60 protein-coding genes and 3 pseudogenes (1 of these 63 only partly in view) are annotated in these 57,162 nt (G+C 64.1%); 23 read left to right on the forward strand and 40 right to left on the reverse strand.

Annotation, left to right across the window (positions count from 1 at the left end; genetic code table 11):
* Nucleotides 1–51: 51 nt before the first annotated feature.
* Both QM841_RS35370 and QM841_RS35375 read right to left on the reverse strand, forming a co-directional pair.
* Complete coding sequence (locus QM841_RS35370) at nt 52–735, reverse strand: DUF2510 domain-containing protein (RefSeq protein ID WP_283335551.1); 684 nt, start codon at nt 733–735, stop codon at nt 52–54.
* Nucleotides 736–1,130: 395 nt separating this feature from the next.
* On the reverse strand, nt 1,131–1,715 hold the full coding sequence (locus QM841_RS35375; RefSeq protein WP_283335552.1) for a hypothetical protein: 585 nt from the start codon (nt 1,713–1,715) through the stop codon (nt 1,131–1,133).
* Between the two features lie 302 nt (nt 1,716–2,017).
* Here QM841_RS35375 and QM841_RS35380 point away from each other — a divergent pair, with 302 nt between their 5' ends.
* The 5 genes from QM841_RS35380 (at nt 2,018) to QM841_RS35400 (ending at nt 5,971) form a co-directional block, all read left to right on the forward strand.
* Nucleotides 2,018–3,286: a hypothetical protein gene (locus QM841_RS35380; protein ID WP_283335553.1), complete on the forward strand. Its 1,269-nt coding sequence runs from the start codon at nt 2,018–2,020 to the stop codon at nt 3,284–3,286.
* Between the two features lie 22 nt (nt 3,287–3,308).
* Nucleotides 3,309–4,562 (forward strand): SNIPE associated domain-containing protein, encoded by a 1,254-nt coding sequence (locus QM841_RS35385; RefSeq protein ID WP_283335554.1) that lies wholly within the window; start codon nt 3,309–3,311, stop codon nt 4,560–4,562.
* A gap of 402 nt (nt 4,563–4,964) precedes the next feature.
* Entirely contained in the window at nt 4,965–5,492 is a 528-nt protein-coding gene (locus QM841_RS35390) for a hypothetical protein (protein WP_283335555.1), read from the forward strand.
* Between the two features lie 5 nt (nt 5,493–5,497).
* On the forward strand, nt 5,498–5,638 hold the full coding sequence (locus tag QM841_RS35395) for a hypothetical protein (RefSeq protein WP_283335556.1): 141 nt from the start codon (nt 5,498–5,500) through the stop codon (nt 5,636–5,638).
* 78 nt (nt 5,639–5,716) lie between these two features.
* Nucleotides 5,717–5,971 carry a hypothetical protein gene (locus QM841_RS35400; protein ID WP_283335557.1) on the forward strand — a complete coding sequence of 85 codons (255 nt, stop codon included), beginning with the start codon at nt 5,717–5,719 and terminating at the stop codon, nt 5,969–5,971.
* A gap of 290 nt (nt 5,972–6,261) precedes the next feature.
* On the opposite strand, the gene QM841_RS35405 is transcribed toward QM841_RS35400, so the two are convergent.
* Complete coding sequence (locus QM841_RS35405; protein WP_141476228.1) at nt 6,262–7,134, reverse strand: zeta toxin family protein; 873 nt, start codon at nt 7,132–7,134, stop codon at nt 6,262–6,264.
* Nucleotides 7,131–7,595: a winged helix-turn-helix domain-containing protein gene (locus QM841_RS35410; protein WP_283335558.1), complete on the reverse strand. Its 465-nt coding sequence runs from the start codon at nt 7,593–7,595 to the stop codon at nt 7,131–7,133. Before QM841_RS35410 ends, QM841_RS35405 begins: the two co-directional genes overlap by 4 nt.
* Before the next feature lie 385 nt (nt 7,596–7,980).
* On the opposite strand from QM841_RS35410, the gene QM841_RS35415 reads away from it, so the two are divergent.
* Entirely contained in the window at nt 7,981–8,478 is a 498-nt protein-coding gene (locus tag QM841_RS35415; protein ID WP_283335559.1) for an N-formylglutamate amidohydrolase, read from the forward strand.
* A 221-nt stretch (nt 8,479–8,699) separates the two neighbouring features.
* Here the strand turns inward: QM841_RS35415 and QM841_RS35420 are convergent, their stop codons facing one another.
* The 3 genes from QM841_RS35420 to QM841_RS35430 form a co-directional block, all read right to left on the reverse strand.
* Nucleotides 8,700–8,879, reverse strand: a complete 180-nt coding sequence (locus tag QM841_RS35420; protein ID WP_005257571.1) for a YegP family protein — start codon at nt 8,877–8,879, stop codon at nt 8,700–8,702.
* A 742-nt stretch (nt 8,880–9,621) separates the two neighbouring features.
* Entirely contained in the window at nt 9,622–9,885 is a 264-nt protein-coding gene (locus tag QM841_RS35425; protein WP_283335560.1) for a hypothetical protein, read from the reverse strand.
* Between the two features lie 244 nt (nt 9,886–10,129).
* The gene (locus QM841_RS35430) at nt 10,130–10,912 is read right to left on the reverse strand and encodes a DUF3109 family protein (RefSeq protein ID WP_283335686.1); all 783 of its coding nucleotides are present in this window, start codon (nt 10,910–10,912) and stop codon (nt 10,130–10,132) included.
* A 305-nt stretch (nt 10,913–11,217) separates the two neighbouring features.
* On the opposite strand from QM841_RS35430, the gene QM841_RS35435 reads away from it, so the two are divergent.
* Nucleotides 11,218–12,255: an alpha/beta fold hydrolase gene (locus QM841_RS35435; protein WP_283335561.1), complete on the forward strand. Its 1,038-nt coding sequence runs from the start codon at nt 11,218–11,220 to the stop codon at nt 12,253–12,255.
* Nucleotides 12,256–12,579: 324 nt separating this feature from the next.
* On the opposite strand, the gene QM841_RS35440 is transcribed toward QM841_RS35435, so the two are convergent.
* Complete coding sequence (locus QM841_RS35440; RefSeq protein WP_283335562.1) at nt 12,580–12,897, reverse strand: hypothetical protein; 318 nt, start codon at nt 12,895–12,897, stop codon at nt 12,580–12,582.
* A 593-nt stretch (nt 12,898–13,490) separates the two neighbouring features.
* Between QM841_RS35440 and QM841_RS35445 the strand changes: the two genes are divergently transcribed.
* Nucleotides 13,491–14,069 carry a DUF6431 domain-containing protein gene (locus QM841_RS35445; RefSeq protein WP_283335563.1) on the forward strand — a complete coding sequence of 193 codons (579 nt, stop codon included), beginning with the start codon at nt 13,491–13,493 and terminating at the stop codon, nt 14,067–14,069.
* Nucleotides 14,070–14,133: 64 nt separating this feature from the next.
* On the opposite strand, the gene QM841_RS35450 is transcribed toward QM841_RS35445, so the two are convergent.
* Nucleotides 14,134–14,313 carry a hypothetical protein gene (locus QM841_RS35450; protein ID WP_283335564.1) on the reverse strand — a complete coding sequence of 60 codons (180 nt, stop codon included), beginning with the start codon at nt 14,311–14,313 and terminating at the stop codon, nt 14,134–14,136.
* Between QM841_RS35450 and QM841_RS35455 the strand changes: the two genes are divergently transcribed.
* Both QM841_RS35455 and QM841_RS35460 read left to right on the forward strand, forming a co-directional pair.
* On the forward strand, nt 14,300–14,557 hold the full coding sequence (locus tag QM841_RS35455) for a hypothetical protein (protein WP_283335565.1): 258 nt from the start codon (nt 14,300–14,302) through the stop codon (nt 14,555–14,557). The genes QM841_RS35450 and QM841_RS35455 overlap by 14 nt on opposite strands.
* Nucleotides 14,558–14,668: 111 nt before the next feature.
* Nucleotides 14,669–15,283 carry an Rv1733c family protein gene (locus tag QM841_RS35460; RefSeq protein ID WP_283335688.1) on the forward strand — a complete coding sequence of 205 codons (615 nt, stop codon included), beginning with the start codon at nt 14,669–14,671 and terminating at the stop codon, nt 15,281–15,283.
* Between the two features lie 176 nt (nt 15,284–15,459).
* On the opposite strand, the gene QM841_RS35465 is transcribed toward QM841_RS35460, so the two are convergent.
* Entirely contained in the window at nt 15,460–15,630 is a 171-nt protein-coding gene (locus QM841_RS35465; protein ID WP_283335566.1) for a hypothetical protein, read from the reverse strand.
* Nucleotides 15,631–15,866: 236 nt separating this feature from the next.
* Here QM841_RS35465 and QM841_RS35470 point away from each other — a divergent pair.
* A pseudogene (locus QM841_RS35470) lies at nt 15,867–16,288 on the forward strand (transposase); the annotation flags it as partial.
* A 1,021-nt stretch (nt 16,289–17,309) separates the two neighbouring features.
* On the opposite strand, the gene QM841_RS35480 reads toward QM841_RS35470, so the two are convergent.
* The 4 genes from QM841_RS35480 to QM841_RS35495 form a co-directional block, all read right to left on the reverse strand.
* Nucleotides 17,310–17,975, reverse strand: a complete 666-nt coding sequence (locus QM841_RS35480) for a ScbR family autoregulator-binding transcription factor (RefSeq protein ID WP_283335567.1) — start codon at nt 17,973–17,975, stop codon at nt 17,310–17,312.
* 227 nt (nt 17,976–18,202) lie between these two features.
* Nucleotides 18,203–18,391, reverse strand: coding sequence for a hypothetical protein (locus tag QM841_RS35485; RefSeq protein WP_283335569.1), 189 nt, complete (start codon nt 18,389–18,391; stop codon nt 18,203–18,205).
* Nucleotides 18,392–19,204: 813 nt separating this feature from the next.
* A complete protein-coding gene (locus tag QM841_RS35490; RefSeq protein WP_283335570.1) occupies nt 19,205–19,486 on the reverse strand; it encodes a hypothetical protein in 282 nt (93 codons plus the stop codon).
* Nucleotides 19,487–19,647: 161 nt separating this feature from the next.
* Nucleotides 19,648–19,788, reverse strand: coding sequence for a hypothetical protein (locus QM841_RS35495; RefSeq protein ID WP_283335571.1), 141 nt, complete (start codon nt 19,786–19,788; stop codon nt 19,648–19,650).
* Nucleotides 19,789–20,943: 1,155 nt separating this feature from the next.
* Between QM841_RS35495 and QM841_RS35500 the strand changes: the two genes are divergently transcribed.
* Nucleotides 20,944–21,144, forward strand: coding sequence for a hypothetical protein (locus tag QM841_RS35500; RefSeq protein WP_283335572.1), 201 nt, complete (start codon nt 20,944–20,946; stop codon nt 21,142–21,144).
* 134 nt (nt 21,145–21,278) lie between these two features.
* On the opposite strand, the gene QM841_RS35505 is transcribed toward QM841_RS35500, so the two are convergent.
* The 8 genes from QM841_RS35505 to QM841_RS35545 form a co-directional block, all read right to left on the reverse strand.
* Nucleotides 21,279–21,590, reverse strand: coding sequence for a hypothetical protein (locus QM841_RS35505; protein WP_283335573.1), 312 nt, complete (start codon nt 21,588–21,590; stop codon nt 21,279–21,281).
* Nucleotides 21,581–21,916, reverse strand: coding sequence for an RES domain-containing protein (locus tag QM841_RS35510; protein ID WP_283335574.1), 336 nt, complete (start codon nt 21,914–21,916; stop codon nt 21,581–21,583). The genes QM841_RS35505 and QM841_RS35510 overlap by 10 nt, the downstream gene beginning before the upstream one ends.
* 114 nt (nt 21,917–22,030) lie before the next feature.
* Nucleotides 22,031–22,465, reverse strand: a complete 435-nt coding sequence (locus QM841_RS35515) for a hypothetical protein (protein ID WP_283335575.1) — start codon at nt 22,463–22,465, stop codon at nt 22,031–22,033.
* 64 nt (nt 22,466–22,529) lie between these two features.
* Nucleotides 22,530–22,793 (reverse strand): hypothetical protein, encoded by a 264-nt coding sequence (locus QM841_RS35520; RefSeq protein ID WP_283335576.1) that lies wholly within the window; start codon nt 22,791–22,793, stop codon nt 22,530–22,532.
* Nucleotides 22,783–23,118 (reverse strand): transposase, encoded by a 336-nt coding sequence (locus QM841_RS35525; protein ID WP_349307445.1) that lies wholly within the window; start codon nt 23,116–23,118, stop codon nt 22,783–22,785. The genes QM841_RS35520 and QM841_RS35525 overlap by 11 nt, the downstream gene beginning before the upstream one ends.
* Nucleotides 23,119–23,654: 536 nt before the next feature.
* Nucleotides 23,655–24,335 carry a nitroreductase family protein gene (locus QM841_RS35530; RefSeq protein ID WP_241962013.1) on the reverse strand — a complete coding sequence of 227 codons (681 nt, stop codon included), beginning with the start codon at nt 24,333–24,335 and terminating at the stop codon, nt 23,655–23,657.
* Nucleotides 24,336–24,380: 45 nt separating this feature from the next.
* Complete coding sequence (locus tag QM841_RS35535; protein WP_283335577.1) at nt 24,381–24,965, reverse strand: TetR/AcrR family transcriptional regulator; 585 nt, start codon at nt 24,963–24,965, stop codon at nt 24,381–24,383.
* Between the two features lie 994 nt (nt 24,966–25,959).
* Complete coding sequence (locus tag QM841_RS35545) at nt 25,960–26,127, reverse strand: hypothetical protein (protein WP_283335578.1); 168 nt, start codon at nt 26,125–26,127, stop codon at nt 25,960–25,962.
* Between the two features lie 84 nt (nt 26,128–26,211).
* On the opposite strand from QM841_RS35545, the gene QM841_RS35550 reads away from it, so the two are divergent.
* Nucleotides 26,212–26,334 (forward strand): hypothetical protein, encoded by a 123-nt coding sequence (locus QM841_RS35550; RefSeq protein ID WP_283335579.1) that lies wholly within the window; start codon nt 26,212–26,214, stop codon nt 26,332–26,334.
* Nucleotides 26,335–26,424: 90 nt separating this feature from the next.
* Here the strand turns inward: QM841_RS35550 and QM841_RS35555 are convergent, their stop codons facing one another.
* From QM841_RS35555 to QM841_RS35580, 6 genes and pseudogenes are all read right to left on the reverse strand, one after another.
* Nucleotides 26,425–26,640: a hypothetical protein gene (locus QM841_RS35555; protein ID WP_283335580.1), complete on the reverse strand. Its 216-nt coding sequence runs from the start codon at nt 26,638–26,640 to the stop codon at nt 26,425–26,427.
* Between the two features lie 463 nt (nt 26,641–27,103).
* Nucleotides 27,104–27,612, reverse strand: a pseudogene (locus QM841_RS43600) (transposase); the annotation flags it as partial.
* Nucleotides 27,539–29,908 carry an ATP-binding protein gene (locus QM841_RS35565; RefSeq protein WP_283335582.1) on the reverse strand — a complete coding sequence of 790 codons (2,370 nt, stop codon included), beginning with the start codon at nt 29,906–29,908 and terminating at the stop codon, nt 27,539–27,541. The pseudogene QM841_RS43600 and the gene QM841_RS35565, both read right to left, overlap by 74 nt.
* Before the next feature lie 671 nt (nt 29,909–30,579).
* Nucleotides 30,580–31,005 (reverse strand): LysR substrate-binding domain-containing protein, encoded by a 426-nt coding sequence (locus QM841_RS35570; protein ID WP_283335583.1) that lies wholly within the window; start codon nt 31,003–31,005, stop codon nt 30,580–30,582.
* Nucleotides 31,006–31,249: 244 nt separating this feature from the next.
* Complete coding sequence (locus QM841_RS35575) at nt 31,250–31,462, reverse strand: LysR family transcriptional regulator (RefSeq protein WP_283335584.1); 213 nt, start codon at nt 31,460–31,462, stop codon at nt 31,250–31,252.
* Between the two features lie 124 nt (nt 31,463–31,586).
* Entirely contained in the window at nt 31,587–32,198 is a 612-nt protein-coding gene (locus tag QM841_RS35580) for a TetR/AcrR family transcriptional regulator (RefSeq protein ID WP_283335585.1), read from the reverse strand.
* A gap of 295 nt (nt 32,199–32,493) precedes the next feature.
* Between QM841_RS35580 and QM841_RS35585 the strand changes: the two genes are divergently transcribed.
* The 10 genes and pseudogenes from QM841_RS35585 (at nt 32,494) to QM841_RS35625 (ending at nt 46,788) form a co-directional block, all read left to right on the forward strand.
* The gene (locus tag QM841_RS35585) at nt 32,494–33,192 is read left to right on the forward strand and encodes a Crp/Fnr family transcriptional regulator (protein WP_283335586.1); all 699 of its coding nucleotides are present in this window, start codon (nt 32,494–32,496) and stop codon (nt 33,190–33,192) included.
* A 111-nt stretch (nt 33,193–33,303) separates the two neighbouring features.
* Nucleotides 33,304–36,891 (forward strand): indolepyruvate ferredoxin oxidoreductase family protein, encoded by a 3,588-nt coding sequence (locus QM841_RS35590; RefSeq protein WP_283335588.1) that lies wholly within the window; start codon nt 33,304–33,306, stop codon nt 36,889–36,891.
* Complete coding sequence (locus tag QM841_RS35595; protein ID WP_283335589.1) at nt 36,888–38,234, forward strand: enoyl-CoA hydratase/isomerase family protein; 1,347 nt, start codon at nt 36,888–36,890, stop codon at nt 38,232–38,234. The genes QM841_RS35590 and QM841_RS35595 overlap by 4 nt, the downstream gene beginning before the upstream one ends.
* Nucleotides 38,231–38,638 carry a thioesterase family protein gene (locus QM841_RS35600; RefSeq protein ID WP_283335590.1) on the forward strand — a complete coding sequence of 136 codons (408 nt, stop codon included), beginning with the start codon at nt 38,231–38,233 and terminating at the stop codon, nt 38,636–38,638. The genes QM841_RS35595 and QM841_RS35600 overlap by 4 nt, the downstream gene beginning before the upstream one ends.
* A gap of 304 nt (nt 38,639–38,942) precedes the next feature.
* Nucleotides 38,943–40,265 (forward strand): MFS transporter, encoded by a 1,323-nt coding sequence (locus QM841_RS35605; protein WP_283335591.1) that lies wholly within the window; start codon nt 38,943–38,945, stop codon nt 40,263–40,265.
* Between the two features lie 87 nt (nt 40,266–40,352).
* Complete coding sequence (locus QM841_RS35610; RefSeq protein ID WP_283335592.1) at nt 40,353–42,008, forward strand: AMP-binding protein; 1,656 nt, start codon at nt 40,353–40,355, stop codon at nt 42,006–42,008.
* A gap of 1,723 nt (nt 42,009–43,731) precedes the next feature.
* Nucleotides 43,732–44,097, forward strand: a pseudogene (locus QM841_RS35615) (site-specific integrase); the annotation flags it as partial.
* Nucleotides 44,098–44,155: 58 nt separating this feature from the next.
* The gene (locus tag QM841_RS43605; RefSeq protein ID WP_502943308.1) at nt 44,156–44,512 is read left to right on the forward strand and encodes a site-specific integrase; all 357 of its coding nucleotides are present in this window, start codon (nt 44,156–44,158) and stop codon (nt 44,510–44,512) included.
* A gap of 135 nt (nt 44,513–44,647) precedes the next feature.
* Entirely contained in the window at nt 44,648–45,334 is a 687-nt protein-coding gene (locus tag QM841_RS35620; protein ID WP_283335694.1) for a hypothetical protein, read from the forward strand.
* The gene (locus QM841_RS35625) at nt 45,301–46,788 is read left to right on the forward strand and encodes a tyrosine-type recombinase/integrase (RefSeq protein WP_283335593.1); all 1,488 of its coding nucleotides are present in this window, start codon (nt 45,301–45,303) and stop codon (nt 46,786–46,788) included. The genes QM841_RS35620 and QM841_RS35625 overlap by 34 nt, the downstream gene beginning before the upstream one ends.
* Here the strand turns inward: QM841_RS35625 and QM841_RS35630 are convergent.
* The 12 genes from QM841_RS35630 to QM841_RS35685 form a co-directional block, all read right to left on the reverse strand.
* A complete protein-coding gene (locus QM841_RS35630) occupies nt 46,766–47,314 on the reverse strand; it encodes a transposase (protein WP_283335594.1) in 549 nt (182 codons plus the stop codon). The genes QM841_RS35625 and QM841_RS35630 overlap by 23 nt on opposite strands.
* Before the next feature lie 23 nt (nt 47,315–47,337).
* Nucleotides 47,338–47,811 carry a transposase gene (locus QM841_RS35635; protein WP_283335691.1) on the reverse strand — a complete coding sequence of 158 codons (474 nt, stop codon included), beginning with the start codon at nt 47,809–47,811 and terminating at the stop codon, nt 47,338–47,340.
* A gap of 1,434 nt (nt 47,812–49,245) precedes the next feature.
* Nucleotides 49,246–49,500 (reverse strand): MoaD/ThiS family protein, encoded by a 255-nt coding sequence (locus tag QM841_RS35640; protein ID WP_283335595.1) that lies wholly within the window; start codon nt 49,498–49,500, stop codon nt 49,246–49,248.
* Nucleotides 49,493–50,554, reverse strand: coding sequence for a GTP 3',8-cyclase MoaA (gene moaA, locus QM841_RS35645; RefSeq protein ID WP_283335596.1), 1,062 nt, complete (start codon nt 50,552–50,554; stop codon nt 49,493–49,495). The genes QM841_RS35640 and moaA overlap by 8 nt, the downstream gene beginning before the upstream one ends.
* A complete protein-coding gene (locus QM841_RS35650) occupies nt 50,551–50,994 on the reverse strand; it encodes a molybdenum cofactor biosynthesis protein MoaE (RefSeq protein WP_283335597.1) in 444 nt (147 codons plus the stop codon). The genes moaA and QM841_RS35650 overlap by 4 nt, the downstream gene beginning before the upstream one ends.
* A gap of 9 nt (nt 50,995–51,003) precedes the next feature.
* Nucleotides 51,004–51,603 (reverse strand): (2Fe-2S)-binding protein, encoded by a 600-nt coding sequence (locus tag QM841_RS35655; RefSeq protein WP_502943309.1) that lies wholly within the window; start codon nt 51,601–51,603, stop codon nt 51,004–51,006.
* Nucleotides 51,603–52,445: an FAD binding domain-containing protein gene (locus QM841_RS35660; RefSeq protein WP_283335598.1), complete on the reverse strand. Its 843-nt coding sequence runs from the start codon at nt 52,443–52,445 to the stop codon at nt 51,603–51,605. The genes QM841_RS35655 and QM841_RS35660 overlap by 1 nt, the downstream gene beginning before the upstream one ends.
* 10 nt (nt 52,446–52,455) lie before the next feature.
* Nucleotides 52,456–53,184 carry an enoyl-CoA hydratase gene (locus tag QM841_RS35665; RefSeq protein WP_283335599.1) on the reverse strand — a complete coding sequence of 243 codons (729 nt, stop codon included), beginning with the start codon at nt 53,182–53,184 and terminating at the stop codon, nt 52,456–52,458.
* Nucleotides 53,181–55,526: a xanthine dehydrogenase family protein molybdopterin-binding subunit gene (locus tag QM841_RS35670; RefSeq protein ID WP_283335600.1), complete on the reverse strand. Its 2,346-nt coding sequence runs from the start codon at nt 55,524–55,526 to the stop codon at nt 53,181–53,183. Before QM841_RS35670 ends, QM841_RS35665 begins: the two co-directional genes overlap by 4 nt.
* Nucleotides 55,523–56,290: an SDR family NAD(P)-dependent oxidoreductase gene (locus QM841_RS35675; protein WP_283335601.1), complete on the reverse strand. Its 768-nt coding sequence runs from the start codon at nt 56,288–56,290 to the stop codon at nt 55,523–55,525. Before QM841_RS35675 ends, QM841_RS35670 begins: the two co-directional genes overlap by 4 nt.
* On the reverse strand, nt 56,287–57,096 hold the full coding sequence (locus QM841_RS35680) for an MBL fold metallo-hydrolase (RefSeq protein ID WP_283335602.1): 810 nt from the start codon (nt 57,094–57,096) through the stop codon (nt 56,287–56,289). The genes QM841_RS35675 and QM841_RS35680 overlap by 4 nt, the downstream gene beginning before the upstream one ends.
* Nucleotides 57,093–57,162 carry the 3' portion of an SRPBCC family protein gene (locus QM841_RS35685; RefSeq protein ID WP_283335603.1) on the reverse strand. The gene runs 734 nt beyond the window's last position, so 70 of the gene's 804 nt are visible here — the last part of the coding sequence; its start codon lies off the right edge, out of view; it ends in the stop codon at nt 57,093–57,095. The genes QM841_RS35680 and QM841_RS35685 overlap by 4 nt, the downstream gene beginning before the upstream one ends.

The following is a 57,162-nucleotide window of genomic DNA, read 5'->3' on the forward strand; positions in this document are numbered from 1 at the left end:
AGTTGCCATGACCAATCTTAACAACCGATGGCTTATTTATGACTCAGGACACTAGCCGGTCGTGCCGGTGACATCGACGATGTTCGCCGTGAACCGCGGGACGGTCATGCTGCCACCGAGCGTCGTGTCATACCGGTATGCACCCGCCACCTCAACGTAGAGCGTGACGAGGTCATCCTTGACGACGTTGGCCACCACCGGTGGGCTCGACCCTGCGATCACCACGTTGATGTCGTAGTCGTACCAAGCGTCCTGCTGAGTGCCAGCGACACTCGCCCGAAATTGGGTGGCCCCCGTGCCCGAGTCAAACTGCGTCACAACACCATGAATGACCAGCTTGCGCCCCTTCGCAGCATCAGGCGACCTGGCGAGCAGAGCAAGGTCCCGGTCCGAGATCACCTCGTAGGCAGACCTGTCGAACTTCGCGGCGTTGATCGCGTCGATACGGGCGCGCTCGGCGTCCACGGCCTGACGGCTGCGCTCGCTTTGCGCGGGCGACAGCACCACCCGGCTCGTGGGGGTCACCAACCCCAGGGACTCGTCATCGTCGTTCACGGTGGCGACAACCACGACGCTGACAACCACCAGCACGCCGATGACAATGCCGCCCAGCGCCCATGGCCACACGCGGTCGGCATTCGTCGGCCGCTTCGGTGGCTGCGGAGCACTCGTCCCCGGGCTGTCAGGGCGAGGCTCATCCCTGCGAGGCTGTTTGGGGTAGAACGGGTTCGTCATAGCCCCTCCGGGACACTCAGACCTTTCCGAGATTTATACCCCACACCCTCGCACCCGGTCCGCTTTGTCGAACAAGTCGCTGTGACACAGTGGGTCAGTGTCATTCGTTCGAATGACACCGGCGGAAGGGCGCAGTCCGCGGCGGACCGCTCTGGCGCATCGGCGCACGCGATCGCGCACGGTGACTGCCGGGAACACACGCGTTCAGGCAGTGCACGGACGGCTCAACGTGCCTACCGTCCACGCATCGGTTCACCGGCGCGCCCACATGAGCCGCGCGCTGCGGCGGCCGGGACGGGGCTTCGCCGACTCGGAAACCACCATAGTGGTGCGAATGGTGGTCGGCGGCAGTCATCCGAATCGAGTCGAGCTCACTATCGGCTGCGATCGATTTCCTATCGGTTACCGACAATCCGGGCGACCACCCAGGACGAGGCGCTCAGCGCTGCACCCGCGAGGATGACCACCCACAGTCCCCAGCCGATCCCAGTCGAGACCATCGTGTTCATGAACTCGACCTCGTTACCGTTGACTTCTATCGCATCGATGACCCCGATGCCGAGAACCAGGACGCCGGCCACCGGCGCAAGCCAGCGATCCCCGAACTTCGTGAGACCACCACGCGCGTGAATCGCGAACAACGCGGCGGCGGCCACCGCAGCCAGCACCAGCGAGATCACCCCGTCCCCTTCGGTACCCGCCACCCCAAAACTGAGAGACGTCGCCCAAGGACCGAGACTGCCGACAACGATCGCCAGACACGCAACGAACCCGGCGAGGACATTCGGCTTGTAGTTCACCGGAAGCGGCGCCGGCGGCCGTAGCGGCCGCACACCGACGAAGCTTCCCGGAACGGTCACATCCACCAAGGGGACGAAGGGCTTCGGCTCGTACGCCTCGATGGGTTTGCTGTTGGCCAGCCATCGCTCCACCGGACTCAGGTCAGCGTCGCCGCCACGCTCGCTCGCTTGATCCGCCATTCGCTGGACCAACCCTTCTCTCACGACAACACGAAGAACCGCTCACCCGGGCGTGATGAGAGTGTAAAGAACGTCCGAGATAGACAAATACGGAATAGGGAACCAACTACCACCTACCGCCACTTGGCCGAGTTGGCGACGCGCGGCTCTGTCGGTTGTTCGGTCGACATCGCGTTGCAGTGCTGGTGGTTTGATATCAATCACATACGCAGTAACGCGTCAGCCGACGCCGCAACGCCACCAAAATTCCGATGCGGGGGCTGCAACGATCGACGCACAGTTCACCCGAAGGGGGCCCAGGTATGGCCAGGCGACGTGGATTCTTCGCGGAGATGCAACACCAGGCACGGCTCGCCGAGCAACGGCAACGCCAGCAACAACGGGCCACCGCCCAGGCACACGCCCGCGCGGTCCGCGACGCGCAGCGCGCCCAGCGGGAGTTCGAACGCGCGCAAGCCGCCAGCGCCCGGATGGCCTCGGCCGACGCCGCCCATGCGGCGAAAGAACGCGCCCGGCTGCACGAACAAGCACGACTGGCCGAGGCCGAACGGCTCAACGCCGAACTGGCGGAGCAGTCCGAGGCCATCGACAGCCTCCTGTCGGCGACGTTGGCGGTCGACGACTACGTCGACCTGACGGCGTTGCGGCAGCAGATCGCACACCCTCCGTTCGACCGTCCCGATCTGACCACCCCGACCCGGCGCCCCGATTCGCTGCCCTACCCGCCGGAGCCCGTCTACACCGAACCCCCGGCGCCGACCGGGCTCGGGGCGGCGCTCGGCGGCAAGAAGAAGCATGCGGCCGCGATCTCCGACGCACAGGCGCTGTTCTGGCAACGGCATCATCATTGGCAGCAACTGCTCGCCGACCGCAACCGGGTCGAGGCGGAGAACGAGCACACGTATCAGCGGCTCGAGGCTGAGCGTGCGCAGAAGCTGCAGGCTGCGCAGGAGCAATACGAGCGCGACTGCCGCGAGCGGCGGGAATCGGTGCTGTCGGCGAATGTGAAACTCGAGCGGCTGATGGTGGCATTGCAGGAGCGTGAGCCCTGGGCGCTCGAGGAATACGTGTCCATCGTCCTCGGCAATTCGGTGTACCCGGACTGCTTCCCCGTCGAGCATGACTTCGCGTTCGACCCTGCCGACCGGGAACTGCGGCTGACCGTCACCGTCCCAGACCCGGCTGTCCTCCCCCTGGAGAAGGCGTTCAAGTACGTCAAGGCAAGTGACTCGATCACCAGCACCCCGCTGACGGCGAAGGCCCGCAAGGACCGGTACGCGAAAGCGATCTCCGAAGTGGCCATCCGGACCGTCCACGAGATTTTCGAGGCCGACCGAGACGGCATCATCGCGACGATCTCGATGGAACTCGGCACCCGCTCGATCAATCCCGGCACCGGGCACGACACCACCATCACCCTGGTGCAGTTGGCCACCGACCGTGACACCTTCACCCGACTCGATCTATCTCGGGTCGAGGCCCGCGCCACCCTGGACCACCTGCGTGCCGGGGTTTCCAAGAATGCGCACGACCTGGTTCCGGTCGCCCACACGCGCGGCGTCCGCGGCTAACGGGCGGAAAGGGGTTTATTCGATGACCAGTCCGGATCCCAGCGTCACCATCAAGGCGCTCCGCGAGATGCTCATGGTCAAAGAACGCGAGGCGAATACCCTGCTCGACCGGATCGCCGACCTCGAGCGCGACCTCGCGCAGGCGACCGAGAACGCCCACCGTGCCGCCGCACGACCCGCACAGGATCGCGCACCCACGGGTAGCGGCACCGATCCGGGCATCGTGGAGACCGACGATCGCCTGGTGCTGCAGGAAGTCGGCATCTACACCTACCACCACCCCCTCGAGAACGCCGCCCAGTACCGCGACCAACTCACCGACGTACAGACCGCGATCAAGGAGGCGGTCACCCGCGGTGAAGCGATCGTCTCCTCGAACATGTTCAGCTTCAACAACTCCCTCGCCAAGGGCCGCAAGATGACCGCGGACCTGTCGAAACTGATGTTGCGTGCCTACAACGCCGAAGCCGACATCTGCGTCCGCACCATCCGCGCCGGCAACCTCGCCACCGCCGTCAAACGCCTCGACAAAGCAGCAACGACGATCGCCAAGCTCGGCGACATCATGGAAATGCACGTAGCCGACGCCTATCACGCCCTGAGGATCCGTGAGCTCGAACTGACCGCGGACTACATGATGAAGGTGCAGGAAGAGAAAGAAGCCGCCCGGGCCGAACGCGAACGGCTCCGGGAAGAACGCAAAGTCGAACAAGAACTCGCCGCTCAACGCGAGAAACTCGACAAAGAACGCGCCCACTACCAGAACGTGCTCACCTCCCTCGACGCCGCCGACCCGCAGGAGAAGCAGCAGATCCTCGACAAGCTCGCCGACCTGGACCGGGCGATCGAGGACAACGACTACCGCCAAGCCAACATCCGCGCCGGCTACGTCTACGTCATCAGCAACCAAGGTGCGTTCGGACCCAACGTCGTCAAGATCGGCATGACCCGTCGCCTCGACCCCACCGACCGGGTCCGCGAGCTCGGCAGTGCCTCCGTGCCGTTCCCCTTCGACACCCACGCCCTGTATTTCTCCGACGACGCCATCACACTCGAAAACGCACTGCACAACGCGTTCACCGGGCAACGCCTCAACCACGCCAACCTGCGCCGCGAATTCTTCTTCGCCACCCCAGCCCAGGTCCGCGACGTCCTCGCCGCCCATGTCGGCAACCTCCTCGAATACACCGACCAACCCGAAGCCACCCAATATTTTCAAAGCAGAAGCAACTGGCCGGCAGACGCCGCAACCGGGCCGGCAATCGCGCCGATGTGACAGTGCGCGTGCAACTCGTACCGTGATCCCATCCTGGCCGTTCCCCGGACCCGGCCGCCAACGACCCGTTCGCGCAGCCGCCGCCGGAACAGGGCGGGCACCGGCTTGGGGCACGTCCGGCCGGATACGGCGGACACTCCGAGCCCTGACGCGATCACGGGAATGGTTTCGCTGTCCCGGCCGCCGCGATCTGGCATTCCTCAGACGCAGGGCACACCAAAATCCTTTTCCGACTGTGTCATTCACTTAAATGAACATCATGTGCCCGCGGCCTGCGCACACCGCAGGCCGACCTAGGATCGGCGCCGAGGGGTGCAGTGGCCTCCCACATTGCTACCGGAGGTGACCGATGAGCTTGCCCGTCGAGCCTGATCGTGCCGCTCATACACGGATCGGTTGCCGATGACCGTCGACCTGTCCAAGGCGGCCGCGACACCGTCGCCGAACCATGCTCCGATCAACCCGTATGCGGTAATCGCTCTCGTCGCCGCACTGCTCGGGTTGTTCCCCGTGGCGATCGTCTTCGGCATTCTCGCGTTCTGGCGACCGGCCGGGCGGGCCATCGCGGTCACGGCACTCATCCTGGGGATCCTGGAGGCACTTGCCGCCGGGACGATCCTGTATTCGGCTGGGACCTCCCTCTCGGACGCGGTCACGGACTCGTCGCCGGCCACCAGTTATGCCCTCCCCTCGGCGCAGGCCCAGGCCCTCACTCCGGCTTCCGCGGTCCCGCCCGCCCTCGTTCCCCCCGCTGCGGGGACCACCGAACCCGAGCCCGAAGCCGCCACCACTGTCGATGAGCCCGAGCCCACCACATCCCCCACGGTCAATGGGGACTGCGACACATCCGTCGACAACCACGCCACCTCCGCCGACGGCACCTTCCTCAAATGCACCTACGCCGGATCCACCCGCCCACACTGGGGGTGAGGTCCGTGCCGATCATCGGGCAGGCAGCCGAAGGGGAGAGCTGCAACCCCGCCGCCACCGGGATCGCGATCTCCCCCGAAGGCCAGGATCTGTTCTGCGTCAGCAACGGTCGCACCGGGACCGGTACCTGGGCACCCGGACCCTGACAACTGGCGGTGCCGGCAGCCTGTGCCGGATCTACTCCCTGGCCGAGCATCCACACAACAACCTGAGGAGCGTGTCCGGTGGTCGCAGTCGACGAAACGGATCTCGGCATCGACACGGTCGAACGCACCAACGTGTGCGCGATCGTCGCACTGTTCTGCGCCCTGACGGGCTTGTTCATTCCAGCCTTGGTGTTCGGTGCGATCGGCTACGTCGAGACCGGCGGACGCGAATATGAAACCGGATCCGGTCTCGCCGTTGCCGCTCTGATCCTTGGTGCCATCGAACTCACCGCCGTCGTGGTGGCAGCCGTTGTTCTGGTTTCCCTGCACTGAACCGAATGCCCGGCTGGTCATCGACGTACGTCGACGCCTGTGTGAGCGTTCCCCGAAGCGCCGGGCAGCGTCACCGCCTCTCACGGGACAACCCATCCCAGTGGTGCAGCCCCGCAAGGCGAATCGGACCCATCTCGCCCGTCGCGACGACCCTGCGAGTCGGCCACACCGACGACTGCAGTACGACCCGGAGACGTCACCCCACCACTGCGCAACGGCCTGCGTCCAGGCTTTCCTCGCGCGCGCTCGGCGCCTCGGCGCATGCCCGGCCGTGCGGTGTGGGCCGGTGGTTATCGTCCTTCGACCAGTTTGCCGTCGACACGCCGCGAGACCAACGGCTCGGCGCCGAGTCTGCGGTCGATGTGGATGAGGGTGACCTGTGTGATCGCCGCTGCGAGCGTACTTTCGAACGCCGCGCGGGCGTGGGCTGCGCACCGGCTCACCGAACCCTGCTCATAGAGCCGTGCGACCGCCGCGGGTGGTGTGAACCTGCCACCCATCGGTTCCTGCCCGCTGATCCCCCGGAGCCGGCCCTCCCACCACCGCCGCACCGCCTGCTCATGGGCGATCGACGCCGGTACTTCGACGTCGACGATGCGCACGTCGGTGTAGTCGTGCTCACTGAGCTGGGCCATGAGGATGTCCCCGAGCGGACCCCATTGCAGGGTGCCTTCGATGACGACGTTCTCGCGTCGTTGCAGGCACACCTCGCGGACGTCGTCGATGACTTCGGTGGATTCGGCGTGGACCAGGGCCGCGAGTTCCCGGGGGGCTATGGGGTGCGCATCGGCGAGCGTCGTCGACAGCAGGTCCGCGTAGTGACCGTCCGCGATGGCGCGGCGCAGGAGTTCGTCCTTGACGATGTCCGCGTCCAGATATCGGTAGCTGGTATCGACCAGGTGACGCTCACGCAGCGCCGTCGACTTGCCTGCCCCCGGTGGCCCCGCAGAAATTATCGCGGCGCAGTGCCCATCGCGATCGGGCTCCGCGAGGTCGAGATACCACTCGATGACCTCCTGCAGCGTCCGGTCTCGCCGACGATCAGTCGCGTACAGGTCGAGGGTGCTGCGGCCACTGTCAGGATGCAGCGGCTGCCCGTGTTGACCCAGGTGCACCAATTGCTGAGAAACTGCCTCGCGCAGTGGTTCTCCCGCCACGCTCACCGCCGGGCCGCTGCGCGCTGCGCCTGCCGTGCGGTGCGGGTGGCATCGAACAGGACGTCCCACTCGTCGTCGGCGAGCAAACCCCGCCGATACGCCCGCCGCACCTCATCCCAGCTGCCCTTGGCGTACGCGTCCACCTGCTGGTCGCCTTCGGTGGGTACATAGCCGTAGGTGTAGTTCCAGTGCACCAGCGTGTCCATCATCTCGTCATCGGTGATCACCCCGGCCGAGCGCTGGTAAATCACCTCCTGCGGGGTTCGCTCGAGTTCGCCGGGCTGCTGCAGGACCCGTTGCGCGAGCCGGTGGACCTGCGTTGCCGAGATTTCCAGGAGATCAGCGATCTGGCGCAGCGTGAAACCCTCGTTCTGCGCCTTGTCGATCAGCCGCAGCCGGTCCAGCCGCAGGAGGTGTTCTCGCGCAGAATTGGCAGCGAGAGCACTCCTGGTGTCGGTGACGGTCATACCCACCCCTTCCCGAACTCTTGTTCCAAATTGTAACACCAATGTGGGAAATCTGACCTGCTGGTGATCGGAGCGGTACCCGCCGACATCTCTGACGCCCGGAGGCGGTCGCGCACGTCGGCGAGCATGGCGAGATCACGTTCGAGGGCGGCTGCGGTGCGGTCGCTCACAAACGCATGCCGCCCCGAGCCGGTAGCGATCAGAATCGTGCAGCCCGGATGGCGCCGAGAAGAACTCCGGCAGCACGACCTTTGTGGGCCGAATTCTGCTTCGGGGGACATGCTGTCACCGCAGGTCAGCTACCCCACCCGGCGAACCAGTCCTCGACCGGACGAACCACCGGTCGTCCTGCCGGCCGGGTGTGTGCGGCCCCGTACTGTGCCCCATGTCCGCACGCCCCGGCAGCAACCTCACCACCGACGCCGCGCTGCCGTCCCTGGCCACCGACGATGCCTCAGCCGCTCCCCACATCCTCGCTGCGGCGGCCCGCACCGGAACGGACATCGAGCTGCGGATTCACACCTTCATCACCCGGTTCGACGTCGCCGCCGAGCAGTGGTTCCCCGCGACGGTCGGCTTCGTTGTCACGGTCATCGTGCACACCGTCGACGCGGGGACGGGCGGGCCACGGTATCTGCCGCCCGCCGAACCTGCCGAGTGGGCGCGGGCGATCTTCTCCACCGCCGGCGCCGCGCATGGCTACTTCCTCGGTGCCGTCGACCCGAACACCGGCACCCACCGGCGCGGGCAGCTCGCCTACCGGCTCTACCTCGACACCGACCGGCAGGCGATACCCGTGCCGCGGCAGCTGGTCACCTGCCCGCACTACCTACTACCCGGCCTCGACGGCAGAGCCGAGATCACCATTCCCACCACGGCCTGACCCCCACGGCAGAAGCCAGACGCCGCGGCGCCGACACCCCTCGACCGCACAAGGTCGCTCGAGACCATCGGGAAAGCCTGCGAACGAGGACATTTCGGATCGCCGACTGCAATACCGGATTTCGTGCGGCGACCCTTCGCCACGATGACGACTTCCGTAGCCGCATACCCCTCCCCATGCCCGCCGGCCACACATTTTTCGCCGCCGGTCACACCCTCGGGTCAGGTCAAATCCTCGGTGGGAGCGGACGCGGCATTGTCCTTGATCGACGCAATCCCGTTCTGGGCCGCCGCCTTCGAGGTGTACCCCTGGCTGGCCGCGATGATCTCCCCGTTGGCTGCCTTCAGGTGAAACCGGAACTTGCCGCCGGTGTCCTTGAAAAGCTCGAACTTCGCAGTCATCGCCCCTCCTCCGCGTGAGCCCACGCCGGTCGCAGACCCCGTCCCCTCACGGTAGGCCCGACAAACCCTCATCGGCGGCGGAACCACCATTACGGCGGCGCACTTGACCCCCAGCCGGGGCATGTCATCTTCGCAGGTCAGTCGATGTGTTCGGCCTCGGTCTCCCACCGCACCGGGGCGGAAAGCACTGCAATCGAGATCGGGCCAACGCATCACACCGAGCCGACGAGTTCGAAAATAGTGTGATGGTGTGGATCACAATCCCTGGACTTCCCCACCGTCGCTCACGAAGATCACTCATGCGCCGCTCGTCACTACGTGCAGGTTGACCGTGTAGCGCCCCTGCCAGCTGATATTCATCGTTGGCGGGGGCTGCGCTTGGCTGTCCCCCAACACAACCCACGCCGCCACTGGCTGCCACAGATGTCCCCGGGCCCGCGACTTCCGGCCGACAATGTCACTCACTTGACAGTCGCCGCCGCCGCGACCGTGGCCCGCCCATTCGGCGCTCGACCGACAAGCCGACACCCACCCCCAGGCGGTGTCAGGGTGCACCCGCCCTCGGCAACCCGATACGCCCGGGACCAGCGACGAACTCCTCCGTCGCCCTCCAGGGCTAAGTACCGCCGGGAGGCGGATCAGTTCAACACCTGGTCAGTCCTGCCACCCTGAGGAGAGCCCTGCCGCCCGGTCGCCCCCGGGGGTGCGGTCCCTGAGTGGTTTTCCACCGCCCAGCGTCGGTCTACCCGGCGGATCCTTCCGTGCTCGGGTCGGCAGTGAGGTCGTCGGTGTCGGCGAAGACCAGGCGACCGTCGTCGAGAGCGACAGCCCACCGATGCACCGGAGCCCAAGCATGCCCACGCTCCCCGGTGTCGATCAGCTCGGCGTAGTCCTCGACGATCCGACCGGTCTGCGCCGATTCGGACGTCCGGCGCACCAGCACCCGCGCGCCCGCGCCGAGCGGACCGGGTTCGGGTCTCGGACTGTGATCCTTCTCCTCGGGCATCGGTCTGCGCCTTCCGGTCGGCTACACGCCCGGAGCATAAGCACCTCGCCGACGAAACCTCATGCTCGACGCCGCCAGGCCTAGCAATCGACGACGAACCGACCCGGACTCCGGTGCTCGCGTCTCCGCCAACGGTGGCTCACACCGCTCGACGAGCACCAGCCCGTTACCTCGGTACCGCCCCGGGCGCCAATGACACCCAAAACGCTGTCACCGGGGTCGACGTTCAGGGACCGCCACTCCACTACCGAGACTTCTTCCCGGCGACCGCGGTCGCCGGATGCACGGCGACCAGGCCGAGACCTTGCCGTCGCTTACACAGCCGCGCCAGTTCGCGATACGCGGCCTCACCGAGCAACTCCGTCAGCTCCGGCGCATACGACTGCCACACCGGTTTGGCGCCGACATGCGCGTCCGGCGAGCCAGAGCAGTACCAGTCCAGATCCGCGCCGCCCTCACCCCACCCGCGCCGGTCATACTCGGTGATCGTCGTCTTCAGGACCTGCTCCCCATCGGGTCGCTCCACCCATTCCTGGGTGCGCCGGATCGGCAGCTGCCAGCACACGTCCGGCTTCACCTCGAGCGGCTCGATGCCACGCTCGAGCGCCATCGCATGCAACGCGCACCCGATGCCACCCGCGAAGCCGGGACGATTGAGGAAGATGCACGCACCCCGGTAGCGGCGGGTACGCAGCGCCGGCTCGTCCTCGAGCTCGTCCTCCTCGATGTACCCCCTCTTCCCGAGACCCTGCTTCATGAACTGCCAGTCCTCGGGTCTGAGCAGCTTCACCGACTCGTGCAACCTCTCGACATCCTCCTCGTCGGAGAAGAACGCGCCGTGCGAGCAGCAGCCGTCGTCGGGTCGGCCCGCGATGATGCCCTGGCAGGCCGGGGTGCCGAACACGCAGGTCCAGTGCGAGAGCAGCCACGTCATGTCCGCGGCGATGAGATGCTCGGCGTCGTCGGGATCGAGGAACTCGACCCATTCCCGAGCGAAGTCGAGCCCAACCTCGGGGCTCGGCGTCATCTTGTGCGACGGCACCGGAATACCTTCTGCCACAAACCTCCACGGTAGCCAATCCACATAACAGACAAGGACTGATCAGGTCCCCGTCAGGGAGCGAACAACACTCGACCCGAATCGCGCCGACGTGGGTGTAACGCCGCGGCCTCCACCGCGAATAACCAGCGAACGTTCTCGCGTCTATTTCGGGCACGGGAGGAGGCAACAACCCTCCTGATGTCGACACCCTCGGGTGGGGCGTGTCGTCACGTGTGTCGACGGTGCGAAGCGAAGAATCGACGTAGAACGCGACAGTCGAGGAGGGTGCGATGAACCTCAGTCGCATGCGCAGGCTCCGGCCGGTGCCCGATGCCGAGCCGCAGATGATGTTTCGCACCATCCACGGGTACCGGCGCGCCTTCCGCATGGCCGGTGACGGTCCCGCGCTGCTGCTGTTGCACGGCATCGGCGACAACTCGTCGACCTGGACCGAGATCATCCCGCACCTCGCCGAGAAGTACACCGTGATCGCACCCGATCTACTCGGCCACGGTCGCTCCGACAAGCCCCGTGCCGACTATTCGGTCGCCGCCTATGCCAACGGCATGCGCGATCTACTCTCGACCCTGGGAATCGACCACGCCACCGTGATCGGACATTCGCTCGGCGGCGGCATCGCGATGCAGTTCGCCTACCAGTTCCCGCAGATGGTGGATCGGCTCATCCTGGTTTCCGCCGGCGGTGTCAGCAAGGACGTTCATCCACTCCTGCGCCTCGCGGCGACGCCGATCGTCAGTGAGGCACTGAAACTGTTGCGCCTGCCGGGAGCGGTGCCCGCGGTGCGCTGGGTGGGAACGGTGTTGACTCGGCTGCACGGCACTGCCCTGCGCCCCGGTGCGGCGCTGCACGACACACCGGATCTGGTGCGGATCTTGACCGAACTTCCCGACCCCACCGCATACGAGGCCTACCTACGCACCCTGCGTGCGGTGGTCGACTGGCGCGGACAGACGGTGACCATGCTCGACCGCTGCTATCTGACGGCAAGTCTTCCTATTCAACTCATCTGGGGAGATCGGGATACGGTCATCCCCGTCAGCCACGCCCACTCCGCGCACGCGGCGATGCCGGGTTCGCGGCTGGAGATCTTCCGGGGCGCCGGTCACTTCCCCTTCCGCGACGACCCCATGCGCTTCCTCCACGCCGTCGAGGAGTTCCTGTCCGATACGCGCCCATCGCCGTTCGACGAGGCCAGGTGGCGGCAGCTGCTCAACATCGGAACCGTCGAGACGGCTCCCAACCCCGACGTCTCCACGCGTGCCCCCGTGCTCGACGCGGTGGGATCCGCCGAACGCAGCGCCACCTGATCCGGGCTCAGGTGACCGACGCCGGGCACCACAACCACCCGGTACCTAGGTAGATACCACTCGGCACGGTCACCGGGCGCGGGTAGGCGCCACTGCGGCGCCGATAGCGGCTTGAGCATGGCGGCGGTCGGCACGGACTTACGGCGCGGCATCGGAATCCGAATCCAAATTCCGTCCATGCGATCCGGGAGAGATCCGCTCGCTGCTGCGATCGGCTTTCCCTGTGGCAGAGGAGATCCGCGATGGTCTCCACCGGACGCGTAGCGCAACCGTGTCCCCGAAATGCTGAGGACGGAAGGCATGCGCAGGCCGCGCTGCCGCCGATCACTCTCCCCGGTGTCGGCCGGGTGTCCGCACGGCCGAATCCGGGTTCAGGTCCGGGTTCGGGGCGGAGCGGTGGAAGCCCGGATCGATCGTCAGGTCTTCGGTGTCGGCGAAGACCAGCCGTCCGTCGTCGAGCGCGATCGCCCACCGATGCACCGGCGCCCACTCGTGCCCACCACCGCCAGGATCGGTCACCGCCGCATAGTCCTCGGCAACCTCACCAGTGAGATCGGCCTCGGCGCTCCTGCGGACCAGCACCCGGACCCCGACCGCCAACTCTGGGCCACCGACCGGCCGATTGCTACTGTTTCGGGCCATGCTGCGCCACCTCCCCATTTCGTGAGCTGCCAGGATCGAGCATAAGCACCGACCGGCCCGGTACGCGACCCGACCTGCACGAACACCATCCGCGATCGGAACGCCGCCGAAGCAGTCGGCGGTCATGGTCCCCCTTTTCGGCCACCCAGGTGCGCCCCACACAGCCGGCGTGCTGCGTTCGCGCGACAGCAACCGGCGCAGCCCAGCCAGCCGGTCGCGCGAAGTTGGTGCCATCGTCGGATACGAACTCGGTGGCCGCTACCTGTACCCCCTGTTTCCCATTCGAGCGGCGACCGCGAATGTTGAGCGTCTCTCGGTATGACGACCACCCAGCCGCCTACCGTCACCGCTGATGCCGACGGGCATCGGACCGACGGACGATCGTCTGCACCATCAACGTGCCGACCACCGCGATCCCCCGGGTCGGAGCTACCCGATTGGGCGATTCGGGATCGCGCACAGACGGCCGCACCATCGTCGGCATCCGCAATGACGGCGAGACGCGAAACATGCTGGCTCCAACACGAACTGACCCCTGGTGCGATCCGGTGTGGTAGTCAAGACTGAACCAACCATGAGCGGAGCTATCGACTGTGATCGTCGTTCGCCGGCCCGAGGAGGCCGACACCTACCTCGACGCCGGCGCCATGCGGTGCCCGTCCTGCCAGGGTCGGGTGGCCCGGTGGGGGTACGGGCGGGTGCGCACCGTCCGCTCGCTGGGCACGGCCACCGTGACCGTGCGCCCGCAGCGGGTCCGCTGCCGCGACTGCGGCGTCACCCATATCCTGTTGCCCACTGCCCTGCAGGCCCGTCGCGCCGACACCACCGAAGTCATCGGAAATGCGTTGGCCCACAAAGCAAAAGGCATGGGATTCCGGCGTATCGCCGAGCGGATGGACCGCCCGGAGTCGACGGTGCGCCGCTGGCTGCGCCGCGCCACCGATGAGCATGTGCAGTGGATGTGCCACCAGGGTAATCGGCGGCTGATTCAGATCGCCAGCGAGGTGTTCTCCGCCATCCGGTACGCCGGGAACCTGCTGTTGCACACCCTGTGCATCCTGTCCGCCGCCGCCGTCGAAGATCGTCGCCGTTTCGGGTTCACCGACCCGCCGTGGGATCTGATCGGCATCTACACCCAGGGGCGTCTGCTGTCCCCGCCGCGCAGCGGCTGACGCGTCCGGCCCGCCGGGCTCTGTCATGCCCGTATCGGTCCGTCATCGTGCCGAGCATCGACACTCACAACGACATGGCCACCGTCAGCGTGCCGACGACGCCGTCAACGTGCCGACGAACGCCGACATTTGCGTCTGCACTTTCGGTGACGCCATCGTCTGCAGATTCAGTGACCAGCAACACGCGAAGCAGCAGCCATAGGTCGCAGGCCGAGCACGACATGGCTCGGATGGACTCGGCCACCGCCATGCACCGCAACGACGCCGAGTGGCGGGCCGAGCCCTGTACGGGAGGCCGGCGCCGGCCGCCCGTCCCTGCCGCAGGAGCCGGGCATCAGCGGTGCCTCCCCCCACACGGCAAGTCCTACTTCCACAGCCACTGCCCGCCGAGCAACAAGCTCGACGAACTCGCGCAGCTCCAGCACCGCAAGCTCAGCGAACTCATCCACGAGCCGGTCGAGGAATACAGCCGCGAGCACTCCGGCTGAAACACCCCTGGGTGAGTCTTTCAGGCTCGCGGAGCAACGTGCCGAAACATCGCGTCGGATTCCGTCGCACAATCGAAGGAAGGGGAAACGGAGATCCTGCGGGAGGTGACCATGCGTCGGGAGGAACCGGCACCGGTGCAGGTGGCCGCGCCGATCCGGTGGTGGCGGCTGCGCCCGTGGAGCCGCAACCACCTGATGCGCCCCAGCGACCGTCTCGAGGCCACCATCGTGTTGCTCACCGCGGCCGTAGTTCTGCTACTGATCCCCGTTGCCGGCGCCTTCGGCACCGCGACCCATACCCGGCTCGAACATCAAACCCACACGCTGAGCGCCGGCGTCCACCACGTACCCGCAGTCCTGCTCGAGGACACCTACCCCGCACCCGACACCCCCGAATACTCGATCCGCCCCGTCGGCACCCAGAACACCGCCCGCGCCCGATGGACCACACCCCACGGGGAACGCACCGCCGCCGTCCCCACCGACACCCCCGCGAAGGCCGGCCAGACCATCACCATCAGCGTCGACGCCGACGGAAACCTCACCGGCCCCATCCCCGACAGCCGGGAAAACACCGTCCTCGCCGTGACCGCCGCCTGCGGCCTCTGGGCACTTACCGCCAGCGCCGTCCTGCTGATTGCAGCCCTCACACACCGACTGTTCCACCGAAACCGGTTGCGGCGCTGGGCACACGAGTGGAAACAGTTCGACAGGCCACCGAGATAGCCTCGAGCGACGTCGCGTACTCCATCCCCTGTCGGGCGGACTGCCCCCGCATTCCACGGGCGGTCAAGGCCGGAGACACCGACCGGCTCACGGTTGTGCCGACGCGATGGTCGAACGCCGTTGCGTACAAGTCACATGGAACGAACTGTCATCACAACCCCCGCATGGCGCGCAGATCAGCTCGGGACCCGCGGCGACCGTGCGAGACTGCTCAGCCCGTCGAGAACCTGATCGACAGCGGTGGTCGGACCACGGACATCATCACCCTCCGACGCCCAGAGACGACCACGAACGAACGCGAGCATCGCGAGTTCACGCTCGAGGTCGACTGCAGCCCGGTCGCTCACGACTCTCATCCTGCCCCGAGCAGGGGCCTTGAGAATTGTGCGCCGCCCGGCGACGTCGAGACAGCCGCTAACCGCGCGGCCTGCACGACCACATACCTCACAGAAAGAGGACATTCCCTCCCCGCTGGTCAACGGAGCATTCTTCACAGGCAAGTCGTGGGCGGTCGAATCACCGAGCGCCCACACCACAAGCGCCGCGGCGACGACGACCAGACACACCCACACCGTATTCAGGACTCGACCGGGAGCTCCATCTTCGGCGAATCGTGGACCGCCGATCAAGGCCGTTGCCGTGCCGCCCGCATCGGTGCCGATGCCGAGCGCGCGACCAAAACCGTAATGGCGCAGAACATGATCGAACGCACGCTCGACGCGGAAATGCCGTTCTCGTAGCTCACCGCGGACAAGGCCGACGGTCAGATGAAGTCCCTGCGAATCCGGCTCGAGGAACAAGAAGTGTCGTACGTGCCGGCCACCAGCCTGGGCGACGACGTGTTCACCCCCGACGGGCGCAACGGCCGGGCGAACGAGATGATCGCCGCCCCGCCGACGCAACGCCCCCGAATCTTCGCAGCGCCAGTATTCCCATGTGCGGGATCCGATTTCCATCTCCTGGACGCCCGGACGTGGCCACCGGCTGCCTGCGAAACGCCGTCTAGTTCGGCGACCTCGTAGACCGTGACCGCAAGGCCCTAAGCCGCCACGAGGGCACGATTCGCTGCGTCGGATGTAAGGCCGCCGCGATCGGCGCCGCGACACCCCTCGGCGCGCAGCCACGCGACAAGAGGCACCTCTCGCTGAGGGCAGCCCCGTACTCTCCCGACTCGACGACACACACAATTCGGATCTCAAAGTTTCGAGTTACCGAATCGAGATAGGTCAGCATCCGGATCAGAAAATGATCTTGAACGGTCGGCCCATCCGCACGGAAAATGACATTCACGGCAATTCCCGCGAGGAACCGAGCGCGGCGCAGACACAACCCGAAGCTCCAGTACAGCGAAAGGGGTCCGCAGGCAAAGTACGGGCCCCCTTTCTGCCACCGCACAGCCAGTTCACTTACTGGCCAGCGCTACTAGCCGCTGAGTGACCCAGCAGAACCCGAGAAGAAGTCGAGGACACCGAGAAGGGTAGAGACGTTCGAGAAGAAGTCGGCCAAGAAAGCAAGGTCCATCTTTGTAACTCCAGTTCGATTGTTCAGAGAATCGTGACACACAGCACACGATGTGAATATTTATACCGGTCCGATAACAATTCCGCAACGACAAGTTTGCGGTCAACCAGCAACGAGTGAAATCCGGCCCACACTGAGGAGAGGGCACATCGCGGTCCAGTCCGCGGTGGGGGTGGTGGAGACTCGGATCGATGGTCAAGCCCTCGGTGTCGGCAAAGACCAACCGGTGCATCGTCGACCGCGACCGCCCACCGATGCACCGGCGCCCACTCGCGCCCACCACCACCGGGTCCGGCTCACTGCCGCGTAGTCCTCGATGATCTCCCCGATGACATCGGCTGCGGCGCTTCTGCGGACCAGCACCCGGCACGCGAGCGAACCTGCACGAACACCCGACCGGCAGGCCATCCGGCCGCTGTTCCGATCGCGGTCGCCGGCGGAGTGCGGATGGCGCACTATCGGTCTCCGGCGAGCATGTACAGGTCGCGTCGGCAGGCCGGGCGGACTAATCCTTACGGTCGGGCGATCCGGTGACCCAAACGTCGGTGCGGGCCGCCCGGATCCGCATCATGCCGGAGTGCCGGGTGGTCGGCATGATCCCCGGCAGCAGGAACCCCCACATCTCGTCCACCCGCTGCTCGAGATCCACGCGATGGGTCAGGACCTGAGACAGGGTCTGGACCCCGGTGAACGCGCCGATGACGAACCGCGCGAACGTCGGCGGGTCGATAGTGTCGACAAGGACGCCTTCGGCGACCGCACGCGCCGCCAACCCTTGACAGGCGGCGATCCAATCCACGTACGGGCCCGCGGGGCCACGGTCGTCGGCGCTGAGCTCGAGGGTGATGCGGATCCCGGCCCGCACGATCGGATCCTGCACGATCTGCCGGGTCATCTCGTGGCAGAGCATCACGATTTGCTCGATCGCCGACGCCTCCTGCGCGGCGATGGCCTGCACCGCGGAGATCGAGATCCGGTGCTGCTCGGCGATTATGTGCCGGGCCAAATCCTCCTTGGACCGGAAATGAAAATACAACGCCCCCTTCGTCATGCCCGCCGCCTCGAGGATCTCGACGAGACTGGCGCCCTCGAACCCGGACTTGTCGAACATTTCCGCTGCCCCGCGGACGATCTGCGCCCGGGTCACCGCCGCCCGTTGCTGTTGCACCATGTACCGCACCTTCCGTGCCCTTCGCGCTGCAGCACGGTGACTTTCGATCGCACCCCTTGCAGCCTGCGCGACGCTACCACCGGCACCGGTGCGCCTCACCTCTGGAAAACCCCACGTCCACCTGCACAGCCGCCGACACCCGCTCACACGAAAAACAGACCACCTTGCCGCTTCGTCGGTGAGCTCCGCCCGGTCAGCTCCAGCGCCGTCGCTACTCGGGCGTGTCGCTATCGGCGGTCGCGGCACTGCTCGGCGATCTCGTCGGCGTCCCGTGCCAGCCAGGTCAGCTCGCCCACCGACCCATCCCCGGGCAAGAGCAGATCCGCCCATCGGCACTGCGGCCCGCGGACGCACACCAACGCCAACCCGGAATCGGACAACGTCTGCCACAGCTGCGCACCCACCGGCGACCCCATATCCCCATTCAACCGCAACCCACCGCACTTACCCGACGAACCGACCGGCCAGTCCGACCTCGAACACCCGCACCCACCACCGGGCACTGTGCACCACACGCCGACGATCTCTCATTGCCCGGGCGGGCAGAGGTCGGCACCAGGCGAGCCGATCGGTCAGGCACCGAATCCGCCCCGCCGCAAACACCCGCACTCGGATGCACGATGCCGACGCAGACGTGCTTGCACCGACGGCCGCCAGCCGCAAGTATGGCCCACCGAGAAAGCCATGTGACATAGGTCACGCTCGGGCGATTGGAGTGGGCGGCGGATCTACCATTTCCTCGCACCGGAACCCGAAGGAGCAGGTCACCAAACCACTACGGCGCCAGCCAAACCTGAACTGGCTAGCAGCAATTGGTGCACACACCGTTCCGCCGAGCTCCGTCGATCCGGTCGATAAATTCACACGCCCGCAGCACATCCGAGGAGACATCAGCGACGCCCACCACCCAGGCACACCAACGCGGAACCGCACCGCCCGACCAGAGTACGCCTCCTCCCCGGACGCGCACCGCGTGACGAGCGCCGTCAGGACTCCCGCGGCGGGTACCTGCTGTATGTCCCGGCGAGGCCCGGCCGGAGCGGACGACACTCCGACCGGGCCGCTTCGGCTCACCTGCGCGTGACTGCATCTAGGGCGGCCTCCGGCGCGTATGTCACAGCGGCCGACATGGTTTCAGATTACGTTGATCCTTCAGATGCAGGCTCGGCATCAAGGGCTCAGCCCGCCCCGCACGGACGCCCGCGCACTCCCGGCTTACGTCGTCGGCTTCACCCGACGCAGATCAGGACACCCACGACCGCTACTGCGACCAGCGAGGCGGCGCCGCAGATCAGCCACGCCCGCGTTGCCAGCTGCCGCCACCGATCGCACCGCTCGTCCACATCCGCGACAGCGACCGAGCCCACCGGATTCGGGTGGGACGCCCGGGACTGCGCAAGGCGGCGGACCTTCGCGTCCGCTCGTGCCGCCACACCGAACGAGACGGGCACCACCAGAAGTGTCACCACCAGCAGATCAACCATGAAACCTACGCCCGTCCCAAACATCATCGTCCCTTCCACAGCAAACAGGGCCCGTCACGCGTATCGCGCGTTGTTCACCGGTTACGCGGAGCCACGGGCACAACCACGCCCCTGTCAGCTCTATCGCCGAACTGCCACCTGATGTTTCACTCGCTGGCATCGGCGCAGGACCATGAGTGGTAGCGGGCCTATACGCCGGGCATCGGGAACTTCCACACTGCCACCACGACCACGCCCATGATGAGCCCGGCGTACAGAACAGTGCCAACCACCCCGACCCGCAACGTATTCAGCAGACTTGCGCCCCGGTTCTCGGCGATCCGTGCCATGACAACTCTTCTCTCACGTGCAGATAATTCTCGACTGCCACGTCGACGACGCGCACCAGCCACTTTGGACCGACTTCGACACCTGCACATTGGCCGAAATACCTACACCCATACCCGAAATTAGGTCTGGAGTATTGGGTCTCAGCTTAAGGTTGCAACCGAACACCCCGAGCACCAGACTTCTCCCAACAATTCAGCTGTGTTCTACATCACACGGTGGGCATCCGAACCATGCCTGGCCAAGCATTTCGCGACACCAGCACAAATCGTGCGAGGTTTTCCGACCAGCCCACCAGCAGTGGACCGACCGGGCCGTTGGTCGTCAGCGTCCACGGCAAGTGAGCGGTTCGCCGCACATACTCGATTGCACCGAACAGCTACGAATACGCCCGGACACGCTGCAGCACAGAACAACCGGTGGACAATACTTGATTGTCGCTCAATCACTCGATGCCGAAATCCGCCGGCACTGTTGTGGCGAAGCAGAACTCATCGGGTCCGGCGGTACCCACCCCCTGTCGCCGGCTCGCGCCGACCCTTGACCGAGAGACCGGCCACCGGATCGCGCACAGTGACAGCAACTTTGAAATCGCACTTACTGGTCGGTAATTCAAGGGTGCGAAAATAGTGCAATGGCATGGATCACACTCCCTGGACTTCCATGCTCCGGCTCATAAAATCGATGATGCGCTGCTCGTTACTGCGTGCAGGTTGTCCGTGTAGCGCCCCTGCCAGCTGATATCCATCGTTGGCGGGGGCTGCGCCTGGCCGCACCACCACGCATCAACCGGCGCCGCCGCCCCGTGGGCACCCCCCCCGACACGGCGACACCCGGCTGACGTTTCACCCTCGGAGCGAGCCACCGTCGCCCCCATCTCGTCCGTCTGCGCACGCATCGCCTCGACGCCGCCTCCCTGCCGTCCGGACACGACGCAGACCATCGGCATCCCCGAAGTCGGCAGACCGCTTCCCACTCGTACACGAACCCCGTTGGCCACCAGTCATAGTCGGCCCCGTTTCCCGCTGTCACACCACTGAGCCGACACCGACAACCAGCCCCACGGCTGACATCCCCACACGACGCCGCAGCGTGTATGCAGTCCCACGAGGCGGGCGAGGAACGAGCGCACAGATCGCTGCCATACTGTGTCCCCGGTGGGAATCGAACGAATGTCACTGGAATTGCCGGCCGGCGCGGTCCGTGACGAGGCGGAGAAAGAGGCGGTCGCACAGTTGCGGACCGAGGGCGTCCGCAACTGGTCCGATCTGTCCCTGCAGACGATCCTGACCACCGATTCGCCCGGGATCAGCCGGTACACCTTCACCTACTGGGTCGACGACAACGACCGTCACTGACCACCCCAGCGATCACGGACGCAAACTTTTCGACGCGGCCGCGTCGCCGGCCTCTACCTCACGCCGCGCTCCGCCCCGAATCAGCTCCAGGGCTGTCGCAACATCGGCGCGCCGCTATCCGCCGGCACGCGGGATCAGGGTCCGAGCGCGGCGTTGTGCGCGGTGAGAATCGCACCCAACAGGTAGTGCCCGTCGGCGGATTCGGGCGCGATCACACCCCCGACGGCGGTGACAGCCGGGTGGGTGTGCGCGGCCGGGTCATCGGCCAGCATCCAAGCGAGGGCGTTCTCCTCGTGCCGCGGCCGGTACTGCACACCATCGACATCGGGGTTCGCGGCGAGGATCGCGGCAACCCACCGGCGGGTGTGCAGATACCCGGAGGGGTCGCACTTGGACAACCAGGCGCCGCCGTTGAGCCGGGACGCCCCGGTCCCGGTCAGATCCACCACCCGGACCGTGCGGGGGTCCGCAGTTCACTCAGCACCCGGCCGGCGATCTTCGCTCGCGGGATCAGCCGAGGTGACTGATCGACCGGCAGGTTGCGGCACAGTGTCTCGGCAACCGCCGCGGCCGGAATGTCACCGACGTACAGGTACGCGTACGAGCCGTCGAGACTGTCGAACCGGCCCCCGACCCGCACTCTTGGCCGGGCGGTGGGGTTCAACTCCGCGGCGCCGCGGGTGGCACTGTGGATGCGCCACAGCGAGGTATCGGCGGGAATCGTGGTGATCAGGGCAGCAGGCAACGGGGTGGGTGGATCCGGGTAGGTCACTGCCGATTCAGTCCTGGATCAGGTCGTCGGCCATGTCCCGCAGATCCTGCTCGTGCCCGCCGGCGACGGCCAGCGCCGCCGGCGATCGCGGGTCGTCGGCGAAGTCGGTCGGACTCAGCCACCAGGACGCCCCCCCCCCCCCCCACGGGTCGCCTTAGCGCCGAGGGCCCGGTTGATCTCGGCGACGATCGGGCGGACCTGCCGACGGTCGGCATCGAACTGGAACGCGGGGTACAGCTTGTGCCCCGATACCGGCAGCGCGATCACCGTGCCGGCCGCCGACAGGCGGCTGGCGGTGTTCCGGCTGGTGGCTGCCTTGCCCAGGACACGGCTGACGGCGGTGGAGTCGAGCATCTCGTGCTGGTCGACGATCGAGTTCAGCACGGACGCGACGATCCGCGTGCGGGCCACCGCCGCCGCGGCCGGGTTGGCGACCGCACGCTCCTGCTGCCGTGCCAGCGCCGGGCTCATCGACAGCAGCGCCGTCACATCGTCCCGGACAGGACGCAGAGCCGGCCGACGGGAGAACTCCTCGACCAACAGCTCCACGAGGTCCGGATCCGACAAGGCATGGATCGAGTCGCGGGCCCGCTCACGGTTTGATTGAGAACGGTCAGGTTCGGGCGAGACGCCTGGTCATGGTCGCGATGGTGGCGACGAGAACCATCGCTTCGTGGTGTTCGGGCTTGGCCTCGTAGTCGCGGACACAGCGGCGATATTTGTTGAGCCAAGCGAAGGTCCGTTCTACCACCCAAACTCGGGGCCGGACGTGGAATCCGGTATCACCGGGCTTGCGTTTGATGATGCCGACCCATAGGGCCAGAACACTGTTCGCCCAGCCGAGTAGGCGTCCCGGGTAGCCGCCGTCAGCCCACACCAGCTGGATCGGGGCCCGTGTCGGCGACCGGGACAGTCTGCGAATCGATGATCGCCGAGGTCGGACAGCGATCCTTTCCGGCGCGCACCCGCAGCCGGTCGCGCAGGGTGTCGAGGATGCGCTGCCAGACCCCGCCACGGATCCAACGCACGAAGATCGCGTACACCGTCCCGACCGACGGAAACTCCACCGACAGTTGCCGCCACGCGATCCCACCGCGAACCAGGTACAGGATGGCTTCCAATATGATTCGGCGGCAATGCTTCTCAGGTCTGCCGCCGCGACCCGCGGTGTTGCCCGGCGCCGGCAGTAGCGGTTGCAGGATCCCCCACTATGCGTCGGTGACCGACGACGGGTACGCCGCGCAACGGTGCCCGCCCGCCGTGTGGGGCGGACACGACGGGCACGGTGAGATGACCGGCGATGGCAGGGGTGGGCTCCTCGATTCGGCTGCGGGCGTCGACCTCACCAACTCAACCAGGAGCCCACTTCCATGCACTGACCACCGCAGACGCACGCCGTCGTCGAGTTCTCAATCACGCTCTCATGACGGGAGTACGGATACGTCGAGTCTTTCCTCCGGAATCGCCCTACCAATCACGGTGCATTTACTGATCGAGATGTAGAGTTGTACGCCCGCGCGTTCGCCCAGGCCGGAGCAATCCGTAGCACGCTCGAGTAGTACCCGGGCATTCGAGCGAGATGCCGAAGACCGCCGCAGTTTAAACAAGAGCCTCTCTCCATCCCAGTCCTCGCATTGGGCGGCGAAAACCGGTGCGGCCTAAAGATTGTGGACATAGTGTCCCGGCGCGTACCGGGGACACAGGCTCGAAGTCACTGCGACCGGAGCGTCAAGGACAGCTACCAGCGGTTCCAGTGGCTGAAGTTCCTGTCATCGGCGCGCGGGGCGGGCTTGAAGTCGGTGCCGACCGTGTAGGCGATGGGGGTCAGCGCGACTTGGACGGTGTTGTCGAACGGGAGGCCGAGCAGGTCGGCCATCTCGCGCTCATAGGTGAGGTGAGCAACGGTCCACGCCGTCCCTAGGCCGCGTTCCCGCGCGGCGAGCATGAAACTCCAGGCCGCGGGAATAACCGAACCCCAGTTGTGCGCCTGCCCGCGGATCGAGTCGAGCTCCGCGCGACGGGCGACCCGCACCACCGGAATCATCAGTACCGGCACCTCGTGCAGATGTTGGACCAAGTGGCCGAGGCTGCCCCGAATCCGTCCCCACTCCGACGAGGAGAAGCTCATCCGGGTCGGAAGGGGGGCGGAGTTGTGCTCGTCGGGAGCGCCAGCCATGAGCCCGGCGCGCCAGATGTCGGCTGCCTTCGCCTTCGTTGCCGGATCGTCGATGAAGATGAAGTCCCACTGCTGCTGGTTGCGGCCGGTTGGTGCCTGGGTGGCGACCTTCACGGCTTCCTGGATCAGCTCGCGCGGAACGTGTCGGGTCAGGTCGAGGCGCCTGCGTACTGCGCGCGTGGTGGTGAGCACCTCATCGGCAGTGAGCCCGAGAGCTTGGTTGGCCTGGCTGCTGTTATTCACTGTGTTGCTCCTGGTCGGCCTTAAGGGATAAGGGTTTCACGGCGGCTAAAGCGCTTTATTCGTGACGGGCAGCGCCGCGTCGAGCAGGGCGGCTGCCGCATCGCGCGCAGCACGCACCACCTCGGGGTCGTGGTCCATCTGTAGAGACTGCGCGGCCCCGTCCCACAAGGCATGGAGTTGTATCGCCAACGTCGAGGGATCAGCTGCGCCCGCCTCTTCCGCCAGGTCGGCAAAGGTCTTGCGGATCCACCTGCGATAGTCCGAGGCCGCGGTGTCCACGCTCGCCGCGTGCGACTCGGCAGCGGCGTGGGCGAAGGCGCATCCGCGATATGTGCTGTCGGCGGCGAACTCGGCTTGAACGTCAAATGGCGCGAGCACCCGTGCCCGTGGGGCTCGACCGCGTGCGATAGCGCGTCGGAAGTGCTCCCTCATGGCATCGTGTCGGTCCTTTAGGTAGGCGGCTACCAGCTCGTCCTTGGAGCCGAAGGCGTCGTACAAACTGGCCTTCGCCACCCCTGCCCGTTGGAGGAGTCGACCGATGCCGACGCTTCGGATCCCATCCTGGTAGAACAGTTCCGCGGCGGCGGCGAGCAGCCGCTCGCGAGGTGTACCGTCCGCGTCGATTTGCATCTGACTCAACCTTCCCTTTTGCACGCACAACCGTCGCCAAGGCGACAGCGCTGAGAATCGCCAATCTATGACCAAGCCCGCCGCTACCCCGGGTCGGCGGCATCCCCACAGGCAGACCGGTCAGCATGGAGCATAGGTTAGCGCAGACAGACCAGTCTGTCTAGACGAGGAACGATTGTCGTCGACACATTGGAGGTCATCGGCGTGCGCACTGCACGATCTCGCCGAGGACCTAGCGAACACCGTCCAGGATGACGCTGGTGGCGATGACGATCGCCAGGGAGACGATGCGGTGATCGACAGGAGCCTCGACCTGTGTGGCGTCGAGGAACAGGTAGGGAAGCGGATGCGATCGAGCGGGTTTGGAAGCGTCCAGCTGTCGTGGTCGCCGACGCGACCGGGTCGATGACGTGGCGCTGCTGTAGGTGTTCGACCGACCTATGCACCCTTGCGATTGCTCCTGCGGGCTTCACCTTAAGTCACGTCCGCCATCTCGACGGCTAGCCACCCGGTTACTGACCGGGCCCGCAACGCGCATGCCGCTGCTCGTCGGGATCGGCGACCACGTGCGGGTCGACATCGAAGACGCCATCATCGAGGTCCACGGCCACAGCAAACAGGGTCGAGCTACGGCTAGTTCGGTGTGCGAGGCCTGAATCGCGACCGTCACCACCGGCCGCCCGCACCTGACTCGTCGCCCACGCCTCCGAAAAGCCCCTGTGGATCCCCCGTGGGGCCGCATGCCTGGTCGCTGTCACACTCTCCACCGTCCGCAACCTCCACACACCCGACTCGGTACGAACGGTGTAGGCGCGGGCCGAATCCGCATTCTGCGACCAACCGAGCCCGCGGCGGTTAGCGGAGCCGATGTGTCGGTGACAGTTCGGCTCGATCAGAGAGTCCGAACGCGGCCATTGCCCGGATTCCCGGCGACAGTTGGACGTCGCTCGAATACACCGACACAGTCTTCGATGAGACCCGCGGCATCTAGCCCTCACGGGTAGAGATCGCTGAGGTCCCGTTCGCCGCGTTCGGCTTGAGAAAGACCGGTGAGTAAGTTCCGGAAGGCTGGGTCGTGCGCCGCGTCCCAGGCCTCAACGCCACGACTAAGGACGGCCAGGTGACGGTCGTTCGACAGCTGGCGCCGCCACGCGTTCTTCACCAACAGCCACCTCGACCCCGTCGCCGCGGACAAGACCGACCACGCCATCATCGAAAAAGTCCACGTCGTCCTAAAGAACTCCACTTGACCCTCGCGCTGATTTCGGCCAACAGCGCGTGGGTCGTGCCGGTGACCATGGCGTTCAACCTCATTCTCGCCGTCGCGGCTATCACGGACCATCGACTGGGCGAAGTCGATCGAGGCTAGTGCCGCATCAAGCAACGTTTGCCCGGTTGACGATCTCTCGTAGTTTCTCGTCGGCGGCGTGCTTGTTTCGCCAGTTGATGTCGCGGCGGATCACGCTGGCCTGTTCCTTATGGGAGCCGTGGTCGTGCCGTCGAGCGCGAAGTACCGCAGAGCGGTGAACTGCGCCTCGATCCGGTTGAGCCAGGAACTGTTCGTTGGGGTGTAGGCGATCTCGACATTGTTTGCCTCCGCCCAGTCCGCGACCCGCCGGCACTTCTTGGTGGTCAGGTGCGGGGAGAAGATGTCGCAGACGATCGCCAACCGCACCTGTTCCGGGTAGAGGCCACGCAGGTAAGGGCAGAACTCGTAAACTTCGTCCTCGTCTTGGTCGGCTTGACGTGCCCGTAGAGCCGGTCGGTGGCCAAGTCGAACGCGGCGAACAGATGACGCACCCCGTGTGGTCGGTTGTACGTCGCCCGCCGCCGGCGCCGCGGCCCACGTTCGGGATCTTGGTGCCTGCCGCCGCGCTGCGCCCACTGCCGACCCGGATGCGGCTGCAGGTTCAGCGCGCCGAACTCATCGAGACAGAACACCACCTCCGGCTCGCCGGCTCGGGTAGAACCTCGCCGTCGGCGATCGCATACAGATGCTCCACGCGGGCCTTCTTGACCTGGCACTCCGGGTCGCGCGACCGTTTCCATGTCTTCACTTTTGAAAGGAGACGCCCGCCTGATGAAGCAGAACCCGCAGGCCCTCATGGCTGATGTCGTCGACCACCCCCTCGGCGACCAGGAACTCCTCCGTTGTAGTTCGCGTACGCCGCGGCGGTCGGGAAGCGGCTGGCGCGTCCGGTGCGGCCGATCAGCCGGGCGGCGGTGACCGGACCGATCCCGTCGACCTCGCGTAGGCGGGTGCCGTGCTCGTCGAGCACTTGGGTCATCTACTTCTCGTTCTCGGCGAGCTGACCATCGAGGCGCGTAGCAACGCGTGTAGCTGATTGACGAGACGAGTTCAACTGTTACACATGTTTGTTCGACGCTCGTCAAGCAGCGCCAGGATATCGGTCGGGCCCTCGGGATCGACCGGTCGGGCGTCGCCCTGTAGGGCGGCGACACATGTGGCCGCGGCGGCGTCGATGCGGTCGTTCTTGCGTCGGCCGCCGCGGGAGAGTTGCCGGATCCGGGCGGTGGAGGTGGTCGGGACGTCGAGGACCAGTAGCCACTGATCATGACCGACCCGAACGCCACCGCGGCGATGGTGCGCGCAGCCCTCGACCTGGTGGGTGTTCTCTCTGCTCCACGATCCATGCCGCGATCTGCGTGCGAGAAGTAAAACCTAGCTTGGAGAGGATGTGCTCGACGTGCCCCTGGGCGGTGCGTTGAGAAATGACGAGCTTGTCGGCGATCGCCCTATTGGTCAGGCCTTCGGCGACAAGTTCGGCTACCTGCTGTTCCCGCCGCGTGAGGTTCGTAAATCCCGGCTCTGCCGAGATATTGGCGCTGCCCTTCTCGTCGAGGGCGTCCGCTGCAGCGTCTTCGAACCGCGTTCCGCGGCCGTCCCGGAACTCCGCCTCGAACGCGCGGTCGCCGATCACCCGGCGGGCCTTTTGCTCAAACCGGGCGTGCTGGACGCGCAGGTTCGGGTAGATGGCGCTCGGGCTCGCTGCCGTCTTCGCGAGCGTTTCCGCAGCACCCATCAGTCTAGCGGCACGCCGGTGAGCTCCCTCATCCACCGCGATCCATGAGAGGACCTCTATGCATCCTGCAGCGGTTGTGCGGTCGTCCACCGACCGAGCGAGCTGCAGCCCCTGCATGACCAGATCTTTCGCACGGGAGTGCTCTCCACGCTGCCGGGCCCTTATCCCCGCACCACACAGCGCCCATCCTCGGTAGACGGACTCGCCTCGCGACTCGGTGAGCGCCACGGTCTCCCGCTGACACTCCTCGCTCCGCGTCTGGTTTCCATCCGCGTCACTGGCCAGCGCGAGCCCTAACAGCGACCAGATCATGTACAGCAAGTTGCCCTCCTCGCGGAAGACCGCGAGCGAGGATTCGAAGTGGCCGCACGCGGTGGCAGGCTCCTGGGCGAAAAGAGCGTGACGTCCGGCGGCATCGGCCATGAGCGCCACGCCGGTACGATCGTCGAACGTCGCTGCTAGAGCGCCCCCGCGCTCCGCATAGAGAGCCGAGGCATCCGGGTCGCCGTGCAGCCCAGACAGAACACTCAGCACGTATAGCGCCGTGATCCGCTCTAGACCGGGTTCGCCGCCCTGAACGGCCAGAAGCTGCGCGAGCCACCGCATTCCCTCGCGCAGCTTGCCCCGCACCCGCCAGTACGGGTACAGCGCCGTCGCCATACGAAGTCCCGCGTCCGCCTCACTCGCACCAGTGAGACAGAACTGCAGAGCTGCACGGATGTTGGGTTGCTCGGCGTCGAGGCGCGCGATCCAGGCCACCTGCCGCGGGCTAATCCAGTCGAACTCCGCCCGCAGCACCAAGTGTTCGTACCAGTCCCGGTGCCGCCGCCGCAGCGATGCGAACTCGCCGGTCTCCTGCAATCGATCGGTACCGTAGTCGCGCAACGTCTCAAGCAACCGGTACCGCACCGCTCCCGCGGCCTCTTCCCGAATCAGGATCGATTTGTCGATCAGGGACGCCACCCCGTCGACAGCCTGGTCCGAAGTCATGGTGTGGGCGCAGATGCCTTCCACTGCGTCGAGCTCGAAGCCGCCCGAGAACACTGTCAGCCGTCCCCACAACTCCCGCTCCGCCCGCGTACACAACTCGTAGCTCCAGTCGATACACCCCTGCAGAGTTTGCTGCCGGGACGGCGCCCCCCGGCTGCCCGTGGTCAGGAGGGAGTAGCGGTCGGTCAACCGTTGCAGGATCTGCTCCACCGACATCACCCGCAGCCGCACAGCCGCCAATTCGATCGCAAGCGGCAGACCGTCCAAGCGACGGCAGATCGCCGCGACCACGTCCCCATTGCTCTCGGTGATTTCGAAACCCGGGACAGCCGCACCCGCGCGTTCCCTGAACAAGTTCATCGCCTCGTAGTGGACGAGCCCCCCGCCGACCGCCGACCGCTGGTTCGGTTCCGGCAGCGTCAGCGGCGGCACCCGGAGCGTCGCCTCTCCCCCGATTCCGAGCGATTCCCGGCTGGTCGCGAGAATCCGCAAGTCCGGGCAGCTGCGGAGAAGAGAGCCGGCCAGGGCGGCTACCGGTTCGACGAGATGCTCGCAGTTATCCAAAATGAGCAACAGCTTCCGTGCCGCCACGTACTCGACAAGCTGCGCTTCGGGGGTTCCCCGGCCCTCGCGCAGGTTCAAGGCCGACAGCACCGCGTCGACAACCGCGCCCGTGTCGTACAGTTCGCCCAACCCGACCGACCACACACCGTCGACGAAGGCGCGACTCGAATCAGCAGCGACCCGCAGTGCGAGCCTGGTCTTTCCCACACCCCCCACCCCCGTCAACGTTACGAGCCGCGACATGGAGAGCAGACGACGGACCTCGGCGACCTCATGGCGGCGGCCGACGAAACTCGTCAGCTCATAGGGAAGGTTTCCCACGTTCGCCGTGCCACCGGAAGGCATGAAAACCGTCACTTTCGTCGCACATACCCCTGCGGACCACGGTACCTCCGCCGCAGCGGCGCGAGGTGGCTTGCCGACCAAGTAGCGACCGGGTCCGGTCGCCCACAAGCAGTGTCTCCACGATTCCACAAGGGGCGGGGCGGCAGGGTAGAGTTACACTCCGCCGTCGCTCTTTGATCGTCCGCTGCCGCCACATACTGGTGTCCATCGGCAGGCTGGCGAGACTGCCCGACTGCCACTGATAGTGCATGTCTTGTTGCAGTCGCGGGTCCTCAGCAGAAGCCAGACAGCACAACCGCGAAGGGTCGTGCATGAACAACCCGAGAATCAGTAGCGCTGAACGTCGGACTCCGACAGCGATGTTGCCAGGAACACGAAGGGCACACAGGCGAGGGCGAGGCCGTTCTGGCCTCGAGAACGCGTGGGTGAACGAGGACGGGAACCTTAGCCCTCGTCGTCGAGAAGTGGCATCGTGATCGGTGAGGTCCCCGTGGCGGTCCTCGGAGGACATACTTCGCAAACACCGTTTCCCGAGGCCGGGTTGGCCCCGTACCCTGTCACAGGGGCCGTACTTATCTCTCCTGATCGATCACTTCGTGCATGCCGTGGCTGCCACGTACACCCGCGCGTTCGCTTGGCGCCGAGGGTGCTAGTCGACATGCAGTGCGACCTCAGCGTGCGGCCAGGGCAGATCGGATTGTCTCTCGAAGCCATTGCGTTCCTGGGTCGGGCAGGAATCGCCGATAGGTATACAGTGCGATTTCGACCTCGGGAACCGCAAACGGGAGATCAAATGCCCTGACATCAGCGATCTTCGAGAAGGACTCGGTTACAGACTTAGGAATGACGGAAAGATACGGCGTCGTCTCGACGAGAACCGGGAGAGCAGCAAAGTGCGAGATTCGGAGGGCGATGTCGCGGGAACGGCGGAGATTGGACAGTGCCCCGTCGACCGCTGTATGTCCGCTTGACTGGTCTACAACAATATGTCGTTCCGCCAGAAAATCATCCAGTGTCGGTTCGTGTCCGATTCTGGGTGGTTGAGTTGCATAGTCCGCAAAAGCCGTCGGTTTGTAGTACATCACGAGTGATGTCATCGTGATCGATCCACGACGTACAGATCTCCGCATCCGTTTACCCCTGTCGCAACTCCGTCTCGAAGACATCGTAATCCAGTGGCGTGACTTGTAATTCGACGTTCGGGGCGGTCTATTGCTATCCGGGCCAGGATGGGTGGCAACAGAACCGCTTCTCCGAGGTCGGTTGCGTGAATCCGGAACTTGCGGGTAGAGGTTTCCGGTGCGAAGACACCCAGGCCTGAAACAGTGTTCTCTATGGCCTCTACGAGCGTCGGGTACATCGCAACAGCGCGTTCGGTTGAAGACCATTAGACGGGCGACTGAACAGATTGTCATTGAACTGTTTGCGGAGACGACCGAGCGCGTGGCGCACTGACGGTTGGGTGATCGACATACGTTCAGCGGTTCCGGTGACGCTGCGTGTCTCGTAGAGCAGCATGAAGGTTCTGATCAGGTTCATATCGATCGTCGACATCGAAACATACCTCTTCCACGAGACCCAACTCCTGCCGAGACTGCTCTGTTCGTAATCGCGCTGAGATTTGTCCTCCGCGACTATTGGCGGCTCCCCGGGAAGCATGGACGGTTGAGGCGGCGCCTCAGGATCGGCGCAATCCGGAGAAGGTGAGCTGGACGACGGCATCGGCAATCTCTTCGGCCGACCATCCGGTACGTGGCTGATACCACTCAATCAACGAGTTGACCATGCCGAACACCAGACGACTGGTGAGTGCGGGGTCGATGCCGGGCCGAAGGTCGCCCTCCTCGGCGGCGGCGACGACGACCTCGCTGACGAAGGAGTCGAGTTGCCGGCGGCGGGCGAGGGCGCGCCGTTCGACCGCGGAGTTGCCGCGGACTCGCAGCAGCAGCGTCACGTACGGCAGTTCGACGATGAGGAGCTCGGCAGTTCGCCGCACCATGTACTCGAGCCGGTCGATGTTCCGGCCCGTGGAAGCCTGCTGTTCGGTAGTGACGGCTAAGAGCGCGTTGAGGGCCCGCGACAGCGCCAGTTCCAACAGTTCCGCCTTGCCGGATACATGGTGGTAGATCGACGACTTGGTGATCCCCAACTCCTGGGCCAGGACCTCCATACTGGTGCCGTCGTAGCCCTTGTCGTTGAAGACCTTCACGGCGACCGCAAGCAGGGAGTCGAGGTCGTAGCCGGGGCGGCCGGGGCCACCGGTGCGGCGCGTGGTGCGTGCCGTCGTCATGGGCGCAAAATCCCTTCCAGGTGCAACGTGTCTAGCAGTAGAGCGCTGTCCATCGAGCCGAGCCGAGCCGGAGGGTCGGTAAAGCCACGTCGATACCGACCGTGGCCCGCGCGCCGGCCTCCGCCGTCACGAACTGGACCTAGACATCACGACCCGACGCGGTGAATTCTTGTTCGTTGCGACAAGCATCGCTTTTCCTGCGTCGCAATCGGCCGATCGGGCAGCTACTCCAGATTTAGCGCGAGTTGACCTCGAGAGTACACTAACGACCATTAGTAAGCCGTAGGAGTTGACTATGAACGAGTTACCCACCGCAGGCACGGGCAGCTCACCCTTCCTGCTATCCGAAGGCCGGTCGGTGTCTCAGCGAATCGCCGAGTTAGGCACACTCCGCAAGTACCGCCCCGGCGAGTTCGTATATCGGCAGGGTGAAAGTTCGTCCTACTTTCACCGCGTGGTGAGTGGTCGAGTACGGATCTTCATGAGCAACCCCGACGGATCGGAACGCGTGCTCTCATATGCCGAACCTGAAGCAAGCTTCGGAGAGTGCGGATGTTTCGACGGCATACCTCGATATGCATCGAGCGTCGCGGTCGAACCGTCCGAGGTGCTTGCCATAAGCCGTGGCTCGGTACTGGCCGCGGCCCAGAACGATCCGGAGATTCTGCTCGAGATCGCACGTCGGCTCGCCCACAAGCAGCGCGTGCTGAGCTTGCATATCGCAACCGACGGGCTACCCGTCCGGGCCAGGGTTGCGCTGTTGTTCAACCACTTGCTCGATGCTTACGGTGAAATCGAACCGGACAAGTCAGTCCGATTGTCCGTCCGGCACCGGATCGATGACCTTGCGCTGTTGATCGGCGTCACTCGTGTGACGATGAGCCGGGAGCTCTCCCATTTCGTCAGCGAGGGAATACTTCTCAAAGTCGGCCGCGACATCGTGATCGTCGATCCTGCCGCAATCCGGACCCTTGCCAGCGAGTACTTGATGTGACTTGGGGCATGTTTTTGTAGCTTAGGCGACAGACGGCCGCTCCTCGCGCAGGCACTCTACGTAGAACAGCCTCAGCCCGGCTTTCAACCTTTCGGAGTGATGATGACGACAGTGGAAGTGCAACCGCCCGTGAGGGTAGGGAACGTTCCGGCGAGCCTCGATGACCGCTACGAGCTCGAACAGGGGCACATCTACCTCAACGGGATCCAAGCGTTGGTGCGTATGCCGATCGAACAGGCACGACGCGACAAGCTGGCCGGGCTTCGCACCGGTACCTTCATCAGCGGCTATCCGGGATCTCCCCTCGGCGGATACGACCTCATGCTGCAGCGGAGCCGGAAGATCCTCGACCGCTACGGGATCATCCATCGACCCGGTGAGAACGAGGAACTAGCGGCGACGACCCTGATCGGAACCCAGCTACTCGACCGCTATCCGCACTCCCGCTATGACGGAGTCACAGGAATCTGGTACGGCAAGGGCCCCGGTCTCGATCGATCCGGAGACGCGCTGCGCCACGGAAATTTTGGCGGCACGTCAGCGAACGGCGCCGTTGTCATCTTGAGCGGCGAGGACCACGAAGCCAAGAGTTCAACCTTGCCTTACGAGCAGGAATATGCGTTCGCGCACGCCGGCATCCCCGTGCTGTATCCGTCGTCGGTAGAAGAGTTCATTGCCTATGGACTGCACGCGGTGGCCATGTCCCGGTACACCGGCCTATGGGTTGCCATGAAGCTGATCGGTCAGCTCTGCGACGGAGGGCAGACGCTTGATCTGTCGCCCACCTCGCCGCAGATCATCGTGCCGAAGTTCGAGATCAACGGTCGCCCGTTCCGCAAACTGCAGGACAACATGTTCTTCCCCGGCAAGACTGTCGAGACTGAACGTCACGTCTTCACTGAACGACACCCCGCTGCGGTGGCGTATCTTCGCGCGAATGGGATCGATCGTGTCGTCACCGGCGGCAAGAACGACAAGATAGGAATTTTGACCGCGGGCAAGAGCTACGCGGACACCGTTCAAGCCCTCACCGACCTCGGTATCAGCGAAACCGACCTCGGTAGGGCCGGAGTGCGGCTAATCAAGCTCGGCTGCGTTTACCCTGTCGATGCGGAGTTCATCCGTGAATCCGTGGTAGGCCTCGAACAGCTGATCGTTGTCGAAGAGAAGCGCGGCACCCTCGAGGAGAAGGTGAAGGACGCGATATGCAACATGCCGTCCCGCCCCCAGGTCTACGGAAAGCGTGACCGTCACGGTAGCGTACTCTTCCCGGAGTACGGCACCATGGAATCCGACGACATCGCCACCAGCCTGGGTCCCATTCTCCAACCCCGCGTGCGCGAATCCGTCACCATCGAGAATCGGATTACCGAACTCGCCGAAGTAAAGGCGCGTGACTACACCGCCATCATCAAGCGCGCCCCGAACTACTGCTCCGGTTGCCCACACAATGTGTCGACCAAGTTGCTCGATGGGCAAGTCGCTTGGGGCGCCCCCGGCTGCCATATCTTCGCGGCTCTAATGGATGACCAGCCGCACAAGAAGATCGACGCAACATTTCCACTGGGCGGCGAGGGTGTCGGATGGATCGGACTACACCACTTCACCGACATGGATCATGTCTTCCAGAACCAGGGTGACGGCAGTCTCTTCCATTCGAGCTACCTCAACATTCGGTTCAGCATCGCCGCAGGCGTCTCGATGACCTACAAGATCCTCTACAACGGTTATGTCGCCAACACGGGGGCGCAGAGCGCCGTCGGCGGCAAGGATGTTCCCCGCCTCGTTGAGATGCTGGCCCTGGAGGGTGTAACGAAGATTGCAATAATCGCGCGGGATCCGTCGGTGTACAGCAAGCGCCGCCTTCCCGCGATTGCGCACGTGCACGGTGCCTCCGACGTCGATGATGTGCTCGCCGACCTCGCGAAGACCGAAGGTGTCACCATTTTCCTCTACGACGGCGAATGCGCCAACGAGCGTCGTCGACAGCAGAAGCGCGGCAAGGCCCCCAAGCCTTCGGAGTTCATCGTCATCAACGAAGATGTATGTGAGAACTGTGGTGACTGCGGCGAGATCACCAACTGCATGTCACTGCACAAAGCTGATACCGAGTTCGGGCCGAAGACAAGAATTCATCAGTCCTCGTGCAACCAGGACACTTCGTGCCTCAAGGGTGACTGCCCCTCGTTCTTGACTGTCCGCAGCGAGGCGGGCTTGGCGAAGCCGAACCCTGCCGTCGTTGATGCAGATGGCATTCCGGATCCCGCATTACCCGAGCTCACCGGCCCCTATCACGTCTATATCCCTGGTGTTGGCGGCACCGGCGTCTTGACCGCGAACTCGTTGCTGTCCTGGGCAGCGATGCTCGACGGACTCGAAGTCATGAGCTACGACCAGACAGGATCCGCACAAAAGTGGGGAGCTGTCCTCTCCAGCCTCGTTATCAGTCCCGGCGGGCACTACAACGCTGCCAACAAGGTGGGACTCGCGCGAACCGACCTGTATCTCGCGGTGGATGCAATGGCCGGCGCCGACAAGGTCAACCTCGATCGATGCTCACCCGGCCGAACCGCTGCGCTTATCAACACCGGGCTTCTGCCGAGCGGTGACATGATCCGCGACGTTGACCTCACCGTCGATATCGATGCCCTGATCGAACCCATCACCAGGTTCACCAACTCCGAGCGCTCGGTGACGGTGGATGCGAAATTGATCGCCGAGACACTGTTCGGTGACTACATGGCCACGAATCTGGTCGCCATCGGCTTCGCGTATCAGGCTGGCCTCCTGCCGATCAGCGGCGAAAGTATCGAATCTGCAATCCAGTTGAACGGCACCGCGGTGCAGCAGAGTCTGCAGGCGTTTCGCTACGGACGTCTCGCGCACACCGACCCTGAACGTGTACGCAGGTTGATCACGCCGGAACCGCTCGACTCTGAGGCGGAGTACACCAACCGACGCGCCGGCCTTCGCCCGTCGGAGCGGGCAGCCTATGACGCGCTCGTGTCCAAGACTGCCCACCTCGCCGAGGAGGACCGCCGACTGCTGGCCATCCGCATAGCGGAACTGATCTCATTCCAGAACTCTGGTTACGCCGAGCAGTACGTCGATTTCGTCCTCGACGTTGCCGAGCAGGAAGTCGACCGTCTCGGCTCGCCGACCAATCTGGGCGTGACGCGGGAAGTGATTCACCACTTGTACAAGCTCATGGCGTACAAGGACGAGTACGAGGTCGCGCGACTGCATCTGCGTACCTGCCGCGAGCAGAAGGTGGCGGGGATGTTCGCAGACAAGCCGAAGATCCGCTATAACCTTCATCCCCCGGCGCTCAAGGCTCTTGGGATGAAGAACAAGATGTCGGTGTCGGAGCATCTCCTCAATCCGGCGTTTCGGGTGTTGGTATCGATGCGCGGGCTCCGCGGACGCCGAATCGATCCGTTCGGGCGCGATCATGTTCGGCGGGAAGAACGCCGTCTCATCGGTTGGTACCGCGATCTCGTGACCGAGTCGATCGCGCAGATGACGCTCGCGAATCGTGATGCAGTCCTGTCCCTCGCGCGGATTCCGGACATGATCCGCGGCTACGAAGACATCAAGATCAACAACATTGCTGCGGCTGAACACCAAGTCGAGGTTCTGCGGGGACAACTGAAGAACCGCATGACTCTGCCCCTCATCACGGTCAAGGAGAGCAAGTGACAACTACCGAAACGTCGACGGTCTTCAGCGGCGAACTCGACAAAGACACCGCACTCGCTACCGAGCGGCTGTCTGAACTCGAAAGTTCGCGGACCGCGCTCCCACCGAAGGCCAGCCGTTCGAGCGTTGAACAGCAGCAGGCTGATGACCTACTCACCCAGGGAAGTCGTCTGCGAAACGACTTCATGACCTTGCACACGGCCGAGGTGTATGACCGTCTCACTGACGGCTACCGTCGCGAGCTGCGAGTTTCGGACCTCGCCTATGCGGCGTCCGAGCAGTTTCCCTTGCTTGTTCCGACACGGGAGGCAATCGCGGAGGAACGTCAGCTACCACTGAAGCACAAGGACGGTGCCTCGATCGCGCAGGGGATCTTTGTATCCCACGTACTCAACGATGAGCGGGCCGGGTTTCACCTTATCCATTCGATGACTCAACCGACGCCTGAGGCGGTGAACCTTCTTTCGGAGTTCCGAGAGACCGATCGCATCGAGCTCGGTACGTGCTATCTCGAACGTGTCGGCGAGGTCGGCTACCTGACGCTGAATCATCAGAAGTATCTCAACGCCGAAGACGATGAATCGACATATGCGATGGAAGTGGCCACCGACATCGTGCTCCTCGATGATCGGATCTCCGTCGGAGTGCTGCGCGGAGCACATTCTGAGCACCGCAAGTACACCGGCCGCCGCGTCTTCGACAGCGGGGTGAACCTCACGAAGCTCTATCACGGCCAGGTATCCCTGATCGAGTTTTTCATCGAGCGCGAATTGGGCCTGCTCAACAAGTGGTACCGCGGGCACTCTCTCGGAGACGGCGCGGTGTCGACCGTCGAGCACCGGCGGGAGAAGCCGTGGGTCGCGGGGGTCGAAACGCATGCCATCGGTGGTGGTTGTCAGTATCTGCTCGTCATGGACCGGGTGGTGGCGCAGGCGGGGTCCTACTTCAACCTGCCGGCCAGAAAGGAAGGCTTCATTCCAGGTTGCGGCAATCTACGCCTTCCCCGCTTCGTCGGCGAGCGCGTGACTCGGCAGGGCATTTTCTTCAACCGAGAAATCTACGTTGATTCCCCGGAGGGCCGTCTCGTCGTCGACGACATCGTCACTTCCGAAACGGCGATGGACACTGCCCTCGAGCATGCCGCGCACGAGGCGATCGGGACCGGACCCGTCGGCGTGAATGCGAACCGCACTCAAATGCGAGTCGGGGTCGAACCCATTCAGGTTCTTCAGCGTTACGTCGCGAATATGGCCCTCGGGCAGGCGTATTGCATGTCCAGTCCTGCCATCATTCGCAATCTCGAGCTCGCGTGGGATCCGAAGCGGCGCGGTGGTGTCAAATGAGCACCCCCGACAGTCAGGACGCAGTTATCACGGCGTCCAAGTTACGCACGGTCGTGGAGAGCGACTGCGTGGCACGGGGCGGCTATCACGTGTTGTCCACGCCGAATGTCATCCAGTTGATCGAGGAAACTGCTGTCGACGCACTGCACCAGGTCGTGGAGACGGGGCAGTCGAGTGTCGGAAGTCGCCTCGAGATCGTTCATTCGAAGCCGACACTTCTCGACCAAGAAATCACCGCGACCGTATCGGTGCGGGAGATCGATCGCCGTCGCTATGTATTCGATGTCGAGGTTCGTGATGACGTCGAGTTAATCGCCCAGGGCACCCACGAACGATTCGTCATCGATGAAGACGTGTTCGGACGAAAGCTCTTGGCGAAGCAACACGTGACGGCGACGCGCTGATCGAACGGGTACACCCCTGGAAGACCTCCACGGAGTGAGTTCTCATGAATGCCGCGATGTCCACATTCCCGGGCCAGCCGACCGGGAATGTGGCGTCGCGGCTTCCTGCTGTCCAGGACAACTGTCCGCACGGTGTGTATCGAAAGATACAGAATCTGCACTGCCGCGTGACGACAATCACAGGGCGTCCGGAAGTAAGCCGTCCTCGGTCTCGAGAGGAAAAGTCGGAAGCCGCCGAAAATGGCGATCGGAATCGGTTTCAATAACGCTTCACACCAGTCTGTTTGTCCGATCAGGAGACACCATGCACAGCAACACGGGCATCGATCAACGTCCACCAAATAGCATGTCTCGAATTGCCTTTGCCAGCATGACCGGCACAGTCGTCGAGTTCTACGACTTCATCATCTACGGAACAGCCGCAGCGCTGGTGTTTCACAAGGTCTTCTTCCCCGAACTCGGGCAGGCGGCGGGCACAGCCCTCGCTTTCGCGACGTTCGGAGTCGCCTTCGTCGCCAGACCGGTTGGATCGATCATTTTCGGGCATTTCGGCGACCGGATCGGCCGTAAGAAGACCCTGGTATCGACGTTGCTCCTGATGGGCGGCGCGACCGTTGCCATCGGACTCATCCCGACGACCAGCACCATCGGCGTCGCCGCACCACTCCTACTCGTGGCACTCCGCATCGCCCAGGGACTAGCGGTAGGAGGCGAATGGGCCGGAGCCATCCTCTTGGCGTCAGAAAATGCGAAACCGGAGAAGCGAGGCTTCTACTCATTGTTCCCTCAGATGGGACCTTCGGTCGGATTCTCCCTTGCCAGCGCAACGTTTCTAATCACCGCGCTGACCATGAGCGATGACGCCTTCCTTGCCTGGGGCTGGCGAATTCCATTCCTCACAAGTGCACTGCTCGTGATCGTGGGACTCTATGTACGGCTCAGCATCCAAGAGTCCGAGGAGTTCCGTGGGACTGTCGAACGAAATGAGACCGTTGCTGTTCCCTTCGCCGAAGCGTTCCGCAAGCAGAGCAAGGAAGTATTGCTCGGCGCCGGCGCTGTCATGACACCCTTCGCGTTCTTCTACATCGGTGTGTCCTACCTGACGAGCTACGGCACTCAACAGCTGGAGCTGAGTCGACCGACCGTCTTGACTATGGGCATTCTCGGCGGGTTCGCGTTTGCTATCACGACAATTTGCGGGTCGATTTGGTCCGATCGCTTCGGCCGACGCAAGATGATGACACTGGGATGTGCCCTCGGCGCGGTGACTGGTCTCGTCGCCTTCCCCATCCTCGATCGTGCAACGCCGACAGCTTTCCTGATCGGACTCGTCCTCATCCTGGGTTCGGTGGGCTTCGTGTATGGCCCCGCCGGCGCCCATCTGCCCGAGCTGTTCGCGACCCGTTACAGGTACACCGGTGCCGGCGTCGCTTACAGTCTCGCCGGTGTGCTGGGCGGTGCCGTCACACCGCTCCTGGCGGCCCGACTCGAGGCCTCCTCCGGAAGCTATGCCGTGGGCGTGTGCTTGACAGTGATTGCACTCATCAGCTTGGTCTCGGTGCTCGCTCTGCGAGAAACCCGCCCCGAGTCGATCACCCCTCAGGGGCAGCGCGTAAGCGTCCGATAACACACCTGCCACACAACTCAGTCGAAGTAAACTGCAAGTAGTGCCGGGGGACGACCGTTCCCCGGCACTATCGGAATGAGGACTACTGTGTCACTTCTTTCGAGCGCCGCCGGCGCCACCAGCACCCCCCTGGTGGACGGTACGATCGGGCGCTACCTCAGCCACGTCGTGGAACAACACCGACACCGAGAGGCCCTGGTGGCCTGTCATCAGGACTATCGTGCAACATACGGCGAGATGTGGGAGCTGACCGACCGTATCGCTCGGGGTCTCCTCGCTCGCGGAGTCAGACGCGGTGACCGGGTGGCGGTGTGGTCGGCAAGCCGATTCGAATGGGTCGCCGTCCAATACGCGACGGCACGAGTCGGCGCAATCCTCGTGTGTGTGAATCCGATGTATCAGGCGTCCGAGTTGAGCTATGTGCTCACACATTCGGAAGCATCGGTGCTACTGATGTCGGAGCGATTCCGTGACAACGATTGCGCCGAAATACTGCGGTCGATTCGATCCCAATGCCAGAGCCTGCGTGAGGTGATCGTCTTTGAAACCGATTGGCATGATTTCCTCCACGACGGCACACAAGTACCCCCGGAGGCCCTCGCCGTCGCAGAGCAGGCGCTCTGCGCCGATGACCCGATCAACATCCAGTACACCTCGGGAACCACGGGACGGCCGAAAGGTGCAGTGCTCACGCATCGGAATATTCTGAACAACGCACGGCTGGTGTGCGGAGGAATCAAGTTCACCGAGCACGATCGGGTTTGTGTTCCAGTTCCGCTGTTTCACTGTTTCGGGATGGTACTGGGATCACTCGGGACCCACTGTTACGGTGCGACGTTGGTCCTGCCTGAGGAATCCTTCAGCGCGGCATCGACAATGACCGCGGTAGAGCGCGAAAGATGCACAGCCATTTACGGGGTACCGACGATGTTCATCAGTGAACTCGAGTTCCAACGATCCAACGACGTGGTCGTCTCGAGTCTCCGAACCGGGTTGATCGGTGGTGCTCCATGCCCACCGGATCTACGCGAAAAGATCCGAACTCATCTGCATGTCACCGAGCTCTCGGTGGTATGTGGGATGACCGAAACCTCGCCAATTTCCACCCAGGTACTGCCCGACGATCCAGCCGACAAACGTGACCACTCCGTGGGCAGGCCCACGCCCCATGTCGAAGTCAAGATCGTCGACCCCGGAACCGACAAGGTGGTCCCGGTGGGCGCTGTCGGCGAGCAATGCACCAGAGGGTACAGCGTAATGGCGGGCTACTGGAATAACACTGCGGCGACCGACGAAGTCCTCGATCCCGACGGCTGGATGCACACCGGCGATCTCGCCACCATGGACGAAGACGGATACGTGACGCTCGTCGGCAGAATGAAGGAGATGATCATCCGCGGCGGCGAGAACATCTACCCCCGCGAAATCGAGGAACTGCTCCGCACACACCCGCACATCAACGACGCGTACGTCATCGGTGTCCCCGACGAGCGACTCGGAGAACAAGTGATGGCATGGGTGCGGTTACAAGAGGATTCGCAAGAGACATCGAGCGAAGACCTCGCAGCATTTTGCGCCGGGAAGATCACGAGGTCAAAAATCCCTGCATTCTGGCGGTTCGCTTCAACCTTTCCGACAACTGCAAGCGGAAAAATCCAGAAGTACCGTCTACGAGAACTTGCGATCGAGGAACAGAAGATGCGAACTCCCGTGGCGCCTCGCACACACTCCGAAGCACTGTAACTGCGCATAGCTGCGGCGCATCCAGACACCAATGGTGACACGCGAATTCTCGTCACCGTCTTGATCCGCCGGTAAGCGGACCCCTATCGCCATGGTTCGCATCTAATCATCCGCTGACAGAAATACATCAGAATGGCCGAGCCCGTGCACAATCCGCCGACAACCGAACACAGTACGAACTCCTCACCAGTGGGATACAACCCGGATTCGAGTTGTCGATCTCTCGCCGAACAACAGATCCGTTCGTACCGGATCCGACGGCGCCGCAAGGCCGAAGCTACAACCAGGCAGAGGCACCTCAAACCGAAGTCCGAGGATGCGGCAGTCGTCGAGTTCGCCCTAACGTGGGCGCCGTACGGTGGGGCGACAGACGAGGAGACGTTCGTCAGGTTCGGAATGTTGCGCAAGCGCTTCGCACGCCGACTACGAGAGGCTCTCGACAACGTGGAGTGCGATCCAGCGTTGGACGGGCAATTGCGAACCATCTACCGATAGCACTGCTCCGCCGGCACAACCGTGGGACTCTCCATACGACTATCGCCCACGGCCCCCGAGCGCGCGGCGGAGCGGAGCGATTCACCGGAAATGAGGTGAATCGCTTCGACCGTCCAAATAGCCGATGCCTCACCGGTAGCCAATCTCGGTGTCAGGAACTCCGGGTCGGCGGGTTCCTGCCGTATACCTGCAGCACCAGACACCCCTGCGCCGACCAGATCGAAGGCTTGACCACAGACAACGCTCCGCGCACTACCGCTGGTGCGGAGAGGTTCCTGAGCGGGCAGTCGCGCTCGGCGATTGGGGGGCACAGTCGGCTTCCACATTGGGCGCACACATCGCGTGGTTCTGAAGTAGCACGGCACTGTGTTGGACATGAGCCGCACCCTCGAGCCGACCCCGCGGACGGTTAGGAGTTACTGCGCACATCGAGACTGCCTTCGGTGCGACAAGTCCGACTGCGTCTTTGATGCGGATCTACCCTACGACTCACCGACCAGAATCAGCTCGGACTCAAACGGGTACACGTCAACTGCTGGCATCTCGGGGGCGACCCGACGCCGCGCTAGCAATGAACCCCAGTCGGGGGCTGCCACTTAACGGAGCGGGGACGGCCACGAATGTTGCATCAGACCCAGTCGGGGCCCGTCGTAGACCTGCTCGCTCCAGACAGCTCGCCGATTATGACGAGGCTCGGCGAAATTGGATCTGGCGCACTTTTCGTGATTCTGTTGTCGGCCTCAGCTATACGGTGTGGATGACGTGCTTGCGGAGAAGGTCCAGGTTTGCGCGCCCGTACATCTGCCGTTTGAGCATCTTGAAAGTTACGTGGAATCTGGCCGTGGGGATGATCATGTCTCCTCGGTGTTGACCACGGAACTGAGGACATGGCTTGAACGGCACGATGGTGTTGGAGGAGAAGTGGCCGGTGCTGGGCCGGCATGTGCGGGCGGCCGGGTGGCTGCGGGTGTGGACCGATCTCGGGAGGGCGCCTCGGACGATCGACGCCTACGCACGGGGGCTTGCCGAGTATCTGGAGATGTGCGAGCGGGAGGGTGTCGACCCGCTCACGGCGAGCCGGGCGCATGTCGGCGTCTATGTGCGGGAGTTGACCGACCGGCCCAGCCGCCGTGGCGCGAATGTGGTGTCCCTCGATTCCGGATCCGGGCTGGCCAGCGCCACCATTGCGCAGCGGCTGGTGCCGGTGCGGCTGTTCTACGACCACCTCATGGAGGAGGGGTTGCGCGAGTCCAATCCCGTTGGTCGGGGCCGCTTCACGCCCGGCCGACGGGGCGGCGGGAATCAGCGCGGGTTGGTGCCCAGGTTGACGAAGCTGCCGTGGATTCCCACCGAGCAACAGTGGGCGGACATCCTGGCCGTCGCCGCCGTGGAGCCCGTCCGCAACCGCGTGATGCTCGCCCTGGCCTACGATGCCGCGCTGCGCCGTGAGGAGCTGTGCGCGCTGCGCACCGACGATCTCGACCCGGCCCACCGCACCCTGCGGATCAGGGCGGAGACGACGAAGAACCGGCTCGAGCGGGTCGTGCCGTATTCGGCTCCGACCGGGGTGCTGCTGTCGAACTATCTCGCGCACCGGGCGAGCCTGAGCAGGGCACGCGAACCGCTGTTCCTGTCGGAGTCCCGCCGCAATCATGCCCAGCCACCCAAGTCTGTGGACGTGGTCGAAGGTGGTGCGACGGATTGCCCTGGCCGCCGATGTTCCGCGGTTCTCCACGCACACCACTCGGCATCTGTGTCTGACCGATCTGGCCCGGATGGGCTGGGAACTGCACACGATTGCGACCTTCGCCGGGCATCGCCATACGGACTCGACGCTGCGATATCCACCTGTCCGGGCGGGATCTGGCCGACAAACTCGGCCGCGGCATGGACCACATCCATGCCTGGCGCATCTCGATGCTCACCGGCATGGACGCCCCGACCCCAGGAACGCCGCGGTGACCGCGCCGCTGTCGGGCGACGTCAACCCGGACTCCGAAGCACGTTAATGCTCACCGCTCGTCGCGCATCACTTCGACACCACTATCGAGGTCCGAGACGACGAGGTCCGGGCCATCGGCGAACTCGGCATACGAAACCTGCGGCGGCTGCAGTATCACGATCCGAACGCGCCGGGCTGGCGCGTGATCGGACGACTGCTGGGACCGCTGGAAACGGTCAACGCAGGACTGGATTCCCCGGCCACCGCCCATCGGCGGCGCGCCATGGCCGATGCGGTCGCGGTGCTGCTGGTGCGATGCGCCGAAGTCCGGCGGACCTTCTGGGGTTGGACCGCGGAGGAATGGATCCATCTGCTCGGCCGTGACCAGGCCGAGTTCCACCTGAACGCACCCTCCTGGGCCGGCGACGAGGTCCGCCCCTACCTCGCGGCGCACGCCTACCTGCTCGGTACCTTCACTGCGTTCCACCGGCTCGGCAGCTTCCAACGACTGACCCTGTCGCGGCGGATCTTCGGGCGCGACCGAGTCAACGGCGAGATCGCCCGGGTTCGTAAGGTGCTTGCCGAGTGGGGTTATCGGCTCGGACGTGACGACGACACGCTGCTACCGATGGTGATCTGCCAGCTGTTCCTGCTCAACCGCAGCCCGCACCTCGAGGACCTTGGCACCGACCTGTTCGATCGTGTCCGCCGTGACGGACTGCTCGGCGGCGCCCGGCTGAACGCTCTGCATGCCGTGCAGCGGGCGGTGAATGCTCTGGGATTCTGTGACCAGCCGTCCGCGACGACCGGTCGTGGCACTGCGCGGGCGGCCGGCGGGGCGCAGATCTGGCAGCAGTGGGTCGAGCCTGGTACGCGACCTCGACATTGACGCCGCGGGCACGCGGCAACGTCCGGTCCCGCCTGCTCAAGGTCGGCCGCTGGAGCGCAGCCGAGCATCCCGGGGCCGCCGATCCGACGGCGTGGACCCGGCAGACCTGCGCGACCTGGGTCGCCGCGCTGGACCGGATGAACGTCGGCGACTACGTGCACCGCACCACCGGAATCGAAAAGCGCCTCGGCACTCCACTGACGGCGTCGACCAAGGACGGTCACCTCTCGGCGATCCGGAGGTTCTTCGCCGACTGTCAGGAATGGGAATGGCTGCCCCGACGCTTCGATCCTGGGCGCGCACTAGCCACTCCACGCAGCATCACCGCGCTGCTCGGCCCGAATCCGCGGGTGATCGCCGACGAGATCTGGGCGAAGCTGCTCTGGGCGGGACTGAATCTGTCGCACGCCGATCTCCCCGAGACACAATCCGGGCACTTCTACCCGTTCGAACTGGTCCACGCGATCACACTGTCCTGGTTGTTCTCCGGACTGCGCAGCGACGAGATCGCCCGCCTGCGGGTCGGCTGCATCCGCTGGCAGCACGACGACACACCCATCGTCGGCGACTCCGATCAGGTGCTGGCGCGTGACGCGGTCTGCCTGCTCGATGTTCCGGCGCACAAGACCGGCACCGCGTTCACCAAGCCGGTCGATCCGATCCTCGGCCAGGCCCTCGACACCTGGCACGCGATGCGCCCCTCCCAACCGCAGTTTCACGACCGTCGCACCGGCGAGCGAGTCGACCTGCTGTTCGCCTTCCGCGCCCGCCGGGTCTCCTCGTCCTACATCAACAACACGGTCATCCCGATGCTCTGCCACAAGGCCGGTGTCCCGACCACCGACGTCCGAGGGAACATCACCAACCACCGAGCCCGATCCACGATCGCCAGCCAGCTCTACAACGCCAAAGAGCCGATGACCCTGTTCGAGCTGCAAGCCTGGCTCGGCCACCGCTCGCCGCAATCCACCCAGTACTACGCGAAAATCAGCCCCACCACGCTGACGCGGGCCTACACCGACGCCGGATACTTCTCCCGCAACGTCCGCACCATCGAGGTCCTCGTCGATCGCGACGCCGTCACCTCCGGTGCCGCCGGTGGCGACACGCCGTGGCAGTACTACGACCTCGGACACGGATACTGCACCTACACGTTCTTCGAGCAATGCCCACACAGGATGGCGTGCGCCCGCTGCGACTTCTACGCCCCCAAGGCATCTGGCAAGGGTCAATTATTGGAGGCCAAGGACAATCTGCAGCGCATGCTCGCCGCGATCCCGCTCAGCGACGACGAGCGCGCCGCCGTCGACGAGGGACAGACCGCCCTCGACAACCTCCTGGAGCGACTGGTCGACGTTCCGACGCCGACCGGCACGACGCCACGCGAGATCGGCGCCCCGCCGACCGCGACCTTGCTACCGATCATCCCGGTCAACCGGGAGAAACGACCATGACCTGACCTTGACAATTCAGATTCCACAGAATGATGCGATTGATGTGTCCTTCAACAGGGCCGGAGCTGTAGGGCAACGTCAGCCCTGCGGTGACGGCGTCGAGGTCTCGGCGCAAACCTGTGACGAAGGACCGAAGTGCCCGATCTCCTTTGGTGTCAACGGCCGTCATCAAGGCGCCGAGGTCGCTCCCGCGACGCTCGATCATGATCTCGGCGAAGTTGTGGACCAGGTCTCGGGTGGTGGCCAGGGCGGGACTGCGTTCCAGCAGCGCATCGAGTTCAGTGCGTTCGTCGTCGCTGAGCCGATCCGGGTGGCGGGTCAGCCAGCCGGTGGCCTGCCGGACCGACGGCGAAGCGGGTCCTGATGAAAGCGGATTGCGAGCGCTCCGCAATGGCTGCAGGTAACGGCGGACAGTCTTGTCGCTGCCGCGGTATCCCAACAGGGCGATCTCACGAGTGAGTCGGGCGGCATCGGTGCACCCGGCATTGAAGCGTTCGTGGAGGTGGGGCTTGAATTCGTCGAGCAAGCTGGCGCGGGACTCGGTCTTGGTCAGCAGCTCCTCGACCTCGGTGGTGCGCGCGAACCGCCGTACCGTCCTGCGGTCGAGTGAGAGCTTCCGCCCAATCGCGGAAATCGACATGCCCTGGAAGTCCAGTTGCCGGACAGCGGTATGCCGTTCGCGGGTTCGGGTGACGAGCCGGCCATCGATCGGCTCGCTCGCGGCGTGGACGATCTCATCGATGCCACCGTGACGACGCCGACTTGATGGGCATCCTCATCGGGCAGACGCAGGTCGGCGCGGTGACGAGTGACGGTCTTCTCCACCGCCTCGGCCAGGTTGTGCCACAGGTGCCAGCGGTCGGCCACCTGGACGGCGTCGGGAGCACCGATCCGGATGCCTTCGGCATAGGCGCCGGCGCGGTCACGGCACACCATCTCGGTGCCGGGATGCTCCTTCAGCCAGTCGGCAACGGTGTCCGAAGTGCGGTCGGCGAGCAGGTCGATCGGCCTGCGGGTGACCATATCCAGCACGGGGGTGCCATACACGTGACCGCGGCGGATCGCGAAGTCGTCGATGCCCAGGACGCTTGACCTCGCCGACCTTCGGATCGCTCACGGCCCGGACCGCCCGCAACAGGGTGTCCCTGCCGACAGCAACCCCGAGGCGAGTCGCAAGCCGGGCCCCGGCCCGCCCGGCCACCGCCAATCCGATCGTTGTGACCATCGCGCCGAGCACGGGCGTGCGTCGTGACCGTGATGTGGTCAGACCCGGTACCTGCTCGGCGAAAGTCTTCGCCGTGCAATCAATGGTGTCACAGAAGAATCGACGCACCCGAAGGTCGATCATGACCGGATGCCACCGATCGCGGTGCCGGCCAGCTGCCGGCGGTACCGAGAATGCACGCGAGCAGACTCACCATCACAGCCCGGACACCGTCCCCGGTCACCCTTCGGCTCTGCCGCGATACGGATCGTAGAACCGACCCGACGAACCCCCGCGACAACGACACCAACCAGGTGACGCAGCAACGCCCGCACACCCTCGAAATCACACTCCGACGATCCTCACCCGCCGCAGGTCAGCACACCGTGGCGACACGCCAACACCTTCACGAAAAGTGCGCCAGATCCAATTTCAACGAGCGCCGTCAATTACGCGCTATGAGCGCTCTCCTGTTGATGTTCGCGAATAAGCGATGCAATCGTCGACACGCTGTATACCGGGTCGGAGGATGTGACGGCTTCGTCTAGTCGAGCCAATTTCGACTTCACGGCAGCTCGGAGCCTAACTTCATACTCCTCGATATCGAGCACGAAGGCAGCCGCCACGTTATTCGGGGAAGGTCCTCCGAGCGGTTCCCAGAGCAACGCAAAGTCAATAATGTCGTTGTCACGGTCATCGTGCCACATTAGTTCAATGCCCTTCTACACCCCTGCCCGATACGCTGGCCTATTGGACTACAGATGGTCTCTGAAGCGCCAATTCTCGCGATATACCGGGGAAGCCGTCTACGCTCACTCTATTGATTGGCCTACAGCACCTGCACGTTGGTCAAACGAGTTGTTTCTTCTTGTGTAAAATTTGAATGAAGAAGGATTTGCAATAAACGCTCGAGGAATCGGTCCGGTGTCATTCCGAAGTTAACGAGAATCTCCTCTTCGGTTGCGCCGCCGTATGGTGCCCACATGCGCGCGAACGCGACCAAGTCCTCCGACTCGCTCTCAGGATATGTGTGTTCGTCGCCCTTTCCGGGGCGACGCCGCTGACGCCACCGACGATGCTCACGGGATCTCATGGTTGTGCACCTCTAGCTGTAATAGCCTCTATTGGAGGGATAATCTGGTGTCGGTGTGTAGATGTAGGTCGTGGGATACGTGAAGGCTCGCTCGCGTTGTCCTGCATGCCGTGCGGAGTATGCCTGGGCGCACTTTTCTGCTCGGGTTTGTTTCTCATCCTTACCCGCCAGCGAAGGGGGGAAGGACATCAACCGCGTCTTCGACTACGCATTCACGATCTCGTGTCAGCTCCTTCGAGACGAGATACGCGGACACCGAGAGGACCATCTCGATTTTTCTTCCATGCCGCTCGATCAAAGCTGACTGGATGGCGCCGAGGGTCGGTACGCGATCGAAGACGACGGTATCGGTTTCACTTCCCACGTGTTCCGCTGCTGCAGCGAAGTAGCGTACGAGGATGCTGTGCTCAGCCACCGATCGCTCCCATGCTTTTGACCGGCGGAGTGAAGTAGTCGCTGTCGATTTGGTGACCGGCCGGTTTAGCCCACATCGCGGTACGCCAGATGTTCGCGATCTCCTCGTCGTCGGCACCTGCCCGCAATGCCCCCCTAAGGTCCGACTCTTCGTCGTTGAAGAGACACGAGCGCACACTGCCTTCTGCGGTGATTCTGGTGCGGTCGCACGCACCGCAGAACTCGTCTGTAACTGAGGCTATTACGCCGACTCGCTGGGGTCCTCCGTCGAGGTGCCAGTACTCTGCGGGAGCCGACGGGTCGGTTCTCCCCGCTGGTGTGAGCCGAAAACTCTTTCCTAGCAATGCAAATAGTGTGTCGACGGACGGTGTCTCGTCACGTTTCCAGGCACCTTCGGCGTCCAGTGGCATCTGCTCGATAAACCTGAGGTCAACGTCCTCCTCGATACACCACCTCAACAGTTCGACGGCCGTGGTGAGCGTCTGACCGGTAAGAACGGCATTGATCTTCACAGGTGCGAGGCCGGCGGCCTGGGCCGCCCGTATCCCCGCCAGTACCGCTGGGAGCCGATCTCGCCGTGTCAGGTTCGCAAAAAGTACTCGGTCGACAGTATCGAGGGATATGTTCACCCTTGTCAGCCCGGCTCCTGCGAGCCCCTGAGCCCGCTTATCCAACCCGATGCCGTTCGTGGTGATCGACAGTGGCAAGGTGTCGTATCGAGTTCGGCATCCAGCGATGATCTCTTCGAGATCGCGACGCACGAGTGGGTCTCCCCCAGTGAATCGCACTTCGGTAATCCCGAGCCGGTCGACGGCAATTGAAACGAGCCGGATAACCTCCCGACCAGTGAGGAGATTGGCTGGTTCGATCGGGGGCAGTCCATCCGCCGGCATGCAGTAGGTGCATCGGAGAGTGCACTTCTCGGTGAGAGATACCCGCAGATCACGTGCGATTCGGCCGTACTGGTCGAGCAGATCCGGGACAGCTGGCCGGGCCGGCGTCGAGCGGTGGCGAGAATCCCGGATTGCAGGAAGCCCGAGCGTCACGGTCGTCATTTCGGTGTCGCCTCGGGCCTCGGCTGTGGTATGCCGACCCACTCGCCGTCGCCGGCTAGGAAGGTCTGGTGCTTCCAGATCGGGACACCAGTTTTGATCCGGTCGACCAGCAACTTGGACACTGTGAAGGCATCTTCTCGGTGCGGTGAAGAAACCGCGGTAACCAACGCCAGATCGCCGACCTGAAGGTGCCCGACTCGATGGACCGCGGCGATTGCCAAGCCGAATTGCCCTGCAACCTCCTCACAGCAGCTCCGCAGGAACCGCGCAGCGTCGGGGTGGAACTGATACTCGAGCCCTGTCACGACCCTGCCGTGGTCCAGGTTTCGGACCACCCCGGTGAACAGAACCATGGCGCCGCTTTCGGGCCCCGATACTGCGGCACCGACTGCCACGGGATCGATCGGCTCGGTCGTAATTGTCGTTGACACGCGGTGCATTGGTTACCCTTACTTTCTTGCGGGATTCGGCTCGGGTCCGGCGGCGACTGCGGCCTGGGTCGGTGATGTGTGCTGCTCGGCGGAACACGCCGGTGCGCTGCACGGGGATTCCGCACCGATGTCCGTGTCGCTTTGCTGCCCCAGACGATTGATCTCGTCGGCCGCTTCTTCGATCGCATCTACGATGCCTACGTAGCCCGTACACCGGCAGATGTTGCCGGACATCTCTTCCCGAATCCGTTCCCGGGTCGGGTTGACCTCCCGGTGTATCAGATCGAGTGCGGACATCAACATTCCCGGCGTGCAGAATCCGCATTGCAACCCGTGCCGATCACAGAAGGCACGCTGCAAGGGATGTAAGGTCCCGTCCTCTGCGGCCATCCCTTCCACCGTCGTCACCGATGCTCCGTCCGCCTGGACCGCGAACATTAAGCACGCTCTGACGGGGCCGCCGTCGACGAGAATTGTGCAGGCCCCACAGACCCCATGTTCACAGCCCAGGTGCGTACCAGTGAGTCCGAGGTCTTCCCGAAGGGCATCGGCCAGTGTCTTGCGGGGTTCGACCTCGATCGATACTCGTTCTCCATTGACAGTCATATCGACATGCATCAATTCGCTCCTACCATCCGATTTCCGATTGCCTGGGTGAGTGCGCGGAGGGTGAATTGTTCGGTCATTGCGACTCGATACTCTGCCGATGCGTGGAGATCGGAGACGACATTGATGTCGCCCGCGGCAGCGCGTGCCGCCTCGGCGATTCGGGCATCCGTGACAGGCGAACCATTGAGGATCGACTCGGCCTCGAGCGGACGGATAGGTACTGCGCCGACACCACCGATCGCGATGCGCACGAGCCCACCGACGACAGCAACAGACACGGTGACCAAGCCAAAATCTCCATGACGTCTGGAGAACTCCGCGAAGCCCCACCGTTCCGGGACTGGGTAGGACACTGACGTGACAATTTCGCTTTCCGCCAGGGAGGTCTCCAACGGCCCCACGAAGAGGTCGTCCGCGGAGACTATTCGTTTGCCGGCCGGGCCCTCCACGCCGATTGTCGCCCCGAGTGCCGTGGCGACGACCGGCAACTCAGCCGACGGATCGGCGTGGGCAATACTTCCCCCGGTGGTACCCCGCGTACGGATGGCGCTGTGCCCGATCCACTTCGCGGCCTCGGACAAGAGTGGAATGTGCTTCTGCTCGAGGAGATCGGCGTGGCGTACCAGCGCCCCAACGCGGATGGTGTCGCCAGCGACCTTGTCGATACTGTCGAGGCCGGGAATCCGGTTGATGTCGACCAAAATCGAAGGTCGTCCCAGACGCATGGCCAGCACCGGGACCAGGCTTTGCCCGCCGGCAATGACCTTGCCGTCCCCGTCGGCGGATTCGAGCGTTGCGATAGCAGCTTTCACGCTCGAGGGGCGGCTGTAGTCGAAAGGTGCAGCCTTCATGAGTGGCTCCTCACTTTCCCTCGAATATCGGTCGACGGTTCTCCGACCGTGCGATCTGACTTTCCGCGAAGTCCGCGCTGGACCAACACCTGTCGAACTCGAATCCGAGGCTGTCATCCCATTCGTCGGGTTCCAGCAGTGCATTGAGCGCGTGCTTGGAGTACTGCAGCGACAGCGGCGCGAAGGTCGCGATCTCACGTGCAATTTCGACCGCGTCCGCGGTGGTACCGATACTGTCGACCAAGCCGCGGTTCTGTGCTGTCTCGGCGTCGATGGTCTCGCAGGCGAGGAGGAGAGCCCGGGCCGTTCCGCCACCTCCCAATACCGAAAGCCGCCGAATCGTCCAGGGGTCGACTGCCAAGCCGTTGCGCGCGGTCGGGACAGCGTAGACAGCATTCGGAGCCGACACTCGCAGGTCACACGCGATAGCGAGTTGGGTTCCCGCGCCGATCGCCGCACCATTGACTGCCGCAATTACGGGAACTGGTGCGGTCGTAATAGTGTGGAGTGTTGCGTACAACGCGTCCCTGAATCCATCACCGTAAACGCCGCCGAGGTCTGCTCCGGCGCTGAATGCACGTCCGGCACCGGTGATTACTAACGCGCGGTGGCTGTCGGAGATGCACGCTTCGACCGATTTGCCCAACTGCTCGAGGTGAGCGATGTCGAGGGCGTTTCGCTTCTCGTCACGGTCGATAGTGATGATGGCGATCGCGTCCTGTGTCTGCACAGTGATCATCGCAGCGCCTCCCATATCCTGCCCGGAGTGATGGGCAGATGGTGGATTTCAATTCCGAGGGCATTGTGAACAGCACCGGCGAGAACGGCGTTCGGTCCTAGGGTTCCCCCTTCACCAACGCCCCGAACACCGAGCGGATTGTCCGCCGGAACCGAAATATGATCGATGATCATCTCTGGTACCTCATGGCTGGTAGGCATCAGATAGTCCATCAAGGTGCCGGTGGATAGGTTGCCGGCGTCGTCATAGACCAGGTGTTCGTACATCGTTCCGCCGATTCCCTGTGCAATCGAGCCGATGATCTGTCCCTCGACCACTTGGGGGTTAATCACGCGTCCGGCATCTTCGGTGCAGACCCATTTCAGGATTTTCAACTCACCCGTGCTGCGATCGATCTCGATGATCGCGGCCTGGGCGCCGGCTGCGAATGCGCCGCGGATGGGATCGTAGAAGCGGGTTGCCTGTAAGCCTGGTTCGATGCCTTCGGGGAGCTTGTTGGACTCGAGGTAGGCGATGCGAGCCAGTTCGGCGACGGTGGCCAACGGTTTGTCGTCTTCCGGCCCCCACACTTCCCCGTTTTCGAGGGTGAGATCGTCCTCGTCCAGGTCGTGCAGTGCAGCGGCCAGCTTCAGGATCTTGCCTTTGACGACGACACCGGTACGGTGGGCCGCGCCACCGCCGATGACGGCCTGACGGGACGAGAAGGCACCGAATCCCCACAGCGACTCGTTGGTGTCGCCGATTCGGACATTGACGTCGTCGTAAGACACCCCGACCGCGTCGGCGACAATTTGGGCGATCGTTGTCTCCGAGCCCTGGCCTTGCGTTGTCACTCCGCTCAGTACGGTGACTTTGCCGTCCGGATCGATGCGAACGGTGCAAGCATCATGGCCTGTCCGGAACGGCATCCGCGGTCCGGCTGCCGCTGCACGCCCGAGACCGGTGAGTTCGTTGTAGCAGGCGAAGCCGATGCCGATCGGATTTTCTCCGGAGTCCCGTCGGCGTTGCTGTTCGATGAGGAAGTTGTCGTACCCGAGCGCGGCGACACATTTCTCGAGGCACTCGCCGTACCAGCCGGAGTCGTCCACGAGGCGACTCGGCATCCGATACGGGATCTCCTCGGGAGTGACGAGATTCTTGCGTCGGATGTCGAGATCGGTCATGCCCAACTCGGTGGCGGCCGCGGTCAGGAGGCACTCCATGGCAAAGACGGTGGCCGGACGCGCGACCCCGCGGTAGGGGCCCGCGTAGGACGTGTTCGTGGTCACTCCCCGCGTGACGCACCTGTAGTTGTCCAGGCGGTACGGGCCGGACAACAGCCCGCCCGCCATCAGCGGCTCGATTCCTGCGGTCCATGGGTACACCGAGTACGCACCGATATTGCACGTCACGTCCGCCTCGAGGGCGAGGAGCGTGCCGTCCTTCGCAAAGCCGGCCTTCACCAGATAGCGGTGGTCGCGGGCATGCGCGGCAGCCTGAAGATGCTCTGCGCGATCCTCGACCCATTTGATCGGGTATCCACGCATTTCACGTGCCATAACGCACAGCGCCAGGTCTTCGGGGTAGAGCACAGCCTTCGTCCCGAAGCCGCCACCGACGTCGGGGGCGATGACACGGACATTGGACTCGGCGAGCCCGAGAAGTTCGGCGATCATGTTGCGCACCAGATGCGGAATCTGTGTCCCGGACCAGAAGGTGAGCTTGTCGTCGACCGGATCCCACAGTGCGACCCCGGCGCGACATTCCATCGGGTTGCCGGCGTGCCGGTTCGTCGTCAGCTCACGTTCGACGACGACGTGTGACTTGGCGAAGGCCTTGTCGACATCGCCGGCATCGAATTTGCGCTCGAGCAATATGTTGTCGGGCGCCTCGGCGTGCACCGGCACCTCGGGTGGCTTCCAAGCGATTACCGTGGCCGGGAGCTGCTCGTAGTCGATATCGATGCGTTCCATCGCATCTTCGGCCTTGTATCGGCTCTCGGCGACGACAGCGGCTACCGCCTCGCCCGCGAACCTTGCCTTCTGCCAGGCAAGGATCGGCTGTGCCGTCTCGACATACGACGGCAGCGCTGACTGCGCACGCAACGCAACGGAACGAAACGCGGGCATGCCGCCTGTGAACACTCCGTGCACGCCCGGGATTTCGGCTGCTTCGGTGGCGTCGACGGACTTGATGGTCGCGTGCCCGTATGGGCTTCGCAGGAAGGCCACGTGACGCATGCGGGGAAGCTCGAGATCCGATACGTATCGGCCATGGCCGGTGATGAGCCGGCCGTCCTCCTTCCGGCGGACGACTTTCCCGACGGCGCCGCGTCCAGGTTCTGCGGCATGCTCGTTTGTCATGGCATCGAGTACCCGCCGTTGACCGACACGACCTGCCCCGTGGTCCACGAGGACTTGGTCGAGGCGAGGAGTAAAATGGTCGGGGTGACGTCGTCCGGAACGCCGAACCGGCGCAGGGGGTAGGCCGACAGGATGCGCTTGAGTTTTGCATCGTCGGCGTTACCTGTGTGCTCGTTCAGACTTCCGGTTTGCACGAGTGCGATCGATACGGCGTTGGCGCGGATCTTGTAGCGTGCCAGCTCCTTGGCCAGTGACTTCGTCAGTCCGACGGTCGTTGCCCGGGTTGTCGCGGTCACCAGTAGTCGGGACTCTCCAACGCGACCCGAGTCTCCCATCAGGTTGATGATGGAGCCCTCCACTTTGCAGTCGACCATCTGCTTGGCGACCGCTTGAGTGACCCGCAGGGTACCGGCGACCGTGATTTCGATCTGCGGTGCCCAGTCTTCTTCGGTGGTCTCAAGGAAGGGCTTGCTCTGAGTAACGGCGGAATTGTTGACCAGGATGTCGATCGGCCCCAGTTCCGCCTTCACCGCATCTACCGCGGATTGGACGGCCGCGCCATCGGCGAGATCCGCGCCAACGGCGATCGCCCGGACGCCGAGGGCAGAAGCTTCCTTAGCTGCCTCTTCGGCCCCTTGCGCGGACGAGTTGTAGTGGAAGGCGACGTTTGCTCCTTCTCCGGCAAAAGCCATGCCGATCGCGCGGCCCAGCCCCTTGCCGGCGCCGGTCACGAGCACCGTCTTCTCGTTGAGGTCGAGGTTCATCGGTTCTCCTTGTTGTAAGTCCAGGTTGTGGTGTCGTTGTCGGTTACGAGATGGCCGCCTCGCATGCCCGGGAAATGCGCGGCGAGGATTGTTGTATCGGTGTCGGCGAATTCGGCGACGAACTCGGACCGGACCAGAGCCGCCGCGACCGGATCGAAGTCGAAGGCGAAGTGCCAGTGCGGCTCGACAAGTTCGATCGGGGTGTGAGCGAGGTCGCCGATCAACGCGGCGCTGGCGTTCTCACTCGAGACGATGAATGTCGTCGAGCCGGGACTGTGGCCGGGGGTGTGCCGTGCATCGAAACCGGGGGCGAGTGTTTCGTCGCCGGCGAAGAGTTCGAGTCGGCTCTCGAGTGGCTTGAGTTTGCGCACAGCACCGGGCTCTGCTGACGGGCTTTCCACGAAGTGGTCCCAGTCGAGCTTGTGGACGCGGTACGTGGCGTTCTCGAAAACGACGGCACCCTTCTTGGTCGCCCAGCCGACGTGGTCGAAGTGCAGGTGGGTGAAGATGACGTCGGTGATATCGGACGGTTCCAGTCCCTGCAACCGCAGGGACTCGAGAAACTGACCACCCCGGTATTTTCCGTTGTCGATGGTGCCCACACCCGCATCGACGAGGATGTTTCGGTCCCCGAGCCGCACCAGGTATCCGCCGACTGCGAGTTCCAGGTTGCCCTGAGAGTCGAGCAGGTCCTCGTGCTCAGCCCAGGCGTCGACCGTCGACTCGGCGCGGAAAAGCACATCGCGAGGGTTCTCGACGCCACTTCCGTCGAGGAGTGGAACAACGATCCCGGAGCCGACCTTCATCGTGTCGCCTCACCGTCACCATTGAACGGCTGGAGGGCTCGCGCGAAGTCGCTCCCGCCACTGCGC

Origin of the sequence: Rhodococcus sp. IEGM 1307 (assembly GCF_030056915.1) — a bacterium.
Taxonomy (GTDB): Bacteria; Actinomycetota; Actinomycetes; order Mycobacteriales; family Mycobacteriaceae; genus Rhodococcus_F; species Rhodococcus_F opacus_D.

Coding starts and splice junctions, on each gene's coding strand:
- QM841_RS35650 (WP_283335597.1), bottom strand. CDS start 50,994: ATGCACCGCGTGTCAACGACAATTACGACCGAGCCGATCGATCCCGTG.
- QM841_RS35535 (WP_283335577.1), bottom strand. CDS start 24,965: ATGCAAATCGACGCGGACGGTACACCTCGCGAGCGGCTGCTCGCCGCC.
- QM841_RS35440 (WP_283335562.1), bottom strand. CDS start 12,897: ATGGCCCGAAACAGTAGCAATCGGCCGGTCGGTGGCCCAGAGTTGGCG.
- QM841_RS43605 (WP_502943308.1), top strand. CDS start 44,156: ATGCCCAGCCACCCAAGTCTGTGGACGTGGTCGAAGGTGGTGCGACGG.
- QM841_RS35565 (WP_283335582.1), bottom strand. CDS start 29,908: ATGCCTTCCGGTGGCACGGCGAACGTGGGAAACCTTCCCTATGAGCTG.
- QM841_RS35490 (WP_283335570.1), bottom strand. CDS start 19,486: ATGATGTTTGGGACGGGCGTAGGTTTCATGGTTGATCTGCTGGTGGTG.
- QM841_RS35370 (WP_283335551.1), bottom strand. CDS start 735: ATGACGAACCCGTTCTACCCCAAACAGCCTCGCAGGGATGAGCCTCGC.
- moaA (WP_283335596.1), bottom strand. CDS start 50,554: ATGACGACCGTGACGCTCGGGCTTCCTGCAATCCGGGATTCTCGCCAC.
- QM841_RS35420 (WP_005257571.1), bottom strand. CDS start 8,879: ATGACTGCGAAGTTCGAGCTTTTCAAGGACACCGGCGGCAAGTTCCGG.
- QM841_RS35410 (WP_283335558.1), bottom strand. CDS start 7,595: ATGACCGTCACCGACACCAGGAGTGCTCTCGCTGCCAATTCTGCGCGA.
- QM841_RS35655 (WP_502943309.1), bottom strand. CDS start 51,603: ATGCATGTCGATATGACTGTCAATGGAGAACGAGTATCGATCGAGGTC.
- QM841_RS35415 (WP_283335559.1), top strand. CDS start 7,981: ATGTCCGCACGCCCCGGCAGCAACCTCACCACCGACGCCGCGCTGCCG.
- QM841_RS35575 (WP_283335584.1), bottom strand. CDS start 31,462: ATGTCGACGATCGATATGAACCTGATCAGAACCTTCATGCTGCTCTAC.
- QM841_RS35495 (WP_283335571.1), bottom strand. CDS start 19,788: ATGGCACGGATCGCCGAGAACCGGGGCGCAAGTCTGCTGAATACGTTG.
- QM841_RS35585 (WP_283335586.1), top strand. CDS start 32,494: ATGAACGAGTTACCCACCGCAGGCACGGGCAGCTCACCCTTCCTGCTA.
- QM841_RS35635 (WP_283335691.1), bottom strand. CDS start 47,811: ATGGTCACCCGCAGGCCGATCGACCTGCTCGCCGACCGCACTTCGGAC.
- QM841_RS35660 (WP_283335598.1), bottom strand. CDS start 52,445: ATGAAGGCTGCACCTTTCGACTACAGCCGCCCCTCGAGCGTGAAAGCT.
- QM841_RS35665 (WP_283335599.1), bottom strand. CDS start 53,184: ATGATCACTGTGCAGACACAGGACGCGATCGCCATCATCACTATCGAC.
- QM841_RS35390 (WP_283335555.1), top strand. CDS start 4,965: ATGACCGTCGACCTGTCCAAGGCGGCCGCGACACCGTCGCCGAACCAT.
- QM841_RS35460 (WP_283335688.1), top strand. CDS start 14,669: ATGCGTCGGGAGGAACCGGCACCGGTGCAGGTGGCCGCGCCGATCCGG.
- QM841_RS35385 (WP_283335554.1), top strand. CDS start 3,309: ATGACCAGTCCGGATCCCAGCGTCACCATCAAGGCGCTCCGCGAGATG.
- QM841_RS35425 (WP_283335560.1), bottom strand. CDS start 9,885: ATGCCCGAGGAGAAGGATCACAGTCCGAGACCCGAACCCGGTCCGCTC.
- QM841_RS35680 (WP_283335602.1), bottom strand. CDS start 57,096: ATGAAGGTCGGCTCCGGGATCGTTGTTCCACTCCTCGACGGAAGTGGC.
- QM841_RS35675 (WP_283335601.1), bottom strand. CDS start 56,290: ATGAACCTCGACCTCAACGAGAAGACGGTGCTCGTGACCGGCGCCGGC.
- QM841_RS35485 (WP_283335569.1), bottom strand. CDS start 18,391: ATGGGGTCGCCGGTGGGTGCGCAGCTGTGGCAGACGTTGTCCGATTCC.
- QM841_RS35480 (WP_283335567.1), bottom strand. CDS start 17,975: ATGGTGCAACAGCAACGGGCGGCGGTGACCCGGGCGCAGATCGTCCGC.
- QM841_RS35375 (WP_283335552.1), bottom strand. CDS start 1,715: ATGGCGGATCAAGCGAGCGAGCGTGGCGGCGACGCTGACCTGAGTCCG.
- QM841_RS35605 (WP_283335591.1), top strand. CDS start 38,943: ATGCACAGCAACACGGGCATCGATCAACGTCCACCAAATAGCATGTCT.
- QM841_RS35435 (WP_283335561.1), top strand. CDS start 11,218: ATGAACCTCAGTCGCATGCGCAGGCTCCGGCCGGTGCCCGATGCCGAG.
- QM841_RS35380 (WP_283335553.1), top strand. CDS start 2,018: ATGGCCAGGCGACGTGGATTCTTCGCGGAGATGCAACACCAGGCACGG.
- QM841_RS35455 (WP_283335565.1), top strand. CDS start 14,300: ATGGACTCGGCCACCGCCATGCACCGCAACGACGCCGAGTGGCGGGCC.
- QM841_RS35570 (WP_283335583.1), bottom strand. CDS start 31,005: ATGACATCACTCGTGATGTACTACAAACCGACGGCTTTTGCGGACTAT.
- QM841_RS35580 (WP_283335585.1), bottom strand. CDS start 32,198: ATGACGACGGCACGCACCACGCGCCGCACCGGTGGCCCCGGCCGCCCC.
- QM841_RS35670 (WP_283335600.1), bottom strand. CDS start 55,526: ATGACAAACGAGCATGCCGCAGAACCTGGACGCGGCGCCGTCGGGAAA.
- QM841_RS35430 (WP_283335686.1), bottom strand. CDS start 10,912: ATGACGCCGAGCCCCGAGGTTGGGCTCGACTTCGCTCGGGAATGGGTC.
- QM841_RS35600 (WP_283335590.1), top strand. CDS start 38,231: ATGAGCACCCCCGACAGTCAGGACGCAGTTATCACGGCGTCCAAGTTA.